Here is a 57,671-nt window from a genome sequence, read left to right as displayed (position 1 = left end):
TTTTCTGTCATCGGCCGGTTTGTGCGGGCAAAATACACCTCAATCGCTCGGAGCGCTTCCTCGTCGATCACGAGCCGGCGGCCAAGCAAACGGGCGATCGTCTCCTTCGTCAAATCGTCTTTCGTCGGGCCGAGGCCGCCGGTGAAAATGATGAGGTTCGCTCTCGTTTGCGCCGTTTTCACCGCCTGCTCAAGGCGGCCGGCGTTGTCGCCGACGACGGTATGGAAATAGACGTTAATGCCAAGCATCGCCAGCTGCTGCGACAAAAACTGGGCGTTCGTATTGGCGATTTGCCCAAGCAACAGCTCAGAGCCAACGGCAATGATCTCCGCGTTCAACAGACTTTTCTCCCCCTTTGTGGCCGGCTATTTCGAATGGGAAAACGCATGTCTGTTTTTCGCAAAATAATCCCAGCCAGACCAAATCGTGAAAATGACCGCCACCCACAGCGCCAATTCAGCGAACGGAAACGAAATGAGCGAGAATGGGAAGTTATGTAACAATAAAGCGGAAATGGCGACAATTTGCGTCCATGTCTTGATTTTGCCAAGCATGTTGGCAGCGACGACTTCCCCCTCGCCGGCAAGCACGAGCCGCAAGCCGGTGACGGCAAACTCGCGGCTGATGATGACAATCACCATCCACGCCGGAACGGCCCCGAGCTCGACAAGCACGATAAGCGCCGCCGACACAAGCAATTTATCGGCAAGCGGATCTAAAAATTTTCCTAAATTCGTCACCAACCCGTATTTGCGGGCATAGTAGCCATCGATCCAGTCCGTCGCTGAGGCGATGATGAAAATGAGCGCGCCGGCAAGATGGGCAACCGGAAGCTCTGTCCCGCCGATTTGGATGCTTCCCCACCCGAACGGAACGAGCATCACGATCAAGAAAAACGGGATGAGCATAATGCGCGCTACCGTAATTTTATTCGGCAAGTTCACCACAAATACCTCCGCTCATTCAACATCGTTCAGTCCGTGCGAAAAGCAGGCGCCTTCCTGCGGAAAAGCGCCCTGTTCCATCATTTCTTCAACACGAAATGCAGCTTTTGGTATACTTCCTCTTTCGGGGCAAACGGATAGGCAAACGGCTGGCCGTTTACCTTCATGTCGACGTCCAGCGTACGCCCGATTTTCACCCATACTTCGCTTTCGGCCGACAGATCGAACGTTTTCGTCTGCCCGCTTGTCAAGTTGCCGCGGTAAAACGTATGGCCTTTCGTATTGTATACTTCGACCCATGACGTTCCTTTGGATGAAAGCTCGATGGAAAACGCGCCGGAGCTGGCGACTTCAATCGTCGCCGTGTTGCCGCGCTTTTCCGTCACATTCATCGCCGCAGCCGGCTGTTCTTCTTCGCCAGTCGGCGCTGGCTGTTCATTTTGCTGTCCGTTTTCATTCGTTGCCTTCTCGTCCGTTTCCTTCGCCGACTGCTTTTGTTTCGCCTGCTCAAGCGGCGAATGTTTCGGCTTTTCGACCTCCGCTGTTTTTGGGCTTGTCTTTGTCGGCGGCTCATTTGCGGCGCCGTGCTGGAGCAGCACCCAAACGAGGACAGCCGCCCCGATGACGACCGCCGCGACAATCACTTTCGGCAGCCAATCGAGCCATTTCGCCCCCTCGGCAGACATTTGCTGGCGCGTCTTCACGCGCGACAGCGTCTGCGGAATGTCATCTTGATAAGACTGGGGAATGTCCTGTTTATACTGTTCAAACAGCTCATCCGGATCAAGTCCGACCGCTTCAGCATATTGCCGGATGAAGGCACGCACATAAAAATTTCCAGGCATGATGGCATAGTTGCCTTCTTCGATGCCGATCAAATACCGCTTTTGAATTTTCGTCATCTCCTGCAACTCGTCCAAACTCATATTTTTTTCTTCCCGTGCTTCCCGCAAACGTTTTCCTAGTTCCGTCAACGGCCAACACCTTCCACTTTTTTAAATTAAAACCCAAATTCGGAAAATCCGTCATCGCCCAACAATGACGGGCGGTCAATCGCTTCGTAGGAAATATCTTCGTCCGGTTCATGGCGCAGCTCAATAATATAATCAAAATCATCGAGCGTGTATTCCGTATGGCGAACAAACATGTCCGGATGCTCGACGACTTTCGTCGCCTCAAGGCGCATGAGCTCACGGATGAGCTGCCAGTGCTGCTCGTTCCCGCGGCGCGTTGAGACGATGCCGTCGATAATGAAAATGTTGTCCTCGCTATACTCATCTTCCATCAACTGCGTGCGAACCGTCTGTTTAATCAGCGTCGATGAAACAAACAGCCATCGTTTGTTGGCGCACACGCTGGCGGCGACGATCGACTCTGTCTTGCCGACGCGCGGCATCCCGCGGATGCCGATGAGCTTATGCCCTTTTTCTTTAAAAAGTTCCGCCATAAAATCGACAAGCAGTCCAAGTTCATCACGGACGAAGCGGAACGTTTTTTTGTCATCGGCATCGCGCTGGATATAACGGCCGTGGCGGACGGCGAGGCGGTCGAGCAGCTTCGGCTGGCGCAGCTTCGTCACCGTAATGTTGTCCATCGTCCGCAAGATCGTCGCCAACCGTTCAATTTGCTCGTTATTGTCACACAAAAGCAACATGCCGCGGCGCGAATCCCGGACACCGTTGATCGTCACGATGTTAATGGACAACATACCGAGCAGCGAAGCAACGTCGCCGAGCAACCCCGGGCGGTTGACATGAATTTCATATTCCAAATACCATTCCTGCTTGCCCATCCCGTCTCCTCCCTTGCCGGTGTCCGCACGAACGCCTTATGCTAAGTTCATACTACTATAATTATAAATGGAAAAGCAACCGAAAAGGAGGAAGAAAAAAGAGAGGGAGGCCCCTCTCTTTTACCGGGTGATTATTTTTGTTGGACCAGCTTGACCATCATGTTGGCAAGGGCGTGCTGCTCTTTTTCATCCGCAACGCTCCAAAGATCAGCGAGCACCCGTTCTTCCGGGTTTTTCGGGTCGACGTGTTTCGCCAAATAATCCCCGATTTGGTAAGCGACATCTGTGATCACTTGCTGAGTCAATCCTTGCTGTTGCGCTTGTTCTAAACGTTCCGCCAAAAAGTCTTTCCATTGTTCAAAGTTATCCAGTACCGACATGTCAATCCCTCCTTGTTGAATGTTTCAAGGATAGTTTGCCTGCCGAACCGGAAAATATACGTTCAACAATACCAGCCGCCGTTGACGGAAATGACTTGGCCGGTGATATACGAAGCGGCATCAGACAGCAAAAACGCCACCGTTTCCGCCACCTCATCCGGGGTGCCGAGCCGGCCGGCTGGAATTTCGTCAGTGAGCGCTTCCAGCTCCTCAGGACGAAACACCCGCAGCATATCGGTATCAATCGCCCCCGGTGCAACAGCGTTGACGCGAATGCCGCTTGGGGCAAGCTCCTTGGCCAGCGCCTTGGCAAACGCGTTCTGCCCTCCCTTTGTCATCGAGTACACCGCCTCGCATGAAGCGCCGCACAATCCCCAAATCGAGGAAATGAACACAATATGACCGCGCTTTCTCGCCACCATTGATGGGATCAGCCTTTTGATGAGCAACGCCGGGCTTGTCATGTGAAGCCGCACCATCCGCTCGATTAATTCATCGTTCATGTCGGTCAACAACCCATAATAGCTCGCTCCGCTGTTATAAATGATGACATCCACCGGACGGTTGATTTGCGCAAGCAGCCGATCGACCCCATCCGGTGCCGACAAATCGGCCTCAATCGGCACAATATGCACATCGTTAAGCTCTTCTTTCAGCGCTTCAACAGGCGCCCGTCGCCGATAGTAATGAAGAAAAAGTCCGTACCCCTCCCGAGCGAGCACACGGGCGATGCTTTGTCCGATGCCTCCAGAGGCTCCCGTGATCAAGGCGTAGCGCATGAAACCATCCTCTCCTTTTTGCCGCAAAAAAGCATCCTTCTCAGGAAGGATGCCTTATTGCCCTTTTGGAACGACTTCGCAAACCGCGATTTGCGAATCGCGGAAGCAAGAAGAGGCAACCGCCGCGATATCGTCCATGGCAAGGGATGAAAGCGCCGGCAAAATGTCAAACAAGTTGGATCCGTAAAACGCGTAGCGCGTAAACTGGTTGGCGATGTATTCCGGCGAGTTGAGCGCGCGCAAAAAGGCGCCGATTTTTTTCTTTTTCACCCGTTCAAATTCTTCCTTTTTTATAGTCTCCGCGGCAAACGACAGCAGCACCGTTTGAATTTCCGAAGCGAGCCGTTCAGCGTCCCTTGTATCGCCGCCGATCAACGCGAAGCCGAACCCGCGCTCTTCTGTATAATCGTACATAAATGTATCATCGATCAATCCTTCGCGGTACAGCCGTTCATAATGCGGCGAGCTTTTTCCAAACAAATAGTCCAATGCGACGTGGAAGGCAAGCTCATGCCGAAGCTTTTGTTCGCCGGCTTCAGAAACGGACGGCGCTTTGATGCCGACAAAGCATTTGTTCGTCTGCACATGCATCGGAATCACTTTTTTCTTTTCCGCTACTGCGCTCGGTTCTTCATACGCAAACCGCTTCACTTCCGGGGCTTGCGGGAACGACTTTTTCGCCTGGTTGTCGCGGATTTGCTGCATGATTTTTTGTTCATCGACCGGGCCGACGACAAATAAAAGCATGTTGCTCGGGTGGTAAAACGTTTCGTAGCACTCATACAGCAACTCTTTCGTAATTTGGGCGATCGATTCAACTGTGCCGGCGATGTCGATTTTGACCGGATGGTTGTGATACATGCTTTCGATGGCGCCGAAATAGACGCGCCAGTCTGGGTTGTCGTCGTACATCCGGATTTCCTGGCCGATGATCCCTTTTTCTTTTTCCACTGTCTTGTCGGAAAAGTACGGGCTTTGCACAAAATCGATCAACGTTTCCAAGTTTTTCTCGACGTTGTCGGTGCTTGAGAACAAATAGGCGGTGCGGGTGAACGTCGTAAAGGCGTTCGCCGAGGCGCCTTGTTTGCTGAACTGCTGAAACACGTCGCCGTCTTCTTTTTCAAACAGCTTATGCTCCAAAAAATGGGCGATGCCGTCCGGAACGCGCTTCATCTCCGTTTTACCGAGCGGGACGAACTGGTTGTCGACCGAACCGTAGTTCGTGGTGAATGTCGCATACGTTTTGTTGAATCCTTTTTTCGGCAAAATGTATACGTCAAGGCCGTTGTCCATTTTTTCATAAAACAGCTCTTCGTGCAACGTCTCATACACCCGTTTTTCCATCTTCCGTCGCCTCCATTCCGGTCAAAAAGTACACCGTATCAAGCTCCACCTTGTCAGCGGCGCGCACCACATCCTCGCGCGTCACTTGATCGGTGCCGGCAATCCATTCATCGATCGGGCGCTTTCGCGTTGAGACGACGTTATGGTACAACACCTCCACAAGCCCGCGCGGCGTATCGAGCGTCTCAAGCAGCTGGTTGCGGATGACCGCTTTCGTCTGCGCCATTTCTTCATCTGTGAAATCGCCGTTTTTCATCGCCTGCATTTGCTCATCGATGATGCGGCGCGCCTTCTCATAGTGGGCCGGTTCAATGCCGGACATGACCATCAAAAGCCCTTTATGGCTCTCAAGCCTTGAGGCGGCATAATAGGCAAGGCTTGCCTTCTCGCGGACGTTGATGAACAGCTTCGAATGGGAAAAACCGCCAAAAATGCCGTTAAACATTTGCAAGGCGTAATAATCGTCATCTTCATACGTCACATTTGTCCGATAGCCGATGTTGAGCTTCCCTTGCTTCACGTCTTGCCTCTCGATGACTTCGCGGACTTCCCTTTGCGGCTTGACAGAAACCGACGATGCGCACTCCCGCTTTGGACGATCCGGCAAAGAGAAGCGCTGCTTCACCGCTGTGAGCACCGCCTCTTCAGCTACGTCGCCAATGACATATAGATCCAGCTCATCTTCAGCCAGCGCTCGTTCATAATAGCGGTACAGCCCTTCCGCCGTGATGCCGTCCACGTCTTCAAGCTCGCCGTTTGGCGAGAGGGCGTATGGTTCGCCTTGGCACATTTCTTCGACAAGGCGCATGTTCGCATAGCGCATTTTGTCATCATACACCGCCTGGATGCGTTGTCGGAGCGCCCGCTTTTCCTGCTCGACAATGTCAGTGACAAACCGGCCGCCCTCAAGCGCCGGGCGGAACAGAAGATCGGCCAAGAACTGAAACGCTTTCGCCAGAAGCGGCGTTTGCTCCGGCAAAAATCGTTCATTGGCGACATCGATGCGAATCGTCATGATATGATGTTCGCCTTTTTTCGTTAAATCGACGTTCAGCGTCGCCCCATACAGTTCATCCAAATAGGTGCGCAGCGCCTTAACGCTCGGATAGTCGGCCGTGCCGCTTTGCAAGACGTACGGCAAAAGCGCGCGCAGCGTGACCGTTTCTTTAGCAAGAGGGGCCTTCATTTTCCAAACGATCGTGTTCGTTTTGTACTTATCGGTCGAAATCGTATGGACGCGAACCGGTCCGACCGCTGTGACTTTTTCGTCGACCAATCCAACTCCTCCTTACTTTTTCTCTTTGCAAACATGCACTATCTTTATTGTAAAGCGTCTTATCAACAATATACCTTTTGCCAATGGAAAAATGCAAATCATTCCATTCAGCAAAAACGGCCGTCCGTTTTTCGGACAGCCGCTTTCATCACCGTTTTCCTTTGATGTATGGCGTGCCAGCCGCTTTCGGCGCCTCAGCGCGGCCGATGAAGCCCGCCAGCGCCAAAATCGTGAGTGCATACGGGGCGATGAGCAAGTAAACGGTCGGGACGTTTTTCAAGAACGGAATCGTTTGCCCGACGATGCTTAAGCTTTGCGCCAACCCGAAAAAGAGCGCCGCCCCCATCGCGCCGATCGGATGCCACTTGCCGAAAATCATCGCCGCAAGCGCCATAAATCCGTGCCCGGAAATCGTCGCATGGCTGAAATCGCGGGAAATGATCGTCGCGTATACCGCACCGCCCAAGCCGCCGAGCGCGCCGCTGATCATGACAGCGATGTAGCGCATTTTGGCGACATGAATCCCCATCGTATCCGCCGCCATCGGATGTTCGCCGACCGCACGCAGCCGCAGGCCAAACGGCGTTTTGTAAATGACATACCATGATACAAACGCCAGCGCAATGGCGATATACGACGGCGCGTACGCGTTGGAAAACAACAGCGGCCCGATGACGGGAATGTCGCTTAACACTGGCACGTCAATTTTGTCAAACCCAACTTGAATTTGGTCCGTCTGCCCCTTGCCGTACATTTTCTTCACTAAAAACAGCGACAGACCAAGCGCCAAAAAGTTGATCGCCACCCCGCTTACGACTTGGTCGGCGCGAAATGTGACCGACGCGACAGCGTGCAGCAGGGAAAATACAGCGCCGACCACCATGGCAGCCAATAAGGCAAGCCACGGCGTCCATTCGCCAAACCGATCGGCAAACGTCAAATTAAAGACGATGCCGACAAACGCGCCGATGGTCATCAATCCTTCAAGCCCGATGTTGACGACGCCGGACCGTTCGCTAAACACGCCGCCAAGGGCGGTGAAAATGAGAGGAGCCGCAAAGAAAATCGTTGTCGGGACAATCGTTTGCAAGACGTCATACACGCTCACTTACTCCGCCCCCTTTTGCCAACGAGATAACAGCCAGCGGATCATGTAGCTGGATGCAACAAAGAAAATGATGAGCGCGATAATAATATCGACGAGTTCGGTCGGCACGCCGGCGCTTGACGGCATTTCCAACGCCCCGACTTTTAAGGCGCCAAACAACAAGGCGGAGAGCAAAATGCCAAACGCGTTGTTTCCTCCGATCAAGGCAACCGCGATGCCATCAAATCCAAGGCCGGTAAAGCCGGCTTTCGTCGAGATGTTTCCAAATGTGCCAAGCCCCTCCATCGCCCCGGCGACGCCGGCAAAAGCGCCGGAGATGACCATCGCTAAAATGATGTTGGCGCGCACATTCATGCCCGCGTACTGTGACGCATGCTGATTGAAACCGACCGCCCGCAGCTCAAACCCTTTCGTCGTCCGCTCAAGCAAAAACCACATGACAAATGCGGCGGCGACAGCGATGAAAATGCCGTAATGCATGGTGGAATGATGCGTAATGGCATCAAAAAAGTCGGAGTGAAGCGATGCGCTTTCTTTCACCGGCTTTGATTTAAATCCCTCATCAGACAAAACGGAACGGATGATGGCGTTCGTTACATGCAAAGCAATATAGTTCATCATGATCGTAATAATGACTTCGTGCACTTTTAAATACGCCTTCAGCACACCCGGAATCAAGCCCCATAGCGCCCCGGCCAACGCGGCGGCCAACAAGGCGAGCGGCAAATGGATGATTTTGGGCAAATCAAAGGACACCCCGACCCAGACGGCAGCGAGCCAGCCGACGATCAGCTGCCCTTCAACCCCGATGTTAAACAAGCCGGTGCGAAAGGCAAACGCCACCGCCAAGCCCGTTAAAATGTATGGCGTCGTCTGGCGGATCGTTTCGCCGATATAGTACGTATCGCCAAACGCCCCGTACACGAGAGCGCCAAAGCCGGCGATCGGGTTGTAGCCGCTTGCAAGCATCACGATCGAACCGGCGATCATGCCAAGAAGAACGGCCAACAATGGTATCAAAAATTGCTGGAGACGATTCGACTTCATCACGACACACCTGCTTCCTTCCGTTTGCTTCCAGCCATCAACAGCCCGAGCTCCTGTTCGGTTGTTTCTTTCGGATCAACGATGGCGACGATGTTTCCTTCATAAATGACAGCGATCCGGTCGCTGACGTTCATCACTTCGTCAAGCTCAAACGAGACGAGCAGCACCGCTTTCCCGCGGTCTCGCTGTTCAATGAGCCGCTTATGAATAAATTCGATCGCTCCAACATCAAGCCCCCTCGTCGGCTGGGCGGCGATCAACAAGTCCGGGTCGCGGTCGACTTCACGGCCGATGATCGCTTTTTGCTGGTTTCCGCCCGATAGCGCCCGCGCCTTCGTATATTCATCCGGCGTGCGCACGTCAAATTCGCGGATGAGCTGGCGCGCTTTTTCGTAAATGGCTTGAAAATTCAACAGACCCCGTTTCGAGTACGGCGGCTGATAGTACGTTTGCAGCACCATGTTTTCGCCGATCGGAAAGTCAAGGACAAGCCCGTGCTTATGCCGATCTTGCGGAATATGGCCGACGCCGGCTTCGATGATTTTGCGCGGCGGCAAATTCGTAATGTCTCGGCCGTTGAGGCGGATTGTCCCTGATTCAGCTTTGATCAAGCCGGTTATGGCTTCAATGAGCTCGGTCTGGCCGTTGCCGTCGACTCCAGCAATGCCGACGATCTCGCCGGCGTGCACCGTCAAGTTCAAACCGTTGACCGCTTTGATCCCGCGCGCGTCCTTGACGACTAAGTCTTTAATTTCCAACACCGGTTTTCCCGGCTCAGCCGGTTTCTTAGCGGTCGTAAACTGCACCTCGCGGCCGACCATGAGCGCCGCCAGTTCGTTCGGATTCGTCTCCGCCACATTGAGCGTCGCAATTCCTTTGCCGCGGCGGATGACGGTGACGCGGTCGCACACTTCCATAATTTCTTTGAGTTTGTGCGTAATTAAAATGATGGATTTTCCTTCGCGGACGAGCGTGCGCATAATTTGCATGAGCTCGCGAATTTCCTGCGGCGTCAACACCGCTGTCGGTTCGTCAAAAATCAAAATATCGGCGCCGCGGTAAAGCGTCTTTAAAATTTCCACGCGCTGCTGCATGCCGACGGAAATGTCGGCGATCTTCGCTGTCGGATCGACCGCGAGTCCATATCGTTCCGACAATTCGCGCACTTCCCGCTCCGCCCGCTTCATATCGATCGTTCCGGCCCGCGTCGGCTCGCTGCCTAAGATGATGTTTTCCGTCACGGTGAACGTATCGACGAGCATAAAGTGCTGATGCACCATGCCGATGCCAAGATCATTGGCGACGTTCGGGTCGGTGATGCGCACCGGCTTTCCTTTCACGCGGATTTCGCCGCCGTCCGGCTGGTATAAACCGAACAGCACGTTCATGAGCGTCGATTTGCCGGCCCCGTTTTCGCCAAGCAGAGCGTGTATCTCCCCCTTTTTCACTTGCAGCGTAATGTTGTCATTGGCGACAAACGTGCCAAACACCTTGCGGATATTGAGCATTTCAATCACGTATTCCAAGCGATTCACTCCTTACTCAAGCAAGGTCAAAATCACAAAATGAAAGGCGACAGCGAAACAGCCGCCCTTCATCCTATTTCGCGCAGGAGACTCCCACTTCAACGACCAAAGGGAGTAAGTGGGAGAGGAATGCGCGTTCCCCCTTTCTTTTGTATATGATAGAATAAAGGCGTGGAGAAAACCGTTCAATAAAGGCACTCCAATAGCTGCTACTCGATGTATGGAGTTGGTTGCAGGAAACGTTGCAACGTAAAACATCGAGCGTAGGTCCGTCTGTTGTGTGTGGAAGCCAAGTACTGCCAACAGACACACCGAGAGAATCGGCAACGATGCAGGCATGACCTGCGTCGTTGGGCAGCGGTCAACCTGCCCCCTGATGCAACCCCAAGTCAAGGAAGGAGGACGAAGTCCGTTTGCACTTCTGGGGAGTTGCAAGCCCCCACTTCAAGCGTTAGCGAAGTGGGGGTAGTTGACGATTTTGAAGAAGGCTAGCGGCTCGCGCTAGCCTTCTTCGCCGTTGTTCGTCACTTGATCGTCGCAGCGAATTGCTCGTACTCTTTCCGGTTTGTCGGAACTTTCACTTCGCCTTTGATGATTTTTTGCTTCCATTCGTCAACGGTTTTTAACACGTTCTCCGGAATGTTGTCTTGCGTCGGGGCAATGCCAACCCCATTTTCCGGCAACCCGTACTCAATCGTTTTGCCGCCCGGGAAGTCGCCCTCTTTCGCCCGTTTCGCCGTGTCATAGACAGCGACGTCGACGCGCTTCACCATCGAAGTGAGCGTTACGTTGTACGTTTTGCCGCCGACTTTCACTTCTCCCTCCGGCGCTTGGTCTTTGTCAACACCGATGACCCAAATTTCGCGGTTCGGATCTTTCTTCTTCAAATCTTTCGCTTCCGAGAAGACGCCGTTCCCAGTCGCGCCCGCTGCATGGTAGATGATGTCGATGCCAGATGCGTACATGCTCGAGGCGATCGCTTTCCCTTTATCCGCTTGGTCGAACGCCCCGGCGTATTGCACTTCCACAGTCGCCTTCGGATTGACCGCTTTCACGCCGGCGCGGAATCCGCTTTCGAATTTTTCGATCAACGGAATCTCCATCCCACCGACAAAGCCGATTTTATTCGTTTTCGTCATTAGCCCGGCGACAACACCGACAAGGAACGAGCCTTCATGCTCCTTGAACGTGATGCTGGCGACATTTGGCTCGTCAACAACAGTGTCGACGATGGCGAAATGTTTTTTCGGGTTTTGCTTAGCGACTTCTTTCACCGCGTCGCCCATCAAATACCCGATGCCGAAAATCAAGTCAAAGTCGCTGCGCACAAGCTTGTTTAAGTTCGTGGCATAGTCAGCGTCGCTCGATGACTGCAAGTAGTCGTAGCCGCCGCGGCCTTTTTCAAGCCCGTTGTCTTTGCCGAACTTTTGCAGCCCTTCCCAAGCCGACTGGTTGAACGATTTGTCGTCAATGCCGCCGACGTCGGTGACCATGGCGACACTGAACGTATCTTTCTGATTGCCGCCTCCCGCATTGTTGCCGGCTTGTCCGCAGGCGCTAAGCAGCGTGCCGGCGGCAAACAGGACGGACAACACCAATCCGATTCGCTTTTTCACATTCACTACCCCCTGGCTTGAAAATTTGTTCTTTAATTAGTATAAAGCTTCCGCTCTCTTTCTATGTACCCATTTTCACCCCCCTTAAAAGCTGAACCGCTTCCGCATGACATGGAAGCTGAACTTGTCGGAGCGGAAGTAGTTGACGGAATAAAAAATCGGCTCATCGTTTTTATCGAAATGCATTTGCTTGAGCACAAGCAGCGCCGTTTCCGGGTCGCATTGCAAAATCGGCGACACTTTTTCATGATAGCCGAGCGGCACGATGCGCGCGACCGCATAGGCGATATCACGATGCGTTTGGTTGTGCAAGTTTTCAAACAGCGACTCCTGTTCATAGGAGATGCCCTTTGGCAAATATTTGCATAAAATTTTATCCAAGCAATACACGACCGGCTCCCCATCGGCGGTGCGCACCCGCTCGATGAGCAACAAATTCTCGTCCGGCCGGCATTGGAAGCGGCGCATATCGTCTTCCGTCGGCTGTTGGATGGAGGAAGACAAAAAAATCGTTCCTGGCTTGCGCCCCGCTTGACGAATCATATCCGTGACGCTTGAGAGCTGCTCGATGCCGGACGTAAACAGCGGACGGGCGTTGACAAACGTTCCGACGCCGTGGCGGCGGATGATAATATTTTCTTCTTCCAGCACCCGCAGCGCTTCCCTCAATGTCGCCCGGCTGACGCCAAGCTGTTTGGCGAGTTCAAACTCGGACGGCAGTTTTTGCTTTTCTTTGTACACTCCCGTTTCAATATCGCGCTTGATGCGATCAATCACTTGCAAGTAAAGGTGGCGGCTGTCTGATTTGATTGACATGACAACGTCCTCCGTGTTACGCATTTCCGTTGAGATCAGACCTCTGACATTAGACATATAACCTTTTTGAGATTACTATATCATTTTTTACTGGGCAAATAAATAGGTGATATCAAATTTTGTCGAAGAAAAAGAAATAGGATTGGCAACGCTTCCAATAAGATGTATGATTGAGCGGGCAGGCTTTTTTCGCCCGCCCTTTTTCCCATTTATGATGTCTTTTTTAAATCTTCCTTCGACCAAAGAACGGCGCGCGGCTTGCTTCCTTCATACGGGCCGACGACGCCGCGCTCCTCCATGGCATCAATGAGCCGAGCGGCGCGATTGTAACCGATGCGGAAGCGGCGTTGCAGCATCGAGACGGAGGCGCTTTGCATTTCAACGACAAGACGGACCGCCTCATCGTACAACTCGTCTTCAAGGGCTGAGGAAGAGGGTTCGCTGTCTTCGACGAACATCTCCTCATAATATTGCGCCTGCTGCTGTCCGATGACAAACCGAACGACTTCTTCCACCTCTTGGTCGGAGACAAACGCCCCTTGGACGCGCACTGGTTTTGAGGCCCCCATCGGCAAAAACAGCATATCGCCGCGGCCGAGCAGTTTTTCCGCCCCGCCCATATCCAAAATGGTGCGCGAGTCGATTTGCGATGATACACTGAAGGCGATGCGCGACGGAATGTTCGCTTTGATGACGCCGGTGATGACGTCCACCGACGGGCGCTGGGTGGCGATGATCAAATGGATGCCAGCGGCGCGCGCCATTTGCGCCAAACGGGTGATCGCCTCTTCCACATCCGAGGAAGCCACCATCATCAAGTCGGCCAATTCGTCGATGATCACGACGATGTATGGCAAAAGCGGCTGCTGTTCCGACGCCGTTTCGTTATGGTGGCGGATATGCTCGTTATATCCTTCAATGTTGCGCGTGCCGGTATGCGAGAACAGCTCGTAGCGCCGCTCCATTTCTTGGACGACTTTTTTCAGCGCCTGGGCCGCTTTTTTCGCGTCGGTGACGACCGGTGTCAACAAATGAGGAACACCGTTGTACACACTTAACTCCACCATTTTCGGATCGATCATCATCAGCTTCACCTCATGCGGCTTCGTGCGCATGAGCAGGCTGACGATAATGCCGTTGATGCAGACGCTTTTGCCGCTGCCGGTCGCGCCGGCGATCAACAAATGCGGCATTTTGTTTAGTTCCGCAGCGACGACTTCACCGGAGATGTCGCGCCCAAGCGGAATCAAAAGCTTCGCCTTGTCCCGTGTATGCTCAATGGCTTCCAGCACTTCGCGCAGCGAAACAGTGGCGATCTCTTCATTTGGCACTTCGATGCCGATCGCAGACTTGCCGGGGATCGGTGCTTCAATGCGGATGTCTTTCGCCGCCAAAGCGAGCGCCAAATCGTCGCTTAAGCTGACAATTTTGCTCACTTTCACCCCGACGTCCGGATACACTTCATATTTCGTCACCGCCGGACCGAGGTGCACTTGCGTCACTTTCGCCTTGACGCCGAAGCTTTGGAACGTTTTCTCCAGTTTTCGCGCGTTGGCGTAAATGTTCGCATGATCGGCCGATTGCCCGGCCGGCTTCGGCAGGCGAAGCAAATCAAGCGGCGGCAGGTCGTAATTGGTGTTTTCATGCTCGGAAAACGCAAGCGGCGGCGCCGGTTTGTCCTCCTCCCCCCCACTGTCGCCTTCCACCAGTGGATTCTTCTCTTCTTCCGGCTCAGCGGCCGACCGGACCGCGGCAAAATCGGAAATGATCGGCGGCGGGGAAAGCAGTTCCTCATCCGGCTCGACGCTGCTTGCTTCAGCCGGCTCGTCTTCCCGCTTTGCGGCCGCCCGCCGCGAGCGTCGGCTTCGGCCGCCGCTTTCCTTGCGCTTCCTCCCCGCCCGCCATTGCTTGATATCTTCGACAAACGCCAACCATTCTTTTCGCACAAACGCTACGGCAAAAGCAACCCATTTGCCGGCCGTCTCGCGCAGCGATTTCCCGGTCAGCACGACAAAGCCGACGATGAACAGAAGGAAACAAATCCATTTCGTCCCGGGCGAATCGAACAGCTGGTAGCTGGCGGCAAATAACAGCGCGCCGACCATTCCGCCCCCTAAATCCACATCGGCCTCCTTGCCGCTTGCTTCGTTCCAAAACAGCCCCCACGTCGTCCGAATGATGCTCGGATCAAGCTCGCCGCGCCGCGACATGAGTTCAAACAGCTTGTCATGGCTCAAAAGCAGAAGCGCCGCGGCGATGGACGAAGCGCCGACAAACGGGCGGCCCGTCCATGACGGCCACTCCCGCCGCCACATGACGATGAGCGATAATAGGAAAAGTCCGCCTACTAATAGCATGTACCATTCGCCGAAAAAAAAGCGACCCACAAGCACGAGCGTCTCCCCGACAAGCCCGAGGCGGGCCATCGCAACGACAGCGACCGCGAGCAAGCCAAGTCCGATCAATTCAAAGCGGATTGTTTCCGTCCATGGCTGTGTTTTTGACGGCTTCCCTTTTCTTCTTCGCTTTCGTTTCGCCATGATCGTTCACTCCAGCATGAATGAATTGGCAAGCCGGAAAAAAGCAGCCAACAATGGCTGCTTTTTTCCGTTTGTTTACTATTATATCATGAACGGCTGAACAATTCATTACGATGTTGCCGCAGAAGCCGGAAATCTCGCCCCAGGCGCATATTTGGCGTTTAAAAAATGGAACGGATTCGTGCTTAAGTTTTGCACGATTTCATATTCTCCCGTTTCTACAGATTGGACGAGAAACGGAATGCCATCGTAATACACCATTTTCCGCTTCTCATAAACAGCGGCATCGACCGGAAAAATCAAATGTTCGGGCATGATCGTATACAAAATCATTGGATCATCTTCCCTTCCCCGTTTTTCCTCATCGCGATCAGCTCGCGCAGCTTCGCCATCGCTTGGGACACGCCCCCGACTTCATCGATGAGCCCGTACCGGACGGCGTCAGGCCCAACGACGTTCGTGCCGATGTCGCGCGTCAAATTGCCTTTGGAAAACATGAGCTCTTTAAACTTTTCCTCGCTGATCTTCGAATGTTTCGTCACGAAGCGGACGACGCGCTCCTGCATTTTATCCAAGTACTCAAACGTCTGCGGCACGCCGATGACAAGCCCCGTCAAACGGATCGGATGAATCGTCATCGTCGCCGTCTCGGTGATGAACGAATAGTTGCACGACACAGCGATCGGCACGCCGATCGAATGGCCGCCGCCAAGCACAACGGAAACAGTCGGTTTCGAGAGCGAGGCGAGCATTTCGGCAATGGCGAGCCCTGCTTCCACATCGCCGCCGACCGTATTTAAAATGACGAGCAGCCCTTCAATTTTCGGGTTTTGCTCGATGGCCACAATCTGTGGAATGACGTGCTCGTATTTCGTCGCCTTATTTTGCGGAGGCAGCTGAATATGCCCTTCAATCTGTCCGACGATCGTCAAACAATGAATGTTCGTATCGGGATCCATTTGCGGGACGTTCGTCTGCCCAAGCTGGGTGATGGCCGCAGTCGCTTCCTCGGCCTTTGTTTCCGGCTGTTCGCCCTCGGTTTCCGCTTGAAAATAACGTTCCTTCTCCATCCATTTCGTCTCCTTTCTTGTCGATCATACGCTTAGTATGGCCGAAAGAAAAAAGAAAAATGCCGGCAACGGCTGACCGTTTCCAGCATTTTCCAGTTGACTTTGAGCATGATTGCATTATACTTCCATAATAATAGGCAAAATCATTGGTCTGCGCTTCGTTTTTTCAAATAAAAACTGGCTTAACGCTTCACGGATGTTCGCTTTCAACGACGACCATTCAAGCATGTACGATTCAAGGCAGCGCTCGATGATTGCCGCCACCATTTTCTCTGCTTCCTCAAGCAGTGTCTCAGACTCGCGCATGTAGACGAACCCCCGCGAAATGATTTCCGGGCCGGCGGCGATCGTTTTCGCTTCTTTATTCAGCGTGACGACGGCGATCAAAATGCCGTCTTGGGACAATAAGCGGCGGTCACGCAACACAATGTTGCCGACATCGCCAATGCCGAGGCCATCAATTAAAATATTGCCGTACGGCACTTTGCCGCCGGGGCGGGCGGCACCGCCGCGGAACTCGATCACTTCGCCTTTGTCGATTAAAAACGTCCGCTCCTCCGAGATGCCGACCGCCTTCGCCAACCGGGCGTGCGCTTTTTGCATCCGATATTCCCCATGCACCGGAATAAAGTATTTTGGCTTCATTAAATTGAGCATCAACTTTAATTCTTCTTGGCAACCGTGCCCAGATACGTGCACTTGCCGGTCGCGGTAAATCACGTTGGCGCCGGCCCGATACAAGGCGTCGATCGTTTTCGCGAACCCAAGCTCATAGCCCGGCATGACGGATGCGGCGACGATGACGGTATCCCCTTCTTTGATGTTCACTTGTTTGTTCGCTTGACGCGCCATGCGCCAAAGCGCGCTCATCGGCTCGCCATGCCCGCCGGTTGTCAAAATGACGAGCTCGCGGTCATTGTAGCGATCGATATCGTGCGCAGAAATCGTCACCTTGTCTGGAACGTGCAAATAGCCAAGGCGCACGGCGATGTCCATTACTTTATGCAGCGTTTTGCCGATGACTGCCACTTTACGCCCGGATTGGTGGGCGGCGTACAGCACTTGCTGGATGCGGGTGATGTTGGAAGCGTAGCAGGCAACAAACACGCGTCCTTTCGCATGGCCGATCACGTCAGCGATCTCATAGGCGACTACCGTATCGGAGCCGCTGTAGCCGGGGCGTTCGGCGTTTGTGCTGTCCGACAAAAGACACAGCACCCCTTCTTCGCCGATTTGCGCCATTTTCCCTAAGTCGGTGCGGTTGTTGCCGTACGGGGTTTGGTCAAATTTAAAATCGCTCGTGTACACGATCGCACCTTGCGATGTATGCAGACTGATGCCGATCGAATCGGGGATGCTGTGGATCGTGCGGAAAAACGTCACTTTCGCCTTGTCAAACACGAGCTCCGCATCCGGATGAACTTCATTGAGCTTCGCGCCCGACACCCCTTGTTCTTTTAACAGCGCCTCCGCCAACCCGAGCGTCAGCTTCGTTCCGTATACCGGCACAGACAGCTGCTTGAGCACGTAGGCGATCGCCCCCATATGCTCCTCGTGCCCGTGGGTGAGAAAAATTGCCTGAATGCGATGCTGCCGTTCAATCAAATATGTGATGTCCGGGATCACTTTGTCGATGCCGAGCATTTCGTCTTCCGGAAACATCACCCCGGCGTCGATGACAAAAATGTCCTCGTCCAATTCGACAACATACATGTTTTTGCCGATTTCTCCGACTCCCCCAAGGGCAAAAATGCGTATTTTCTCTACCGGCTTTATTTTCGATTTCAAGGCTGCGTCCTCCCAATTGTGATGCTAACCCGCTCAAAGTCACTTGCTTTTATTATAACGAATCGATGCTGAAAAACACAAGATGGTTCATTCACCAGCCAATGGATTTCACAGCCAAGGCAAAAAAAGGCCCCAACGCGCAAGCAAAGCGTTGGGGAATCGTTTCGTTACGACAGCGCATCGAGCAGGCGGCTTAGCTCCTTCCGCTCTTGTTCGGTGAGCGGCACAAGCGGAAGGCGCACCGAACCAACGTCCAGCCCGCGCAGCTGCAGCGCCGTTTTCACCGGCACCGGGCTTGGGGCGGCAAACAAGCCTTTCATGAGCGGCAGCCATTTTCGATGCAGCGCCGCCGCCTTCTGATGATCGCCCGCTAAAAAGGAACGAATCATTTCCTGCATTTCATTGCCAATGATGTGCGAAGCGACCGAGACGACGCCATTGCCGCCGATCGCTAGCACTGGAAGCGTCAAGCTGTCGTCGCCGCTGTAGAGCAAAAAGTCGTCCGGCGTACGCTCAATGATTTCCGCCATGGCGTCCAAATTGCCGCCCGCTTCCTTGACAGCGACAATGTTCGGAACTTCGGACAGCCGGATGACCGTCTCCGGAGCAAGACTCACCGACGTGCGCCCTGGAACGTTATACAGCATCACCGGCAGCGATGTGCTTTCGGCAATCGCTTTGAAATGTTGATACAGCCCTTCTTGGTTCGGCTTGTTGTAATACGGCGCCACAAGCATGACAGCATCGACGCCCGCCTCTTCCGCCTTTTTCGTCAGCTCGATCGACGCGCGCGTATCGTTCGTGCCCGTTCCAGCAATGACCGGCGCCCGGCCGTTGACGACGGAGACGACATGGCGAAAAAGCGCGATTTTTTCCTCGGTCGTCAACGTCGGCGACTCGCCGGTCGTGCCGGCGACAACGAGCGCATCTGTGCCATTGTCAAGCAAATAGTTGACAAGCTCCGTTGTTTTTGCCAAGTCGAGATTCCCTTTTCGGTCAAATGGCGTAACCATCGCCGTTATGATGTTCCCGAACTGAACCACGGTTTTCACTCCTCGCTCCAAATCGCTTCATCTTCGCCCGCATCCGCCTCGGATAAACAGAAGGCGTCATGCAGAGCGTTGACCGCCTTTTCCATATCGTCTTGCTTCACTAGCACCCAAATCGTCGTATGGCTGTCGGCGGACTGCAAAATTTGAATGCCTTGCTCCGACAAGGCAGTGACGATTTTCGCCGTCACCCCCGGTACGCCGGCAATGCCGGCGCCGACGACCGACACTTTGGCGCATCGGGGCGTCACGGCCGGTTCGTAGCCGATGCGGCGCAGGGCGGCCACCGCTTTTTCCGTCATGTCGCCGCTCACGGTGTACACAACACCGTACGGGGAAATGTTGATAAAGTCCACGCTGATCCCTTCATGGGCCATCGCTTGAAACACGTCAGACTGCAGCTCATAGTGGCCTTCTTTCGCCAGCACTTTGATTTGTGTGACGTCGGCGACGTACGTAATGCCGGTGACAAGCCGCTCTTTCACATCGCTTCCTTTTCGGCCGCGCACCGATGAAGTGACGAGCGTCCCGGGGGCATCGGAGTACGTCGAGCGAATGCGCAGCGGCACTTTCGCCTGCATGGCGATCTCCACCGCGCGCGGATGGATCACTTTCGCCCCTTGGTAGGCCATGTTGCAAATTTCCGTATACGTAACGACGTCAAGCGGCCGGGCGCTCTCAACGATGCGCGGGTCGGCGGTCATGACGCCGTCGACATCGGTGAAAATATCAACCCACTCCGCGTTTAACGCCGCGCCGAGCGCTGCCGCCGACGTGTCGCTCCCGCCGCGGCCGAGCGTTGTTATGTCGCCGTTTTCCGCCATGCCTTGAAAGCCGGCGACAACGACGACGTCGTATTGCCGAAGCGCCTCAAGGAGGCGGTCGCAGCGCATTTCGAGAATTTTCGCGTTCGTATGATCGCTGTTCGTGCAAAATCCTGCCTGGGCGCCGGTGAACGCCGTCGCTTTGATGCCGTGTTCGTTCAACAAGTTGCTGAACACAACGCTTGAGATGATTTCTCCGCACGCCATAAGCATATCTTGCTCTCGTTTTGTGACATGGTGATGAACGCCGCCGATCAAACTAAGCAGCGTATCGGTCGCATATGGATCGCCGCAACGTCCCATAGCCGATACGACGGCCACGACTTTATAGCCATCTTCCAACGCCCGTTCAATATGGCGGCGCGCCAAGTTCCGCCCGCGCTCGTCGCGGACGGACGTGCCGCCGAACTTTTGAACAATGAGTTTCATGCTAACACCTCGATGCTTTTTCAAATGAGCCCGAGCTTCAACAAACTTTCTGCGATTTGCACCGAGTTCGAGGCTGCACCTTTTAGCAAGTTGTCAGCGACAATCCATAGATGGAAGCCGCGGCGGTTGTCCAAATCGCGGCGGATGCGGCCGACAAACACGTCGTACTTACCGACGCAATGGGCCGGCATCGGATACAACTGTTCGCTCGGATCATCTTGAAGCACGACGCCCGGCGCTTCGCGGAGCACCGCCTGCAAGTCAGAGGCGGTGACGCCGTCTTGTTCAATTTCGATGTACACCGATTCCGAATGGCCGCTCGCCACCGGAATGCGCACGCACGTCGCCGCCACTTTCAGCTCAGGCATATGCATAATTTTTTTTGTTTCATTGATCATTTTCATCTCTTCAAACGTAAATCCATTGTCTTGAAACTTATCGATTTGCGGAATGGCGTTGAACGCAATTGGGTAATGCTTTCGGTCCGATTTCACTGGCAAAATGTTCGCCTCCACCGGCTTCCCTTCGAGCACCGCTTTCGTCTGCTCGTTGAGCTCTTCAATGGCCTGCGCTCCCGCCCCGGAGACGGCTTGGTACGTCGAGACAATGACGCGCTCTAGGCCAAACGCCTTCCGAATCGGCTCCAACGCCACAACCATTTGAATCGTCGAGCAGTTCGGATTGGCGATAATGCCGTTATGCCACGTCAAGTCGCTTTCGTTCACTTCCGGAACGACAAGCGGCACGTTTTCCTCCATCCGAAACGCGCTCGTATTGTCGATCACGATCGCCCCGCGCCGCACCGCTTCCGGCGCCAGCGCTTTCGATACGGCGCCGCCGGCGCTGAACAAGGCGATGTCGACCCCGTCAAAGCGCTCGGGCGATGCCGCCTGCACTTCGATCTCCTCGCTGCGAAAGCGCATTTTTTTGCCGGCTGACCGCTCCGATGACAACAAAGTCAATTTTCCAACCGGGAAGTTCCGGTCTTCAAGCGTCCGCACCATTTGCTGCCCGACGGCCCCCGTTGCTCCGACGACAGCGACATGATATTGTTTTTGAGCCATCCACCATTCTCCTTCCACATCGTCACTCTAAGAAGTGAATTCATAGTCTTTATTTTATCACATTCCGCTGTGGACGAGAGAACATTTTTATGCGGAACATGGATTTTCGATTCAGTTGTAGCGGAACCGCTCGATAATGACCGGCTGCAGCTGCTTCCCTTCAAGCGCGGCGAGAATCGTATCGCGCAAAAGCGGCATGTAGGCGACCATGGAGTTCGGCTTCGCCTGCGGGGCGTCTTGGCCGAACGGGATGAAATAAATGTTTTTTGCTGCCATAAGCCGCATTAGATTGACGCCGTTTAAGCCGAGCGCATCGTTCGTCGAAATGCCAAGCACGACCGGGCGGTGGTTGCGCATCGTCGCTTTCGCCGCCATCAGCACGGGGGAATCCGTCATGGCATTGGCCAGCTTGCTCATCGAGTTGCCGGTGAGCGGAGCGATCACCATGCAGTCGAGCGGAATTTTCGGCCCGAGAGGCTCCGCTTTGACGATCGTATCGATCACTTCATGTCCGGTCAGTTGTTCGAGTTTTTTCACCCATTCTTCCCCTTCGCCAAAGCGGGTGTTCGTCGTTTTCACCGTATAGGTGACGATCGGCAGCACCTCCGCTCCTTCGTTGACAAGCTTCTCGATCTCCGGGAACACCGCATCATATGTGCAATGCGACCCGGTGAGGCCAAAGCCGATCCGTTTTCCTTTCAAGCTGTTTCCGCTCATGCATGATTCTCCTCCCGTTTTTGTAAATCTGCATATAACAGCTGCGCCAAGACGTTGGCGATGATTTGCCCAGCTGTCTTCGGCGCGACAATCCCCGGCAGCCCGGGCGCCAAAATGGCTTTCACTCCCCGTTTTTCGGCATAGCGGAAGTCAGTGCCGCCCGGTTTTGACGCCAAATCGATAATCAGCGTATGGGGCGGCATTTTGGCGATGACGCTCGCCGTCACGATGAGATGAGGCACGGTGTTGATGCAGACGTCAATGTCACGCACTTCTTTTTCCAAATCGTTTAAGTGAAACGGCACGAGCCCCATTTCTGTAATGCGGGCGAGATGCTCCGACCGGCGCGCCCCGACTTTCACTTTCGCCCCCAACGCGGCGAACGTCCGGGCGACGGTCATGCCAACGCGTCCAAGCCCCAAGACGGCAACGCATGAGCCGTGGATCGTAAAATCCGTATGCTGAATGACCATCATCACCGTGCCTTCCGCGGTCGGAATGGAGTTGTAAATGGCGACATCGTCGCGCTCAAACAACTGCACGTGCTTGCGCCCTGTTTTTTTCACCAATTCGTCCAAATACGCGTTGCTGATGCCGGAATAAATCGTGCATTGCCGCGCCGTTTTTTGCACCATCTCTTCTGTAAACGGAATCGGTTCGTGGGCAAACACGCTGTTGACGTTTCCGTCCAGCGTCGTGCCGTGAACCGGCAGAATGATCGCATCCAAATCGGCAAAATCGACTTCGCCAATCGGCAGCTTCATCGCCCCGGTGAAATGATGGGCGAGCTGGTCGAAGCCGACAAGCGACAACTTCGCGTCGAGTTCAACGAGTTTGCGGATGACTTCAAGCTGCCTAGCATCGCCGCCGATGATGGCGATATGCATTCCTGTCAGCATCATGTTGTACGCTCACCTTCTTTTCTGGCAAACTGCTCCGTTTCCTTTCCCATCTTATGTTGGAAGGAAAATATAGGTGAATATCCTTGCGGGAAAAAATGGGCGATATACGCCCAAAGCTGACAAGAGGCAGTCATTTTTTCTGTTTTTGTTCCTTACATATAAAGTAAAGAAGCGAAAAAGGAGGAAACCAGCATGAGGCTGAGCGAATTAAGCGGAAAAGAAATTGTCGATGTAAGCCGAGCCGAGCGGCTCGGGGTGCTCGGGCAGACCGATTTGGAAATCAACGAGCAAACGGGGCAGATCGAGGCGCTGCTCATCCCAACGGGAAAATGGTTCGGGTTTCGCAAAGACGGACAGGAAATTCGCGTGCCGTGGAAATATATTCGCAAAATCGGCGCCGATATGGTGATGATCGACGTCCCCGAGGAAGGGTGAAAGAGGCGGAAACGAAAAAGCTAACAACCTAGCGAAAGGTCGTTAGCTTTTTTGGGCTCGGTCTATGAACGGAGCGGGCGCGGCAGCACGCCGTCCGGGCTGATTAAGGCGAGCGCGTAATCGTCCGTGAAAACCGTGCGCGCCAGTTCGTTTACTTTTTCCACCGTGACACTTTCAATCTCTTCAATGATCTCATCAAGCGAGCGGTGGCGGCCGAGAAGGAGTTCATTTTTGCCGTTGCGGCTCATCCGGCTGTTCGTGCTCTCGAGCCCAAGCATCAGGCTTCCTTTCATCTGCTCTTTGCTGTTATGCAACTCTTTTTCGGTCACTCCGTCCTCCTTCAGCTGGCGAATGGTGTGCTGGATCGTTTCGAACAGCACATCAAGCTGGCTGCTTCCTGTGCCGGCGTAAATGGCGAGCAGGCCGCTGTCTTGGTAGGCGGAATGGTACGAGAACACCGAATACGCCAATCCGCGCTGTTCGCGCACTTCCTGAAACAGCCGGCTGCTCATGCTGCCGCCTAAAATATTGTTCAAGATGAGGAGCGGGTACGCGTCCGGATGGCCGATCGGCAACCCGTTGAATCCGATGCATACGTGCGCCTGCTCAGTGTCCTTTTTGCGCGCGATCTTTTGCGGCACAAACGCCGGCGTCCCTGAAGAAGGCGGCTTGCTCTCTGCGGCAAACGAGCCGAAATAGCGCTCGACCTCATCAATAAACCGTTCGTCGACGTTGCCGGCGACCGAAATGACGACGCGATCCGGTGTATAGTAGTCCGCCATATATTGGCGCAGCGTGTCGCCAGTAAACGTGCGCAGCGTCTCTTCCGTGCCCAAAATCGGATAGCCGAGCGGATGACCCGCATAGCACGCTTTGCCGAGCAAATCGTGGACGATGTCATCCGGTGTATCTTCATACATTTTGATTTCCTCGAGCACGACGTTGCGCTCCTTTTGCAGCTCATCCTCCACAAATGTCGAGTGGAAAAACATATCGGCGAGCATTTCAAGCGCCAGCGGCGCGTGTTCATCCAACACTTTGGCGTAGTAACACGTATACTCCTTCGATGTAAAGGCGTTTACTTGCCCGCCGATGCTGTCGAATGCTTCCGCAATGTCCCGGGCCGTGCGCGTCGTTGTCCCCTTGAAAAACATATGCTCTAAAAAATGGGAAATGCCATTGGTTTGCTCCGTTTCATTGCGCGAGCCGGTCCCGATCCATATGCCGATGGCCACCGACCTTACAGTCGGAATTTGCTCGAGCACGATTCGCACACCGTTTTTGCACGTATATTTGTTAATCAACTCCATGTTCCTCCTGTTTGTTTGCCAGTCTTTTCTCATCGAATAAGGCCGTCAAGCTGCCTAGGGCGTAGCCTTTTTGCTTAATCGAGATGATCAGCTCGTCAAGTGCAGCCGCCGTCGGCATCGTTGGGTGCATCAAAATGATGGCGCCAGGATGAACTTTCGATGTCACCCGTTTCACTATAACAGATGGCGACGGTTTTTGCCAATCAATTGTATCGACGCTCCATAGAATCGTTTTCATGCCGAGTTCCGCGGCGACCTCGACGACCTCGTCGCGGTAGCTGCCGCTTGGCGGGGCAAACCATTTGCATTTAACCGATGTCGCCGCCTCAATCACTTCGTTTGTTTTTTCGAGCTCGCGGCGGATGTTGTCGACAGCGAGCGTTTTCATATCGGGATGGCTGTAGGAATGGTTGCCGATTTCATGGCCGGCGTCTGCTATCATTTTTGCCATCTCCGGGTGTTTTTTTACCCATCGTCCTTCCAAAAAGAACGTCGCCTTGACATCGTATTTTTTCATCGTCTCAAGCATGTCGGGGAGGTATTCTTCCCCCCAAGCGACATTGACCGCAAACGCCACCATCGGCTTGTCAGGATGGCCGCGGTAAATCGGCGCCGGCGGCAAATCGTCCAAATGGACGCGCGGGGGCACTTGACGGAACACGAGTTTTCGCTCATCAAACATCCCCGTTTTCTTCATGTTTTGATAGGAGGCGTCAATGTCGACGGCGAGCCCGTTGTAGCCGGGCGTCGCCTTCCATACTTTATCGATGACCGCATCTTGGGCGGGAATTTCATATTGCTTCGCTTGTTTGACGATCGTGTCGTACAGCTTGTCGCGCTCTTTCATCGCGGTTGTTTCCATCGGGCGCCAGCTCGCGATGTAATCGCCAACCGGAGGCCAATGAACCGCCGCCCAGGCGGCAAGAAACATGACCGCTAGCGCCATATAGCGGGCAATTCCGTTGTTCACCCTTGTCCCCCTCCTTTTTTACTACTACAACATATGTCTTAGGGGGACAGGATAGAACATAACAAAAGAGCCTTAAGAAACAAATTCCTAAGGCTTCATGCGATGGCGCTCCGGCCGTCTTCCTCGTTTTTCCCTAGATTCCCGCGGCAGTTCCCCTCCAATGTTGCGGGCATCGCGCAACACCGCTTTGCGCGACAGGTTGACGCGCCCTTGCTTATCGATTTCCGTTACTTTCACTAAAATTTCATCGCCAATCGAAACGACGTCTTCGACTTTGCCGACCCGCCCTTCAGCGAGCTCGGAAATATGGACAAGCCCGTCTTTGCCGTTGAACAACTCAACGAAGGCGCCGAATTTTTCAATCCGTTTCACTTTGCCTAAGTACACTTGGCCGACTTCGACTTCGCGGACGATGTCTTCGATGATTTGCTTCGCTTTTTGGTTGGCCGCTTCATCCACAGACGAGATGAAAATCGTGCCGTCTTGTTCGATGTCGATTTTGACGCCGGTTTCGTCGATGATTTTGTTGATCTGCTTGCCGCTTGGTCCGATCACCTCCCGGATTTTGTCCGGGTTGATGTGCATGATCAAAATTTTCGGTGCATATTTGGACAGCTCTTTGCGCGGTTCGCTGAGCGTTTGCATCATATGATCCAAAATCTCGAGCCGCCCTTTGCGCGCTTGCATGAGCGCCTCTTCCAAAATCTCGCGCGTCAATCCTTTGATTTTAATGTCCATTTGCAATGCCGTCACGCCTTTTCTCGTGCCGGCGACTTTAAAGTCCATATCGCCAAGATGGTCTTCGATGCCTTGAATGTCTGTCAAAATCGTGTAATGGTCGTCGTTTTTCACAAGCCCCATGGCAATGCCGGCGACCGGTGCTTTAATCGGCACCCCAGCATCCATCATCGCCAGCGTGCTGGCGCAAATGCTGGCCTGCGATGTCGAGCCGTTCGACTCCAGCACTTCGGAAACGAGGCGGATCGTATACGGGAATTCGCGCTCCGACGGCACGACCGGCTCGAGCGCCCGTTCGCCAAGCGCCCCGTGTCCGATTTCACGACGCCCCGGCCCGCGCATCGGCCCGGTTTCCCCGACGGAAAACGGCGGGAAGTTGTAATGGTGCATAAACCGCTTCGATTCTTCAAGGTCAAGCCCGTCCAAAATTTGCACATCACCAAGCGCCCCAAGCGTACAAACGCTCAACACTTGCGTCTGCCCGCGCGTAAACAAACCGGAGCCGTGCGTGCGCGGCAGGACGCCGACCGCCGATGAAAGCGGACGGATTTCATCGACTTTGCGCCCGTCCGGACGGATTTTCTCGACCGTGATCAAACGGCGCACTTCCTCTTTTACGAGTTTATGCAAAATTTCCTGTACTTGCTTGAGCTTCTCCTCATCCGCTTCTTCCGCCTCATATTTGGCGATGACGCCAGCTTTCACATCTTCAATGGCAGCATCGCGCGCCAGTTTCTCCGGCACTTGCACCGCTCGCTTAATGTCCGCTTCGGCAAGCTGGCGGATTTCCGCCTCCAGCGCTGGATCCGGCTCGTAAAGGACGACTTCCATTTTTCCTTTGCCGACTTGGGCGGCGATTTCCTCTTGGAAGGCGATGAGCCGCTTCACTTCCTCATGGCCGAACATGATCGCTTCCAAAATCACTTCTTCCGGCACCTCATCCGCCCCGGCTTCCACCATGTTGATCGCATCTTTTGTGCCGGCGACGACAAGATGCAGATCGCTTTTTTCCATTTGCTCGACCGTCGGATTGATGACAAACTGGCCGTCAACGCGGCCGACGATGACACCGGCGATCGGCCCTTCAAACGGAATGTCGGAAATCGTCAGCGCCACCGACGAACCGATTAAGGCCGCTACTTCCGGCGCGCAGTCTTGATCAACGCTCATGACCATCGAGACGACTTGCACTTCGTTGCGGAATCCTTCGGCAAACAGCGGGCGAATCGGTCGGTCGATGAGACGGCTCACCAAAATGGCTTTCTCGCTCGGGCGACCTTCGCGCTTAATAAACCCGCCAGGAATTTTTCCAACCGCATACAACCGTTCCTCGTAGTTGACGGTAAGCGGGAAAAAGTCAACGTTTTTCGCCTCTCGCGACGCGGTGGCTGTGCTCAACACGACCGTATCGCCGTAGCGGACGAGCGCCGCGCCATTCGCCTGTTTCGCCAGCTCGCCGGTCTCAATGATGAGCGGCCGCCCGGCCACATCGATGGAAAACACGCGTTTCTCTTGTTCCATACAGACGAGTACTCCTCTCTATGTACAGATGAAATTTAGATCAGCTGATGATTAGTATAGACGAATTGGCACCATTGTTATCATCGCCGTGTCAATCACGCCTATAAACTAGCAAAAAAGCGGGAATGCTCCCGCTTTTTTATCGACGTAATCCAAGTTTCTCAATCAATTCACGGTAGCGCGCCACATCTTTCTTGCGCAAGTAGGCCAATAAGTTGCGGCGCTTCCCGACCATTTTCAGCAAGCCGCGCCGTGAATGATGGTCTTTTTTATGAATGCGCAAATGCTCGTTCAAGTTGTTGATTTGCTCCGTCAGGATCGCAACTTGCACTTCCGGAGAACCAGTGTCGTTCTCATGGATTTTAAACTGCTCGATGATTTCGCGTTTGCGCTCCTGCGTCAATGCCATCCTTGTTCACCTCCCTAGTCCTAGATCCCCGATTGCCGAGCGGGCGTCGGTGACTCGCCTAGCCAAGCAATGGTTCGCATACATTGATTAGAATACCTCTTTTTCCGGCAAAATGCAAGTCTTTTCGCTGAAACAGCGGAAATACTGCTCCGCCTCTTTCTTGTCGCGGGCGATTTGCGCCGTCAGTTCATCGACACTGGTAAACTTCTGCTCGCTCCGCAGACGGCGGTGCCACTCAATGGTCATCGTTTGTCCATAAAGATCGCCGGAAAACTCGAATAAGTGCACCTCAATATTCGGCAATCCTTCGCGCGTTTTATGGAACGTCGGTTTGTAGCCGACGTTCGCCACCCCTTCATATACTTGCCCGCCGATCACCGCCTTGACTGCATAGACGCCGACTGCCGGCAAGGCATAATCGCTGTTTAAAGCGATGTTCGCCGTTGGAAAGCCGATCATCCGCCCGCGCCGTTCCCCGGCAACGACCGTTCCTTCAAGCTCATAAAAGCGGCCGAGCAGGCGGGGAAGCTGTTCGACCGCCCCGTCTTCGAGCAGTTTCCGCACCCGGGACGAGCTCACTTTTTCCCCGTCGACCGCGAGCTTCGGAATGACCGTCTGTCCAAAGCGGCCGCGCGCATGAATCGGCATCGTCTCCATCGTTCCTTTTCCGAACCGCCCATAAGTGAAATCGAAGCCGGCGACGACATGTTTCACGTGCAACCCGTCCAAATATTGGTCAACGAACGCTTCTGGCGACAGCGCAGCAAACGTCGGCGTAAATTCAACGATGTACAGCCGGTTGACGCCAAGTGATGCAATCAGCTGCTCCTTTTTGCCAAGCGGCGTGATCGAGCGCAGCTCGGACTGTTTGCCAAGCACAACGGACGGATGAGGATGAAACGTCATCACCGCGCTTTCGTACCCACGCTCGTTGGCGATCTCGACCGCGGTGCGGATCACTTTTTGATGGCCGAGGTGGATGCCGTCGAAATAGCCCAGCGCCATCACCGTCGGAGGGAGCGCCTGGCGTTCGAGACGGTGGGGATGCGAAAGAAACAGCGTTTCCATGTCCATGACCTACCTTCTTTATTTCCGCGCTGCACCCGCGGCGTTAACGAAACACTTTGAGCGGTTTCATCAAGCCGGGGCGCGCCGGATGCTTCACGTACAGGGCCAGCGCTTCCCGCTCGGGCGAAACAAGCACGACCGGCCCGTCAAGCTTCTCTAAAAAAGCGGGAAGCCGGAGCAGCGCCCCGTTTTTTACCTTCTCTGCTACTTTATCATTGATTTCATATTTCGGCAAATGAAAAAGCGCCCGCTCGATCGGGATGAGCAAGGCATCAGCCGTCCCGTCGGCCGCCCGGCGCTCAACGTCTTCAAACGTTACGCAATCTTCAAGCCGAAACGGCCCGGACGCCGTACGGATGAGGTCGGACATATGCGCCGGATAGCCGAGCCGCTCGCCGATCATCACCGCCAGCGTACGCACGTACGTGCCTTTGCTGCACGTGACGCGAAAGCGAAATGACACCGTTTCCCCAAAGAATTGTTCACGTTCATCAAGCAGTTCGAGCTCATAAATGGTCACGCGCCGCGTCGGACGTTCGACTTCGATGCCGGCGCGCGCGTATTCATACAGTTTTTTGCCGCCCACTTTCACCGCGGAGTACATCGGCGGCGTTTGCTCAATTTCTCCGGTCAAGCTGTCAAACACCGCTTCGATTTCCGCGCGCGCAATCGGCCGGTCAACCGGACGGGCGGCGATGATGTCGCCGTCCGCATCTTCGGTTGTCGTCGCGGCGCCAAGCGTCACTTTTCCTTCATACGTTTTCGTCGTCCCGGTCAAAAACTCGGCGATGCGCGTCGCCTTGCCAAGGCAAATGGGCAGCACACCGGACACGTTTGGGTCAAGCGTGCCGGTGTGTCCCGCTTTTTTTACGCCAAGCAGACGGCGCACTTTGGCCACGCAGTCGTGAGACGTCATCCCTTTCGGTTTATTCAGCAGCAATACCCCGTCCATCGACGCACCCTTTCCGTTTCCATGATCATGAATGGAAATGGATAGACGGTTCGTCTATCCATTGTTCGGCTCCCCATCCGCCTCTTTCGCCGGGTGGTCATCGCTTGAAATTTGCCGAATCAGCTGTTCGATGCGGCTGCCGTATTCAATCGTTTCATCGATTTCAAAGAAAATTTCCGGCGTCTTGCGAAGGCGGATGCGCTGCCCGATTTCCGAACGGATAAACCCTTTCGCTTTCTCGAGCGCCTTCAACGTCTCTTCCTGCTGCTTGTCATCGCCAAGGACGCTGATGTACACTTTCGCCTGTTGCAAATCACCGGTGACCCGCACATCGGTCACCGTGACAAAGCCGATGCGCGGGTCTTTCAGCCTGCGGCTGATGATGTCGCTCAACTCTTTTTTCATTTGCTCGCCAACGCGAGTTGCCCGTATATTCATCACCCATCACCTCGGTTACAACCACTCGAATGATGTGGCCGCCCGCTCCAGCTCAGGGAACGAGTCGATCAAAGCAAGCGCCCGCTCGAGCTCCCGTTCGGTCGCCCGGCGGCTGGACGTAATGGCAACAAGGCCGATGGTCGCTCGTTGCCATGCGTCTTGATGATCGATTTCGGCCACAGAGACGTTATATTTTTGCCGGATTCTTGTCATGACCCGCTGCAGGACGGCCCGTTTATCCTTGAGCGAGCGGGCGTTGTAGATGATGCATTCGCACGCGGCGAAGCCGATCATGCCCGGGCCACTTCCTGCATGATGTATGCTTCGATGACATCTCCTTCTTTGATATCATTGAAGTTTTTGATCGTCAGCCCGCATTCATACCCTTGCGCCACTTCGCGCACATCGTCTTTATACCGCTTGAGCGAATCGATTTCCCCTTCGTAGACGACGATGCCTTGGCGAATGAGGCGCACCTTGCTGTCGCGGGTGATTTTGCCGTCCGTGACATAGCAACCGGCGATCGTGCCGACTTTCGATACTTTGAACGTTTGCCGCACTTCCGCCTGACCGATCACTTTCTCTTCGTACTCCGGATCGAGCATCCCTTTCATCGCCGCTTCAATTTCCTCGATGACATTGTAAATGATGCGATGGAGGCGGATGTCGACTTTTTCCGATTCAGCGGCGCGCTTTGCGTTTGCATCCGGACGGACGTTAAATCCAATGACGATGGCGTTCGATGCCGTCGCCAGCGAAATATCCGATTCGGTGATGGCGCCGACAGCCGCGTGGATGATTTTCACCCGCACGCCTTCCACATCGATTTTTTGCAAGGCGGCGACAAGCGCCTCAACCGATCCTTGAACATCGGCTTTGACGATCAAATTCAGCTCTTTCATTTCGCCTTGCTTAATTTGTTCAAACAAATCATCCAAGCTGACGCGCGTTTTGACGCTTCGCTGCTCCTGCAGCTGCCGCTGCGCCCGCGCCTCCGCGATTTGCCGCGCCTTTTTCTCATCCTCAAACACCATGAAGCGGTCGCCGGCTTGCGGCACTTCATGCAGCCCAGTAATTTCGACTGGCATCGACGGAGTCGCCTCTTTGACGCGCCGGCCGCTGTCGTTCACCATCGCGCGCACGCGCCCGTATGTTGTGCCGACGACGATCGGATCGCCGACACGCAACGTTCCCGCTTGAATCAAAAGCGTTGCCACCGGGCCACGCCCTTTATCAAGCTTCGCTTCGATCACCGTACCGACCGCACGCCGGTTCGGGTTGGCTTTTAATTCTTCCATCTCACTGACAAGCAAAATCATTTCCAAAAGATGATCAAGGCCCTCTTTCGTTTTCGCCGACAACTTGCAGAAAATCGTATCGCCGCCCCATTCTTCCGGAACGAGGTTGTATTCCATCAATTCTTGCATGACGCGGTCCGGGTTCGCTTCCGGCTTATCGATTTTGTTGATGGCGACAATAATCGGCACGTTTGCCGCCTTGGCGTGGTTGATCGCTTCCACCGTCTGCGGCATCACCCCGTCATCCGCGGCAACGACAAGAATGACGATATCGGTCACTTGCGCGCCGCGCGCCCGCATCGTTGTAAACGCTTCATGCCCCGGCGTATCGAGGAACGTAATTTTTTTGTCATTGACCGTCACTTGATACGCACCGATGTGTTGCGTAATACCGCCGGCTTCTTGCTCCGTCACTTTGGAGTGGCGGATCGCATCAAGCAACGTCGTTTTCCCGTGGTCGACGTGCCCCATGATCGTCACGACCGGCGGCCGTTCAACCAAATCTTCCGGCGCATCGACAATTTCGATCGCTTCAAAGTTCGTCTCATCGATCGTCACTTTTTCTTCGACTTCAACGCCGTAATCTGAGCAGATGAGCTCGATGGCGTCTTTGTCTAAATCTTGGTTGATTGTCGCCATCACGCCGAGCATAAACAGCTTCTTAATAATTTCCGACGGTTCGCGGCCAAGCTTTTTCGCCAGTTCGGCCACGGTAAACGAGCCTTCAAACGTAATTTTTTTCGGCAGCTCTTTTTCTTTTTTCGCCGGCTGCGGCGCTTGTTTTGCGGCTGGTGCTGCCTGCTTTTTCCCTTTCGCCGGCCCTTTTCCTTTCTTTTTCGCCGCTTGGAGCAGTTTCTTTTCTTGCTGTTGCGCCTCGGTTTTTTTCGTTTCCTTCCCTTTTGGCGCTCCCTTTTTCTTCGCCGGTTTCATTTTCGCCGCTTCTTTGCTGTCGTCAAAAATTTCCTCATCAGCAAAATCGGCCGCTTTCGCCGGCGTCGGCCGTTTCGGCTTCTCCGTTTTCTTTTCCGCTTTTTTCTCTTCTTTTTTCCCGGTGTTCGGGCGATATTGATGGTCGAGTTTTTCGACGACATCAGCCTCCAGCATCGCCATATGGTTGTTCACTTCAATGTTCATTTCTTTCAATTTATGAATGACGTCCTTGCTTGGAACGTTCTGTTTTTTCGCGTATTCATACACACGCATTTTCGACATACATTCACCCCCATTAAGATCGGTCGAGCATCGTTTGCAATTGGCGCGCAAACCCTTCGTCGATGACAGCGACAACGACGCGGGCGTCCTTGCCGATCGCGCCGCCAAGCACATACCGGTCCGGCACTTTGCAAAGCGGGACGCCATAAAACGTGCATTTGTCCGTCACTTTTTTTTCGGTGTTGACGGATGCGTCTTGCGAAAGCAAGACGAGCCGCGCCCGGCCCCGCTGCACTTCTTTGACGACAAGCTCCTCGCCGGAGACGACTTTGCCCGCCCGCTGCGCCAATCCAAGCAGCGATGCCCAACGGTTATGCTTCATGTCCGGCCTGTTTCTCCTTTTCCGCCAAGGCGAGCAATTCGTCATAAATCGCATCATCGATGTCTGCTTTTAAATGGCGGGCCAAAATGTTTTTCTTTTTCGCCTGCAAAATGCACTCCGGATCAAGGGTAATATACGCGCCGCGCCCCGCCTTTTTGCCGGTTGGGTCGATCGACACTTCCCCCTCTTTCGAGCGGACGATGCGCACCATCTCCCGTTTCGGCTTCATCTCTCCAGTGACGACGCATTTGCGCAACGGAATTTTCTTTTGCGCTGCCATTTTTCATTCCCCCTCACTCGATTTCCGCCGATTGATCAAACGATGGGCCGTTTTCTTCGCTATTTTCATTATCGGCCGCCGCATCGCTGAAATCAAGCGAAGTGGATGGCGCATGCGGATCAATGCCCATCTCCCGCGCTTCCGATTCGCTTTTAATATCAATTTTCCAGCCGGTCAATTTCGCCGCCAGCCGCGCGTTTTGCCCGCGTTTGCCGATGGCGAGCGACAGCTGATAGTCCGGAACGATGACCGTCGTCGCCTTTTGCTCCTCGTTGACAATGACGCGCAACACTTTCGCCGGGCTTAACGCGTTGGCGACAAACTCCACCGGATCGGCCGACCAGCGGACGATATCGATTTTTTCTCCGTTCAGCTCATCAACAATGGCCTGCACGCGTTGCCCTCTCGGTCCGACGCATGCGCCGACCGGATCGACTTCCGGGTTGTCGGAGTGGACGGAAATTTTCGAACGGTCACCGGCTTCGCGGGCGATCGATTTAATCTCGACCGTTCCGTCGTAAATTTCCGGCACTTCGAGCTCAAACAGCCGTTTCAACAGTCCCGGGTGGGTGCGGGAGACGAAAATTTGCGGCCCTTTTGTCGTTTTTTCCACTTTCGTAATGTATACTTTCAACCGGTCGTGCGGCTTATAGGTTTCATTCGGCATTTGTTCGTTTGCCGGCAGGAGCGCCTCCGCCTTGCCGAGGCTGACGTAGACAAAGCGCGGGTCGACGCGCTGAACGATGCCGGTCATAATGTCCTCTTCACGGTCGACAAATTCGGCGTAGATGATGCTCCGCTCTGCCTCGCGCACGCGCTGGGTGACGACTTGCTTCGCCGTCTGTGCGGCGATGCGCCCGAAATCGCGCGGCGTCACTTCGAGCTCGACGACGTCGCCGATTTGATAATTCGGATTGATCCGCTGCGCGTCCTCAAGTGAAATTTCAAGGCGCGGATCGGCCACCTCTTCGACGACATCTTTGCGCGCGAACACGCGGATCGTGCCGGTGTCCATATTGAGATCGACGCGCACGTTTTGCGCCTGGCCGAAATTGCGTTTATACGCTGAAACGATCGCCGCTTCGATCGCTTCCATCACGACTTCTTTGCTGATGCCTTTTTCCCGCATCAGATCGGCTAACGCCTCAAGCAATTGCGTGTTCATGCAACAAAAATCCCCCTTTTGCGATTAGAAGAAAATGACGGCTAATCGGGCGCTTGCCACTTTTTCATACGGAATGGCGACCGTTTTTTGCCGTCCGCGGTCTTTGACCAACAGCGTCACGGTCGTTCCGTCAAAAGCGGTTAGTTCGCCTTCAAACTGCTTTTCTCCTTCAATGGGCTCATACGTTTTGATATATACATTTTTCCCAATGGCCTTGGCAAAATCTTTTGCCTTTTTCAGCGGCCGCTCCGCTCCGGGCGATGATACTTCCAAAAAATAGTTATGCGGAATCGGATCGACTTCATCCAGCTTTTCGCTCAATTTTTCGCTGACAGCACCGCATTGTTCAATATCGACGCCATCGTCAGAGTCAATGAAGACGCGCAAAAACCAATTTTTCCCTTCCTTCACATATTCAATATCGACGAGTTCAAGCCCCATTTCGTCCAAAATCGGTGTGACGAGTTGTTCGACCGTTTCTGTCACCTTTTTGCTCATTGTGTTCCTCCTTACCGAGCAAACGTGCATGCGTGGCATAATGAGAAAATCCCCTGCACAAGGCGGGGAATGAACGAGAGACGGGTGCCCATTCAAGACGAAAGAGTGGGTTTCCCCACTCTCTGCTTGCCATTATCTTTGCCAATTCCACTAAAACTATAACACATTGGGAAATATATTGCAACGGGAAACTGCCGCTCGGGCGAAAGAGCGCTGTCCGCTTCCTTCAGCGGCGGCGTTTCCACTAAAACAGCGACAGCTGGTTATGGTCTGGAAGCGAGTCAAGGCAGCCGCGGCTTTCTAGATACTCGAGCAGCGTTTTCGACAATTTGCCGCGCTGTTGCAAATCCTCCTTCGACAAAAACTCACCTTCCTCGCGAGCGCGCACGATCGCCTGCGCCACGTTCGTCCCAAGCCCCGGAATGGCGTTGAACGGCGGAATGAGAGAATTGCCGTCAATGACGAATTCCGTCGCCTGCGAGCGGTACAAATCGATATTTTTAAAGGAAAAGCCGCGCTCGCACATCTCTAAGGCCACCTCAAGAACCGTGAGCAAGCTTTTTTCTTTCGCCGTCGCCTGAATGCCTTTGGCGTTGATTTCCTCAATCCGCTTGCGAATGGCGGCTGATCCTTTGATCATGGCGTCAAGGTCAAAGTCCTCCGCCCGCACCGTAAAGTACGACGCGTAATACAAAAGCGGATGGTGCACCTTAAAGTAGGCGATGCGCACCGCCATTAACACGTAGGCGGCGGCGTGCGCTTTCGGGAACATGTACTTGATTTTTTTGCATGAATCGATGTACCACTCCGGCACGTCATGTTTGCGCATTTCTGCTTCAAACTCCGGCGTTAAGCCTTTTCCTTTGCGCACGGATTCCATGATTTTAAAAGCGAGCGACGGCTCGAGCCCGCGGTAAATCAAATAGACCATAATGTCGTCGCGGCAACCGATGACTTCCGATAACGTACACGTGCCGTTTTGAATGAGCTCTTGCGCGTTGCCGAGCCACACATCGGTGCCGTGCGACAAGCCGGAAATTTGCACGAGTTCGGAAAACGTTTTTGGCCTTGTCTCTTCCAACATTTGTCGAACGAAGCGCGTGCCAAACTCCGGAATGCCGATCGTGCCGACATTGCACATGATTTGCTCCGGCGTAACGCCAAGCGGCTCGGTGCTGCTGAAAATGCCCATCACATCCGGGTCGTCGGTCGGGATCGTTTTCGGATCGATGCCGCTTAAATCTTGCAGCATGCGAATGACCGTTGGATCGTCGTGCCCGAGAATATCGAGCTTCAACAAATTGTCGTGGATCGAATGGAAGTCGAAATGGGTCGTCCGCCATTCAGAGGACGTGTCATCGGCCGGATATTGAATCGGCGTAAAATCGTAAATTTCCATATAATCAGGGACGACGATGATGCCGCCCGGATGCTGTCCGGTCGTCCGCTTCACCCCGGTGCAGCCAGCCGCGAGCCGGTCGATTTCCGCGCCGCGCAGCTCTAAGTTATGGTCGCTCGCATACGCTTTGACAAATCCGTACGCCGTTTTGTCAGCGACCGTGCCAATCGTCCCGGCGCGGTAGACGTTGTCTTCGCCAAACAGCACTTTCGTATAGTTGTGGGCGCGCGGCTGGTATTCGCCGGAAAAGTTCAAGTCGATATCCGGCACTTTGTCGCCTTTAAAGCCGAGAAACGTCTCAAACGGGATGTCGTGCCCGTCTTTCTTGTATTTCGTTCCACATCGCGGGCAGTTTTTATCCGGCAAATCAAACCCTGAGCCGACTGAACCGTCGTTAAAGAACTCCGAATGCTTGCAGTTTGGGCAAACGTAATGCGGCGGCAGCGGATTGACCTCGGTGATTTCCGTCATCGTCGCGACAAACGACGAGCCGACCGATCCGCGCGACCCGACAAGGTAGCCGTCATCGAGCGATTTTTTCACAAGCTTGTGCGAGATCAAATAAATGACGGCAAAGCCATGGCCGATGATGCTTTTTAGCTCCTTCTCAAGCCGCTCTTCAACAAGTTTCGGCAACGGGTCGCCGTAAATTTCCTTCGCCCGCCGGTAGCTCATTTCCCTGATTTCCTCGTCCGCCCCTTCGATGCGCGGCGTATACAGCTCATCTTTGATCGGCTTGACATCGCCGATTAACGAAGCGATTTTTTGCGTGTTGTCAACGACGATTTCCTTCGCTTTTTCCGGCCCTAAAAACGAGAAGCAGTCAAGCATTTCATTCGTCGTACGGAAATATACATCCGGCAGTTCATGGCGGTTGAGCGGATTCGCCCCGCCTTGCGAATGGATTAAGATTTTCCGGTAAATTTTATCTTCTGGGTTCAAGTAATGGACGTTGCCAGTGGCGACAACCGGGATGTCAAGCTTCTCACCAAGGGCGACGATGCTGCGGATGATGTTTTTGATCATCTCTTCGTCTTTCACATAATCCATCTCGATGAGCGGCTTGTACACGTCCGGCGGATGCACTTCAAGAAAATCGTAAAAACGGGCGATGTCTTCGACTTCTTCCGGCGCCTTTTGGATCAAGTTGTCAAACAGCTCTCCTTTGTCGCAGCCCGAGCCGACAAGCAGGCCGTCGCGGTGCTTGACGAGCACGGAGCGCGGGATGCGCGGCACACGGTGAAAATATTGAATGTGCGACAATGACACAAGCTTGAACAAATTTTTCAATCCAGTCTCGTTTTGCGCCAACAGCGTCACATGGAACGGGCGCGCAAGCCGATAGGACGCTTCGCTGTGCGTGCGGCTGTTTAATTCGTCATGAAACAGTATGCCGCGCTCTTCCGCTTCCTTCAACAGCCGCATAAGCAAATGCCCGGTCGCCTCCGCGTCGTAGATGGCGCGGTGATGCTGCGTCAATTCAATGTCAAATTTTTTGCACAATGTATTGAGCCGATGGTTTTTCAAATCCGGGTATAAAAAACGGGCCAGCTCGAGCGTATCGATGACTGGATTCGCGATTTTGCCGCGCCCCATGCGAGCGAGGCCCGCGTTTAAAAAACCGATGTCAAAGCTGGCGTTGTGGGCAACAAGCGTCGCATCGCCGGCCCAGTCAACAAAACGGGCTAGCACCTCGTCCGGCTTCGGGGCGTCTTTCACCATCTCATCGGTGATCCCAGTCAGCTCCATCGTTGTCACTGACAACGGATGTCCAGGGTTGGCAAACGACATGAACCGGTCGATGATCTCGCCGTCTTTCACTTTCACCGCCGCCAGCTCAATGATCGTATTGTACACAGCCGACAGGCCCGTCGTCTCGACGTCAAAGACGACGTACGTTTCCTCCGAAAGACGGCGGTGCGTTTCATTGTAGGCGATCGGCACGCCATCGTCGACGATGTTCGCCTCAAGGCCGTAAATGACCTTCATGCCGTGTTTTTTCGCCGCGCTGTAGGCCTCCGGAAACGACTGAACAACGGCATGGTCGGTGACGGCGATCGCCGGATGCCCCCATTTTTTCGCTTGCTCAATGAGTTTTGTCACCGAGGTGACCGCGTCCATTTGGCTCATCGGGGTATGCAAATGGAGCTCGACCCTCTTTTCCCCTTCCGGCGCCGTATCTTGCCGTTCGTTTGCGGCGATTTCGTTCAAATCGTTGGCGATGATGACCAAATCACGGACGAACGTATCGTTTTGCACGCTGCCGCGCACTTTCACCCACATGCCTTTTTTGACGCCGCTCATGAGCTCGGCGTCCTCTTTGTCGCGCGAGAACATTTTGACTAAAATCGAGTTCGTGTAATCTGTGATTTTCATGGTCAACAGCGTGCGGCCGCTTTTTAATTCGCTCACTTCGGCGTCAAATACATAGCCTTGCACAACGACGCGCCGCTCTTCTTCGACGATCGTTTCAAGCCGCCGCACCGGCTCCTCGTCGCGGATCGGATAGCCGATGACAAGCGGACCGGACGGCGGCGCAGACGCGGCCTTTTCTTCTTCCCTCGCTAAATCGGTCAGTACAGCAAGCGCTCGCTCTTCGTCCTCTTGCTGTTTTTGCGCCAAAAACTGTTCCATTTCTTGCTTGGACGGCTCGACGCTGACGTCAAGCTGAAGGGGGGGGAACCCAAACGAAGCGTACACATCAGCGATTTTTTTGGCGAACCGCCGTTTGATCGCCAGCGCTTCCGCTTCATGGCGGGCAACGACAAGCAGCTTGTTTCCTTTCAGCTCGGGCGTCTGCCGGCTGAGCCAATCGACAAGCGGCGACATGCCTTCTTGCAGCTCGGCAAGGCAAAGCGGCCAATACGCCTGCACATCCGCCTCAGTTACGCGCGGCGCTTCGACCTCCATCGTATGGCGGACGGCGGCGATATGGCGGAACGCCGTCTGCAGTCGATCGGCAAACGTTTTGTATACATGAACCGGCAGCACGTTGTCGAACTGAAAATAAAAATGCCAGCTTTTCTCCTCTTTATCGATCACGACTTTGCGAATGGCTGCCTCACGAAAATGCGGCATCCATTCGTCCGACGTCATCTTCAACTGCTCAAGCAGGATGAGAAACCGCTCTTTTTGCTCTTTTGTCACCATGACGTCCGTTTGTTCCCCTCTCAACATCATTCTCTTTCTATATCATACCATAACAAAAGCGCCGGCGAAAAAGACAGAATTCTTTTTCGCCAGCGCCGGCACTCATGATTGAAGGAGACGGCGCGCAGTGTCGACAAGCTCGCTGACCGGCACATCGAACGTCTCGCCTGTTTTCCGCACTTTTACTTCCACAACGCCTTCGCCCGCTCGCTTGCCGACGGTGACGCGGAGCGGAATGCCGATCAAATCGCTGTCGGCAAACTTCACTCCGGCCCGTTCGGGGCGGTCGTCATACAACACTTCAAACCCAGCCTGTCCGAGCTTTTCATACCACTCTTCCGCCAACGCGCGCTGTTCATCGCTTTTTGCGTTCGCTGTAAGCAAATGGATGTGAAACGGTGCGACCGAAGCCGGCCACACAAGCCCGTGTTCGTCAGCAAACTGTTCGGCGATTGCGGCCACCAATCTTGATACGCCGATGCCGTAGCAACCCATGATCATCGTCTGCGTTTGGCCGTTTTCATCCAAATAGACGGCGTTCATCGCTTCGCTGTATTTTGTCCCCAGCTTAAACACATGCCCGACTTCAATGCCGCGGGCAAAGCGGATCGTCCCTTTGCCATCTGGAGACGGGTCGCCTTCTTTTACGAAGCGCAAATCGGCGTATTGACTGACGGCAAAATCGCGGCCCGGGTTGACTCCGATGTAATGGTATCCTTCCTCGTTCGCGCCGCAAACGCCGTTGACGATGGCGGCGACAGCATGGTCCGCGATCACAGTGACGTCTTCGCTGACGCCGATCGGGCCGAGCGAACCAATTGGAGCGTTCATCACCCGCTCCGTTTCTTCCGGCGTCGCCAATTCGACGACCGTCGCGTCGAGCACGTTTTTCACCTTCACCTCGTTCGCTTCATGATCGCCGCGGACGAGAACGAGCACATAGCGGCCGTCCACATTGAACAAAAGCGATTTGATGCAGCGCTCCGGCGATATTTGTAAGTGCGAAGCGACTTCAGCGATCGTTTTTTGCCCCGGCGTCGCCACTTTTTTCAATTCGGCTGGCGGCTCATCGCTTTTTTCGTACGTCGCCACGACCGGCGCCATCTCGATGTTGGCGGCATATTCAGACGCATCGGAGTAGGCGATCGTATCTTCGCCGATGTCCGAGAGCACCATAAACTCATGCGTATCTTTGCCGCCAATCGCCCCCGAGTCGGCGATGACGGCGCGGAAGTTCAATCCGCAGCGGCGGAAAATGTTCGCATACGCCTCATACATGTTGTTGTACGTTTCATCCAAGCTTTCTTTCGACGTATGGAACGAGTAGGCGTCTTTCATCATGAACTCGCGGCCGCGCAACAGCCCAAAACGCGGACGCTTTTCATCGCGGAATTTCGTTTGGATTTGATACAAGACAAGCGGCAGCCGCTTGTACGTTTTCACCTCGTCGCGGACGATCGCCGTGATCATTTCCTCATGCGTCGGCCCGAGGGCGAAATCGCGCTCGTGCCGGTCTTTTAAGCGCATCAGCTCCGGCCCGTACGAGTACCAGCGGCCGGACTGCTGCCAAAGCTCAGCTGGCTGCAAGGCCGGCATGAAGAGCTCCATCGCTCCAATCCGGTTCATTTCCTCGCGAATGATGGCTTCCACTTTTTGCAAAACACGCTGCCCAAGCGGCAAAAACGTATAGACGCCGCTTGCGCTTTGACGAATGAAGCCGGCCCGGAGCAGGAGCTGATGGCTTTTCACTTCCGCATCCGCCGGCACTTCACGCAACGTCGGAATAAATGCTTGACTTTGTCTCATCCATTAGCCACCTCGTTTTCTCTCTATAGGAAAAATTTTTGAATGTCATTCCATGTCACCACAAGCATAAGCAACATAAGCAAGGCAAAGCCGATAAAATGAACCATTCCTTCTTTTTGCCGGTCGACCGGCTTGCCGCGCACCGCTTCAATGGCGAAAAAGAGGAGCCGCCCGCCGTCTAGCGCCGGCAATGGCAACAAGTTGACAATCCCCAGGTTGATGCTTAAAATCGCGCCCCATTTCATCAAGTAGTAGATCCCAGACTCAGCCACTTTGCCGGTCGATACGGCGATGCCGACCGGTCCGGACAGCATGTCAAGCTGAAACTGGCCGGTGATCAATTGGCCGAGCCCCGTTACAATTTCCCGCGTCCAGTAATACGTCTCAACCAGCCCTTGCTTGATCGAGCCCAACACCGATTTTTCCATCGGCTGATAGACGCCGATCAAGCCGATCGTCTCCCCTTGCACCGTTTTCGCCTCCGGAGTGACCGTCACACTCCGTTCTTTCCCATTCCGCTCAATTTGAAACTGAAGCGGTTCTCCCGGATGGGCGCGAATCGTGTTGACGATTTCCGTCCATGTTTCCATCCGTTCGCCGTTAATGGCGATCACTTCATCCCCTTGCTTCAAGCCGGCGGCGCGCGCCGCTCCTTCCGGCGTCAGCTCGCCGATCACCGGCTTGTCGACCGGATAGCCTTGCAAAAGACCGATGATGATAAAGACAACGAGCGACAAAAGAAAGTTGGCGAGCGGTCCGGCCAAAATCGTCATCGTTCGCTGCCCGAGCGTTTTTGCCGCAAATTGGCGATGGTACGGAGCAATTTGAATCTCTTGGCGGTCGACGACGAAAAACGCCGGCTCCTTGACCGTAAACCGCTCGAACCGCTCGCCGTCCGTATAGCCGGTCACATACATGCCACGCTCTAAATCGGCCTCTTCCACTTCCACTACGCGGATATTCGGATAATCGTCCTTATGGTTGAGGACGATTTTTTCCACTTGGCCGCTCTCATCAAGCAAAAGACCGACGACTTGCCCACGCTTCAATTCAATCGTCTCCGGGTCTTCACCGGCCATGCGGACGAAGCCGCCAAGCGGGAGCAGGCGGATCGTGTACACCGTTTCGTTTTTCTTGAACGAAAACACTTTCGGCCCGAAGCCGATGGCAAATTCGCGGCACAAAATGCCGGCCCGTTTTGCTAGCAGCAAGTGGCCGAGCTCGTGAAAAAAGACGAGGGCACCAAAGACGACGATAAATGAAATGATCGATTCCAACGTTTCAACCACCTTTATGTTAGTAGTGAGCGGACGTAGGCGCGCGCGTCCGCATCGATTTCACGAATGTCCTCAAGCTGCGGATCGCTCACTGGCCGATGGCGCTCGAGCGCGCGTTCAATCCACTCCTCGATGGCCAAAAACGGAATGCGCCCGGCTAAAAACGCCGCCACCGCCTCCTCATTGGCCGCATTCAACACCGTCGGCAGCGAGCCGCCGCGCTTGCCAGCCTCATAGGCGAGACGCAAACAGCGATAGCGGTCGAAATCAACCGGGGCGAAATGGAGCGCCCCAAGCGAGATTAAATCAAGCGGCTTGGCGGATGGGAGCGGCAACCGCTTTGGATACGCAAGCGCGTATTGGATCGGAACGCGCATATCCGGCGTTCCAAGCTGCGCCAATACACTTGTGTCACGGAACTGAACGAGCGAATGGATGATGCTTTCTCGATGCAAAACAACCTCAATCCGCTCATACGGCAGCCCGAACAGCCAATGAGCCTCAATGACCTCAAATCCTTTATTCATCATGGTCGCCGAATCAATCGTAATTTTTGCCCCCATCGACCAGTTCGGATGGCGAAGCGCCTCCTCAACCGTCACATGAGCGAGCTCTCGGCGCGTCTTGTCGCGGAAGCTGCCGCCGGATGCGGTCAGAATGAGTTTGTCGACTTGCTCCATCCTTTCCCCTTGCAGACATTGAAAAATGGCGGAATGTTCACTGTCAACTGGCAACAGCGGCACGCCGCGCCGCTTGGCTGCAGCCATGACGAGATGTCCGGCGACAACGAGCGTCTCTTTGTTGGCGAGGGCGATCGCTTTTCCCGCTTCAATCGCCTTCAGCGTCGGCACAAGGCCGACGCTGCCGACGACAGCGGTGACGACAACATCGGCTTGTGGGCAAACGGCTGCTTCAATCAATCCTTCCTCTCCGTACACGATCGTCGTCCGCCCGCGGTACTCGCGATAAAGAACTTCATACGCATCACGGTCAGCGACGGCGACAAGACTTGGGGAAAATTCAGCGATCAGCCGCCTCGCCGCCTCGATATTTTTCCCGACCGATGCGGCGGCCAAGCGGAATTCGTCCGGATGGGCGCGGATGACATCGAGCGTCTGTGTGCCGATCGATCCGCTCGCCCCTAATATACTAATATATTTCAATCGTTTCACTCCTCACCCGCTTATCGTGCGATTTCAAGCAATATGTACAATATCGGCAGCACGAACAGCAAGCTGTCAAACCGATCTAAAATGCCGCCATGTCCCGGCAAAATCGCCCCGGAATCTTTGACGCCGTAATGGCGCTTAAATGCCGATTCGATCAAATCGCCGAGCTGACCGAACGCCGACAGCAGCAGCGCGACGCCAAGCGCGGCCGCCAAACTGCCAAACGGCGCCGCCGCCCACTCGTAAATCGCGGCGACAACAGCCGCTGAAGCGATGCCGCCGATGGCGCCTTCCACCGTTTTTTTTGGGCTGATCTCCGGCCATAGCTTGCGCCGGCCAAACGCGCGGCCAAAGAAATACGCCCCAATGTCAGTCGCCCAAATGACAAACAAGGCATAAACGAAGTACACGAACCCAACCAAACGAACAGCGCCGAAACAGAAAAACCCTACGCCGACATAGACGACCGCCAAAACGACAAACGCCGCCTCATCGAACGAGAGCGCATTTTTCGTCACGACTGTGCCGACAAGCAGCAAAAAAGCCAAAGCGGCGAGCACGCCAAATTTGGCGGTCCCAGACGCCAACCACTCGCCGCCGTAACGGGCGGGAACGAGCAACAGCCAAAGGGCGATCAATCCAGCCGCCCCGACAAACGACAACGGGTGCATCCCTTTCATCCGCAACAATTCAAACAGCCCAATCGTGGCCAATATATATGTTACTATTATAAACGGAAATCCGCCAAAAATAACAATCGGCAAAAAGAGCGCCGCCGCTATGACTCCGGTGATGATTCGCTGCTTCATCGCGCTGACACTCCTCCAAATCGGCGGTCGCGCCGCTGGTAAGCGGCAATCGCCTCTAAGAAATGTTGCTCCGTAAAATCCGGCCATAAGACATCCGTAAACCAAAGTTCCGTATACGCCAACTGCCAAAGCATGAAATTGCTCAAGCGAATCTCCCCGCTCGTACGGATGAGCAAGTCAGGGTCAGCGAGCCCGCTCGTCATCAAGTACGAGGAAATGAGCGGCTCGGTGATGTCTTCCGGCGCGAGCATCCCGCGTTCAACGTCTTTGGCGATCTGCTTTACGGCGGCAGTGATTTCCGCCCGGCTTCCATAATTAAGGGCAAAGTTTAACACAAGGCCGGTGTTGCCGCTTGTTTCCTTCACGGCTTTCTCGACCGCCCGGCGCGTATGATCAGGCAGCGCCTCCGCATGACCGATCACTTGGACTTTGACATTTTCGGCGACGAGCTCGGGAAGAAACGTCGTCAAAAACTGTTCCGGCAGCTTCATCAAATAATCGACTTCACTTTTCGGACGTTTCCAGTTTTCTGTCGAAAACGCGTAAAGCGACAAAATCTGAATCCCCAGCTCATTCGCAAAACGAGTGATTTTGCGCACAACTTGCATGCCTTCGTAATGGCCGGCCGCCCTTGGCAGCGCCCGCTTTTTCGCCCATCTCCCGTTTCCGTCCATAATGATGGCGACGTGGTTCGGCATCGGATGCCTGAGCACCTCTTCTTTCGTCACCGGGACGTCTTTCTCTTTTGTTTTTCGCATTTTATTGAACATACGAGTCCTCCGGGATCGTGTTTTGCCTTTCCATTATAGCAAAAAAACCCTCCATCAACATAGAGGGTTTGCATGGTTTTGCCTATACTTCCATCACTTCTTTTTCTTTTTCTTTTGTGATGGCGTCAATTTTGGCGATGTGGTCATCGGTCAGCTTTTGCACTTCGTCCGTGTAGCTGCGGAGCTCATCTTCCGTAATCTCGCCGTTTTTCTCGAGTTTTTTCAATTCATCGTTCGCATCGCGGCGGATGTTGCGCACCGCGACTTTCGCGTCTTCTGAATACTTTTTGACAAGCTTCGCGAGCTCGCGGCGCCGTTCCTCGGTGAGCGGCGGAATGACAAGACGAATGACCGATCCATCATTCGATGGCGTCAGCCCTAAATCCGATGCTAAAATCGCTTTTTCCATTTCTTTAATGGCCGATTTGTCGTACGGCTGAATGACAAGCAGCCGCGCTTCCGGCACGCTGATGGAGGCCAGTTGGTTGATTGGCGTCGGCACGCCGTAATAGTCAACGGTTACTTTCTCAAGCAGCCCTGCGTTCGCCCGTCCGGCACGAATGCTTGCCAGCTCGCGGGTGAACGCTTGCACCGCTTTATCCATCTTTTCTTTCGCCTGTTGGATCACTTGCTTTGCCATCGTTATTTCCCCCTTACGATCGTTCCGATGTTTTCACCTAACACAGCGCGTTTAATATTGCCTTCTTCCATAATCGAGAAGACGATGAGCGGAATGTTGTTGTCCATGCAAAGCGAGGAAGCAGTCGAATCCATGACGCCGAGCCCTTGCTTGATGACGTCCAAGTACGACAGCTCATCGTATTTGACCGCATTGGCGTCGACGTTCGGGTCGGCGCTGTAGACGCCATCGACGTTGTTTTTCGCCATTAAAATGACGTCCGCCTCGATTTCCGCCGCCCTGAGCGCCGCGGTCGTATCGGTCGAAAAGTACGGGTTGCCTGTGCCGGCGGCGAAAATGACAACTCGTTTTTTCTCAAGATGGCGAATCGCCCGGCGGCGAATGTACGGTTCGGCCACTTGCCGCATTTCAATCGATGTTTGCACCCGCGTTTCCACACCGAGCTGCTCAAGGCTGTCCTGCAAGGCGAGGGCATTCATCACCGTCGCCAACATGCCCATGTAATCAGCCGTCGCCCGGTCCATGCCCATTTCGCTTCCCGTTTTTCCACGCCAAATGTTGCCGCCGCCGACGACGATGGCGACCTCGACGCCCAGTTCAACAACTTCTTTCACTTGTTTGGCGATCGACTGAATGACCGCCGGTTGAATGCCAAACCCTTGCTTTCCGGCGAGCGCTTCCCCGCTCAACTTTAACACGACGCGTTTGTATTTTGGCTGTTCCATGTCCAACCTCCATGATGCGAATCACTTTGAAAAACAGGGAACACGCGCGTGTTCCCTGTTGCGGTCCGTCATTGTTTTCTGACTTGGCTCATGACTTCTTCTGCAAAATTGTCTTGGCGTTTTTCGAGCCCTTCGCCGACTTCGTAACGGATGAACTGCTTGACTGTTGCTCCGTTCGATTCGACGTATTGGCGCACCGTCACATCCGGGTTTTTCACGAACGCTTGCTCGAGCAGGCAGACGTCTTCGTAAAACTTGTTCAGCCGGCCTTCGACCATTTTTTCAACGATTTTCTCCGGCTTGCCTTCGTTTAAGGCTTGCTGCTTCAACACTTCACGCTCATGCGCAATCTCTTCCTGCGGCACGTCGTCGCGCGAGACGTATTTCGGATGAAGTGCGGCAATGTGCATGGCCACATCTTTGGCGACGTCTTCGCTCGCATTGCCGGCTAATAACGTTAATACGCCGATGCGCCCGCCCATGTGCAAGTACGCACCGAACGTTTCGCCGTCCGCTTTATTGACGACGGCAAAGCGGCGAAGCGTAATTTTTTCACCAATTTTAGCGATCGCTTCGTTGATGTAGTCTTGGACGGTCGAGCCGTTGTCCATCGTTTGACCGAGCGCTTCATCAAGCGAAGCCGGCTTTTGTTTCAGCAAGTGGGCGGCCAGCTCTTTGACAAGCGTTTGGAATGCTTCGTTTTTCGCAACGAAGTCCGTTTCCGAGTTCACTTCCAAAATGACGGCGGTATTGCCTTCCACCGCGATGTACGCCATCCCTTCGGCCGCGATGCGGTCCGCTTTTTTCGCCGCTTTGGCAATTCCTTTTTCGCGCAGCCAGTCGATCGCTTTCTCCATGTCACCGTTTGTTTCGGTGAGCGCCTTTTTGCAGTCCATCATGCCTGCGCCTGTTTTTTCGCGCAGTTCTTTCACCATTTGTGCTGTAATCGCCATAAAAAAATCCTCCTTCTCATTGTCCCGTATATGTATCGGTGCCGGCAGCGGCTTCCCGTTTTGCCCTTATTCGTTAGTATAGCCAAAAGTTGCTCATTTCTGTCTCAAAAAAAGGTGATAAAAGGCTTTCCCCTCTTATCACCTTTCTTGTGCATCGTTACTCTGCTGCGACGGCCGCTTCTTCGCCTTGTTTCGCCTCAAGCACGGCGTCGGCGATTTTCGAAGTCAACAGCTTAACAGCGCGGATGGCGTCGTCGTTGGCCGGAATGACATAGTCAATTTCATCCGGATCGCAGTTCGTGTCGACGATGCCGATGATCGGGATGTTCAGCTTGCGCGCTTCCGCCACCGCGATCCGCTCTTTGCGCGGGTCAATGACAAACAACGCATCCGGCAACTCTTTCATGTCTTTGATGCCGCCCAAAAACTTCTCAAGACGCTCTTTTTCTTTTTTCAAGCGAATGACTTCTTTTTTCGGCAGAACGTCAAATATTCCATCTTCTTCCATTTTTTCAATTTCACGCAGCCGTTTGATCCGCTTTTGGATCGTAGCGAAGTTCGTCAGCGTGCCGCCGAGCCAGCGTTGGTTGACATAAAACATGCCGCAGCGTTCCGCTTCTTCCTTCACCGACTCTTGCGCTTGTTTTTTCGTGCCGACGAACAAAATTTTGCCGCCATTCGCCGCCAATTCGCGAACGAAGTTGTATGCTTCCTCGACTTTTTTCACCGTTTTTTGCAAGTCGATGATATAGATGCCGTTGCGCTCCGTGAAAATGTATTTTTTCATCTTCGGATTCCAACGGCGCGTCTGATGTCCAAAGTGGACGCCAGCTTCAAGCAGTTGTTTCATCGAAATAACCGACATGTATGCTCCTCCTGTTTCCTTAGTGGTTTTTGGTCCTCCGCCTGCCTCATCTTTCAGCAAGACTGGCGTTGCCAGCACCGTTGCTGAAATCACCAGGCGTGTGTATTCACACCATGAAAAAATATATCACAACTGCAAGCGGCAAATCAAGCTGTTATTCGCCTATTGATTCGTTTTTTGCGCAAATTTGAGCCATAGCTCGACTTCCGTTTTCCCTTTGCCGAGCTGTTTGGCAATTTCCTCGACTGTCTCTCCTTCCGCATATAGGCGGCGAGCAAGCTCACTCGCGTCGGCCGGTCGGGCGTGTGAAAGTTCGAGCACATCCTTGACCGCTTCGATGTCTGGGAAATAGCCCGGAGCGGCGCTTGGACGGCTTGTTTCTGTGCGTTTTTCGGTTTCTCCCCGCTCCGCCGGCTCGTTTTCCCCCTTTTTTGCTTCCGCTGTTCGCTTTTCGAACCCCGCTCCGATTTCACCGCCTCCTGCCCCCGGCATGGACGCCGTCTCTTTCCCGTTCGCGCCCCGTTGCCCACTGGGCGCATCGTTCGTTTCCGGTGCAGAAACGAATGGAGCCGCGCCGCTATTAAGCAACGAGTCAAGTTCAGCCAAAAAGCGCTCGTTTTCTTCCTTCCAGGCAGCGAGATAAGCGGTCATGGCTTCCTCGAGCTCCTCGGCCCGCCTCTCCGCCTCGCCAAGCCGCGACAGGCGAAGGAAAAGCACAATGATCAACCAAAACGACAAGGCGTGCAACAGCAAACTGATCGTTAGCCAAAATGCCATCATGATGTTCACTATCCTTGAATGTCGATCGTTTTTCCTTTATAAGGGTGTCCTCCAAAACGGGACGCCTCCTGCTCAAGACGGGCGCTCGTTCGTTTATCCGTCACCCGACGGCGCGCACGCTCCGCCCGCTTTTGGCCGGCAGCTGCCATTTGCGCCTGCACGGCATAGGAATGTTGTTGCGTTGAGGTTTGAAGCCTTTCCGCGTCGGGCGCTTTCGGCATGACGCTTTGCAACGCTGGAAGCTGGATGTCCATCGCGTTTTCTCTCCCCTCATGGCTCTTTTTCAAAGAAGCGGCGCAGTTTCCAAAGCGCTTTCGCATGAATTTGCGAAATTCTTGATGTCGACAAATGCAAAAGGCTCCCGATTTCTGTAAACGTCAGCTCCTCTTTGTAAAACAAACTGATGACGAGCTGCTCTTTTTCATTCAGCTGTCCGATGGCTTCAGCCAGCTTTTCGATCATTTCCTGCTTAACGATTTGCTCCTCGGGAAGCGGAGCGCGGTCGTCGCGAACCGAAAGCAGTCCTTCATCTTCGTCGACGGTCGTCTGCCCGAGCGGCAGCCAATGGGAAAAAAACGTTTCACTCGCCGCCGCCTGCACTTCCTCTTCCGTCATCCCGAGCTCAGCGGCGATCTCTTTCGCCGTCACCGATCGCATGTGCCGCTGTTCAAGCCGCTCGATCGCTTCCTCAATTTTTTTGGCCTTATCGCGCATGCTGCGCGGCAGCCAGTCTTCTTTGCGCAAACCGTCTAAGATGGCGCCGCGGATGCGGAACGAGGCGTACGTGTCGAACTTCAAATCACGCGATGGATCAAATTTCTCCAACGCATCGTATAAGCCGACGAGTCCAAGGCTGACGAGCTCATCCTTCGGCACGGAGCTCGGCAGCGTCGCCGAAAGCCGCTGCACGTGGTAGAAAACAAGCGGCATATAGCGCTGCACCAGCTCCTCGGCCGCGCGACGGTCGCGGCCATGGATCCACTCCTCCCAATATTTCCGTTCTTCTCCTTTTAGCGCGCTTCCCATTATTCTCCCCCTTGCCTTGCGGAAACGGCGCATCCCGGTCATATTTCCTTGATTTCTTGAGCGGCGGTGCGGATGGAGAGCACGCCCGTCTGCGGATTAAATTCGATCGTGCGGCCGCTATGGCCCCCGACATCTTCGGCGACGACCGGAATGTGAAGCCGCTCGAGCTGCTTTTTCACTTCCTCCACATTGCGCGCGCCAATGCGCATCATATCGCCGCCAACTGTCGAAAACGAAAACATTTGCGCCCCGCCGGCCAGCTTCGCTTTCAGCATCCCTTTCCGCCCGCCAGCGGCAATGACAAGCTGAACGAGCGCCTCGACCGCCGTATCAGCGTATTTAGCCGCATTGATGACTCCGCCGCGCGCCATCGAGGAATGCGGAAGCATGACATGCGCCATGCCGGCAACCGCCTTGCCTGCATCGTAAATGACGACGCCGACGCACGACCCAAGCCCGCATGTGCGGATGACATTCGGCGCTATGACGACCTCCATTTCCGCAATGCCGATTTTGACAGCCTGCGCTGTGCTCATAGACCATCCACACCTAGTGCTCGAAAGATAGTGGAAAACGACTCGGGGTCAGGCAGAAGAAAGAAATGGCCGTTGATGCTTTCGTCCGGGCGCCGTTCATCGTAAATGGCTGTGTCAATCAAAATGGCGTAATCGCCAACGCGCGACAGCTCAAGCAACCCAAACGACAGCACAGCTCCGATCATGTCAATGGCCAATGCCGGCACAGACGGGTGCAAGTTGAGCCGCGTAAAGTCAGCCAATGCCGACAAATACGAACCGGCTAAAATATTGCCGAGCTCCTGAAGCGCCGAGCAGCCAAGCTCATGGGCTTCTCCTTGAAACGAAAATGAGTCATCGCCAATCATCCGGCGGACAAACCGCTCAGCCTGTTCCGGCGGCAGCACGAAAAACATGTTTCCCGGCGCTTCTCCTTCGATGCGCAAATAGACGCACGCCACTACTTGTTCCGGTCCACCGATTGATTCCATCATTTCGGCAAACGTCGCAATTTGAACGCGCGGCACCGCCATTTCAATTTTCTTGTTCAGCAACGTCGACAAAGCCGTCGCCGCGTTGCCGGCGCCAATGTTGCCGATTTCGCGCAAAATGTCAATATGCATCCCCGTCAAGTTGCGAATATCGTCCAAGGTCAATGCTCCTCTCTACAGGTTATCGGTCGAGCACTTTCGCCAAATCGAGCAAAATGAGGAGCCGATTCTCCACTTTCGCCACGCCGTCGATGTAACTTGCCTCAACGGAGCCAATGGCCTCTGGCGGCGGTTCGATGCTTTCCGTCGGCAGATCAAGGACATCATTCGCAGCATCGACGATAAGCCCGACTTCCATATCTTCAAGAGCGGCGATAATGATCCGCGTCTGCTCCCCATATGGTTCGGGGGCAAATCCAAACCGCTCGCGCAAATCGATGATCGGCGTCACAACACCGCGCAAGTTGATGACCCCTTTTACATAATGGGCTGTCCCCGGCACGCGCGTGATCGGCTGCATTTTCTCGATGGAACGGACATGCTGCACCGGCAGAGCATATTCTTCATCTTTCAGGCGAAACGCAATCACTTTCCAGTCTGCTTGCACACTGGCCGTCATCCAATCCTCCCCTTTTTTTCGACATGCCACTGAAAACGGCAGATCAACGCCATAGGCGCCCCCGCACCGACACGGCCATCTCCTACTTCACGAGCGCGTTGCAGTCGATAATCAGCGCCACTCGGCCGTCTCCTAAAATCGTCGCCCCCGAGATGGCAAAAACGGAAGATAAATAGTTTCCAAGCGATTTCAACACGACTTCTTGCTGCCCGATAAACGAGTCAACCGCCAGCGCCGCCAGTTTTTCTCCTTTCCGGACGATCACGACCGCCACCGCATCTCCGTCATCGGCCGCTCCGGGAACAGCAAAGACGTCTTTCAGGCGGACGAGCGGCACGATTTTGCCGCGAAAATCGATGACCGGCTGGTTGTGGGCGGAAAAAATCTCTTCTTTTTTCACCAGCGCCGTCTCAATGATCGATGACAGCGGAATCGCGTACGTTTCCTCAGCGATTTGAACGAGCAACACCGAAATGATCGACAATGTGAGCGGCAGCTGAATGGAAAAGAGCGACCCTTTTCCAGGCTGCGAATCGACCGAAACGGTGCCGCCGAGCGATTCAATCGTGCTTTTGACGACATCCAAACCGACGCCGCGGCCGGAAATGTCCGAAACTTTTTCAGCGGTCGAAAAGCCGGGAGCGAAAATAAGCTCGTAAATTTGCTGATCGTTCAAATGCTCCGCCGCCTGCGGCGAGACAATGCCGCGGCTTTTCGCCTTTTGCAGCACCTTCTCCCGGGAAATGCCGGCGCCGTCATCTTCGATTTCAATAAAGACATGGTTGCCGCTATGGTACGCTCGCAATTGAATGATCCCTTCTTCTGGCTTTCCGCGCGCCGCCCGGACGTCCGGCGCTTCGATGCCGTGGTCGAGCGCATTGCGGATCAAATGGACAAGCGGGTCGCCGATTTCATCGATCACCGTCCGGTCAAGCTCGGTATCCGCGCCGATGATGTCAAGACGCACCTTTTTGCCGAGCTCGCGGGCGAGCTGGCGCACCATGCGCGGAAAGCGGTTGAACACCGTTTCGACCGGCACCATGCGCATATTTAAAATGATCGTCTGCAAATCGCTCGAGATGCGAGACATCCGCTCGACCGTTTCCGTCAATTCGGCATGGTTCAGCTCGCGGGAAATTTGCTCAAGCCGACCGCGATCAACAACCAATTCTTCAAATAAGTTCATCAACCGATCGAGCCGTTCAATGTTGACGCGGATCGTTTTCGTCGCCTGTTTTACTGTTTGTTTTTCCGGCGCCTCTGCTTCGGCTTGAACGGCCGCGGCCTGCTCCATAGCGGCCGGTTGTTGGGGCGCAGCCGCTTTCTCACTTTCTGCCGACGGTTCATCGCTCGATAGCCTAGACACCTTGACGTCATCAATTTCCGAAATGCCCATCAGCCGCTTTTGCAACTCATCGGCTGGCGCTTTGGATACGACCGTAACGAGAAACTCCCGGTCAAACTGTTCTTCCTCCAGCATCTCGACCGGCGGCGTTGCTTTCACAATTTCTCCGACTTCATTCAGCTGTTCAAACACCATATAGACGCGCGCTGCTTTCAACAAGCAGTCATCGCGAAGCCGAACGCGGATTTCGTAGACGGAAAATCCCTGCTCCTTCGCCTGCTCGAGCACATGGTATTCAAATTCCCCATACGCATGTTCAAGGGGCGGTTCTTCCCTTGCTGCCTGCTTGTTGGGCATCTCCCCTTGCTCGATTCGTTTCAGCTGTTCGACTGTTCTCCTTACATCGCGCGTTCCGTCGCCGCCTGCAGCGATGGAACTGATCATCGCCTCCAAATGGTCGACGGCCTCAAAAATGACGTCAAGCAATTCCGGGGTAACGGAAAGCCGCCGATTGCGTATGCCATCGAGCACGTTTTCCATTTGGTGCGTCAAATTGGCCAAATCTTCAAACCCCATCGTGGCGGACATGCCTTTCAACGTATGGGCCGAACGGAAAATATCATTCACCACAGACATGTCCTCCGGCGTTTTTTCAAGTTCCAACAGCCGCTCGTTGATCGCCTGCAAATGCTCTTTGCTTTCATCAATAAATAAATCCAAATATTGGCTCATGTCCATGCCGTTTCCCCCTCACTCCCCGATCGATTGGACGATGGCAGCGGCGATGCTGTCAAGCGGTGCGATGACATCAACGACGCCAGCCTCGATCGCCGCTCTTGGCATCCCAAAGACAACGGCTGTCTCGCGCGCTTCCGCGATCGCTTTTGTGTTCCCGCTTTCCTTCAGGATTTTCAACCCTACTGTTCCGTCGCTTCCCATGCCGGTCATAATCACCGCGATTTTCCGACAGCGGCGAATGGCAGCGAGCGACTCGAACAACACGTCAACAGCCGGACGATGGCCGGCGCGCGGCGGCGATTCGTCGAAACGGGCTTTAAGCGCGCCGCCTTCTTCACGAACGATGAGATGGACGCCGCCTGGCGCGATATAGGCGGTGCCATTTTGCAGCACTTCCCCGTCTTCCGCCTCCTTGACCGTGATCGCGACAAGCGCATCAAGCCGATTGGCGAGCGACGCCGTAAACCCTTTGGGCATATGCTGGACAGCGACGACCGGAGCGGCTAGATCGGGCGGAAGCTGCGTCAGCACCGTCTCGAGCGCGCGCGGGCCGCCGGTGGAAGTGCCGATCGCAACGATGGCCTGTTGCGGGCGCGCCGCCGCTTTGAACGATGGGCGCCAAGACGGACGTTGGCGGCGCGGAGCAGTCAAGGCAGCCACGTTCGCTTCGCTCGCGTGCAGCACTTTGCCAATCAGCTCGTCTTTCACTTTGTACAAATCGAGCGAAATCGGTCCGGACGGCTTGGCGACAAAGTCGACCGCCCCGTACTGCATGGCGGCGATCGTGTTTTCCGCCCCTTCGGTCGTCGTGCTTGACACCATGACGACCGGCACGGGATGATCCCGCATGATGCGCTGCAACGTTTCGAGCCCGTTCATGACCGGCATTTCCACATCAAGCGTCACGACATCCGGCCTTAGGGCAGCGATTTTCTCGAGCGCCTCCCGGCCGTTGCGAGCTGTTCCGATGACTTCGAGGCGCGGATGCTCGGACAAAAAATCACTGATCCATTTGCGCATAAACGCCGAGTCATCGACGACAAGCACCTTGATCGTCTTCATGTTCCGTCTCTACCTTTCTAGCAAAAGTTGACGCAGCTTCGCAAAAAAGCGGGGAGCCCGCTCCGGCTCTTTTTCTCCTCCCGCCGCATAGCGGCACGCCATTTGACGCACTGCCCGGCTCGCCTTCGCCGCCGGATCAAAGAGAACAAACGGCGTTTGCCGGACGACACAGCGCGCCACAGTCCGGTCTTCAGGAACGACGCCAAGCAAGGCGATGTCTTTATGGAAAAACCGACTGGCGGCATGCTGCAGGCGCGAAAAGACGCCATATCCTTCCCGCTCGCTGCCGGCGCGGTTGACGATGACGGAAAACGGAGCCTCGCTGCCGGCGGTGTGCATATATTTCATCATGGCGTACGCATCCATCATCGCGGTCGGCTCTGGCGTCGTGACAATAAACACATCGTCGACGGACTTTAAAAAATACAATCGTTCTTCTGAGGCACCCGCCCCCATATCGAAAATGAGATAATCATATCGCGACGCCACCGTCTGCAGCTCGGCCAACAAATAGTCGATAGCGGATCGATCGACACTCAACCATTGCGCGGCGCCCGTCCCCCCAGCAATATACGATAGATGCTCCGGTCCGCTTTTTACCAGCTCGGAAAGCGGCAACCGCGCGGAAAACCAATCCGAAAGCGTCAATGGCGACGACTGGCCGAGCAAAATGTCGATGTTGCCCATGCCGATGTCCATATCAAGCAGCAAGACGCGAAACCCGAGCTTCGAGAGCGACAGCGAAAAATTGAGCGAAAGGTTTGACTTGCCGACTCCGCCTTTCCCGCTCGTCACCGCGATGGTCCGCGGCCCCGCCGCCGGCGTCAGCCGGCGGCCCAGCTCATAGCGCAGCCGTTCTGCTTGATCGCTCACCATCGCTCCGCCCCAAACAGCAGATGAACGAGCCGGTCTGCGGACGCTTCCACCATGTCGTCCGGCACATTTTGCCCGTTCGTGAAATAGGCGGCGGCAAGCCGGCTGTCAAGCAACACATTGACGATCGTTCCAAACGAGTCCGTCTCATCGAGCTTCGTCACGATCAGCCGATCGATCGGCAGGTGGGAAAAGTGGTTGTAAATCGTTTTCATATCGTCATACTTTCCCGTGGCGGCGAATACAAGAAACGTTTCCGTTTCGCTGTCAAACTCGAGCGTTTGCTGCAGTTCATCCACGTATTGCGGATTGCGGAAGTTGCGGCCAGCCGTATCGACGAACACGAGATCGCAGCCGGCCAATTTCCGCTTCGCCGTCCGAAAATCGTCGGCATTGTAGCATACTTCCAACGGAGCGTGCAAAATGTCGGCATACGTCTTCAGTTGGTCGATGGCGGCGATCCGGTACGTGTCGGCCGTGATGAACCCGACTTTTTTCCCTTGCTCGAGGACGGCGCGCCCTGCCATTTTGGCGAGCGTCGTCGTTTTTCCAACCCCGGTCGGACCAAGCAAAATCATATACTTTTTTTGCTCCGCCGTTTTGACAAACGGAAGCGTCGACAATAGATCGCGCACCGCTTCTTTCGTCCAGGCGGAGACCGCAGCGGGCGACCGGCCGTCTTTGTCGGCATACCACCGTTCAAGCAGGCGATCCATCACTTGGCGGACGTACACATCCGCCATCCCTTGCCGAACGAGGCGCCGTTCCGCTTCCGCAAGCGGTGGAGGATACAAAAGCGAAGACGAGCGGGCGTTGAACTGACGGATGAGCGCCTTGACTTCCTCGATCTCACGGGCAAGCGAGCCGTCTTCCTCCCGCTCGGCCGCCGGCAAAGGGGCAAAGGACGCAGCACTCGGCTGACGCGTCAAAGACGCGGCGGCACTCGGCTGACGCGTCAAAGACGCGGCGGCATCCGGCTGACGCGTCAAAGACGCGGCGGCACTCGGCTGACGCGTCAAAGACGCGGCGGCA

At 54.5% G+C, this 57,671-nt stretch carries 56 protein-coding genes (1 of these 56 running past the window's edge); 1 reads left to right on the top strand and 55 read right to left on the bottom strand.

All coding sequences use genetic code 11. From position 1 onward, the window contains the following. The 22 genes from JCR24_RS07050 to dpaA form a co-directional block, all read right to left on the bottom strand. Positions 1 to 338, bottom strand: partial view of a competence/damage-inducible protein A gene (locus JCR24_RS07050; RefSeq protein ID WP_011230794.1) — the 5' end (the start) only. It extends 907 nt beyond the left edge of the window; the window shows 338 of its 1,245 coding nt (coding positions 1–338); it begins with the start codon at positions 336 to 338; its stop codon lies off the left edge, out of view. A 27-nt stretch (positions 339 to 365) separates the two neighbouring features. Next, the gene (gene pgsA / locus JCR24_RS07045) at positions 366 to 944 is read right to left on the bottom strand and encodes a CDP-diacylglycerol--glycerol-3-phosphate 3-phosphatidyltransferase (protein ID WP_011230793.1); all 579 of its coding nucleotides are present in this window, start codon (positions 942 to 944) and stop codon (positions 366 to 368) included. Positions 945 to 1,024: 80 nt separating this feature from the next. Then, positions 1,025 to 1,918 (bottom strand): helix-turn-helix domain-containing protein, encoded by an 894-nt coding sequence (locus tag JCR24_RS07040; RefSeq protein ID WP_370643315.1) that lies wholly within the window; start codon positions 1,916 to 1,918, stop codon positions 1,025 to 1,027. A 26-nt stretch (positions 1,919 to 1,944) separates the two neighbouring features. After that, the gene (locus JCR24_RS07035; RefSeq protein ID WP_011230791.1) at positions 1,945 to 2,736 is read right to left on the bottom strand and encodes a DUF3388 domain-containing protein; all 792 of its coding nucleotides are present in this window, start codon (positions 2,734 to 2,736) and stop codon (positions 1,945 to 1,947) included. Positions 2,737 to 2,867: 131 nt separating this feature from the next. After that, the gene (locus JCR24_RS07030) at positions 2,868 to 3,116 is read right to left on the bottom strand and encodes a DUF3243 domain-containing protein (protein ID WP_011230790.1); all 249 of its coding nucleotides are present in this window, start codon (positions 3,114 to 3,116) and stop codon (positions 2,868 to 2,870) included. A 62-nt stretch (positions 3,117 to 3,178) separates the two neighbouring features. Continuing rightward, on the bottom strand, positions 3,179 to 3,895 hold the full coding sequence (gene ymfI / locus JCR24_RS07025) for an elongation factor P 5-aminopentanone reductase (protein ID WP_074044095.1): 717 nt from the start codon (positions 3,893 to 3,895) through the stop codon (positions 3,179 to 3,181). Positions 3,896 to 3,949: 54 nt separating this feature from the next. Then, entirely contained in the window at positions 3,950 to 5,239 is a 1,290-nt protein-coding gene (gene yfmH / locus JCR24_RS07020) for an EF-P 5-aminopentanol modification-associated protein YfmH (RefSeq protein ID WP_238980372.1), read from the bottom strand. Next, positions 5,220 to 6,515 carry an EF-P 5-aminopentanol modification-associated protein YfmF gene (gene yfmF / locus JCR24_RS07015; RefSeq protein WP_238980371.1) on the bottom strand — a complete coding sequence of 432 codons (1,296 nt, stop codon included), beginning with the start codon at positions 6,513 to 6,515 and terminating at the stop codon, positions 5,220 to 5,222. Before yfmF ends, yfmH begins: the two co-directional genes overlap by 20 nt. Before the next feature lie 148 nt (positions 6,516 to 6,663). Then, the gene (locus tag JCR24_RS07010; protein WP_011230786.1) at positions 6,664 to 7,623 is read right to left on the bottom strand and encodes an ABC transporter permease; all 960 of its coding nucleotides are present in this window, start codon (positions 7,621 to 7,623) and stop codon (positions 6,664 to 6,666) included. Next, the gene (locus JCR24_RS07005) at positions 7,624 to 8,670 is read right to left on the bottom strand and encodes an ABC transporter permease (RefSeq protein WP_013145711.1); all 1,047 of its coding nucleotides are present in this window, start codon (positions 8,668 to 8,670) and stop codon (positions 7,624 to 7,626) included. It lies immediately after the preceding gene. After that, positions 8,670 to 10,196, bottom strand: a complete 1,527-nt coding sequence (locus JCR24_RS07000) for an ABC transporter ATP-binding protein (protein WP_011230784.1) — start codon at positions 10,194 to 10,196, stop codon at positions 8,670 to 8,672. Before JCR24_RS07000 ends, JCR24_RS07005 begins: the two co-directional genes overlap by 1 nt. A gap of 524 nt (positions 10,197 to 10,720) precedes the next feature. Further along, on the bottom strand, positions 10,721 to 11,812 hold the full coding sequence (locus JCR24_RS06995) for a BMP family lipoprotein (RefSeq protein WP_014195487.1): 1,092 nt from the start codon (positions 11,810 to 11,812) through the stop codon (positions 10,721 to 10,723). 84 nt (positions 11,813 to 11,896) lie between these two features. Continuing rightward, positions 11,897 to 12,628 carry a GntR family transcriptional regulator gene (locus JCR24_RS06990; RefSeq protein WP_011230782.1) on the bottom strand — a complete coding sequence of 244 codons (732 nt, stop codon included), beginning with the start codon at positions 12,626 to 12,628 and terminating at the stop codon, positions 11,897 to 11,899. Between the two features lie 209 nt (positions 12,629 to 12,837). Beyond that, positions 12,838 to 15,168, bottom strand: coding sequence for an FtsK/SpoIIIE family DNA translocase (locus JCR24_RS06985; RefSeq protein WP_238980370.1), 2,331 nt, complete (start codon positions 15,166 to 15,168; stop codon positions 12,838 to 12,840). 108 nt (positions 15,169 to 15,276) lie between these two features. Then, positions 15,277 to 15,501: a YlzJ-like family protein gene (locus JCR24_RS06980; protein WP_011230780.1), complete on the bottom strand. Its 225-nt coding sequence runs from the start codon at positions 15,499 to 15,501 to the stop codon at positions 15,277 to 15,279. Continuing rightward, on the bottom strand, positions 15,498 to 16,238 hold the full coding sequence (locus tag JCR24_RS06975; protein ID WP_015374439.1) for a ClpP family protease: 741 nt from the start codon (positions 16,236 to 16,238) through the stop codon (positions 15,498 to 15,500). Before JCR24_RS06975 ends, JCR24_RS06980 begins: the two co-directional genes overlap by 4 nt. Before the next feature lie 117 nt (positions 16,239 to 16,355). Continuing rightward, positions 16,356 to 18,026 (bottom strand): ribonuclease J, encoded by a 1,671-nt coding sequence (locus tag JCR24_RS06970; RefSeq protein WP_011230778.1) that lies wholly within the window; start codon positions 18,024 to 18,026, stop codon positions 16,356 to 16,358. Positions 18,027 to 18,193: 167 nt separating this feature from the next. Beyond that, a complete protein-coding gene (dapA, locus tag JCR24_RS06965) occupies positions 18,194 to 19,069 on the bottom strand; it encodes a 4-hydroxy-tetrahydrodipicolinate synthase (protein ID WP_011230777.1) in 876 nt (291 codons plus the stop codon). 5 nt (positions 19,070 to 19,074) lie between these two features. Further along, the gene (gene dapG, locus JCR24_RS06960) at positions 19,075 to 20,328 is read right to left on the bottom strand and encodes an aspartate kinase (protein ID WP_011230776.1); all 1,254 of its coding nucleotides are present in this window, start codon (positions 20,326 to 20,328) and stop codon (positions 19,075 to 19,077) included. Between the two features lie 20 nt (positions 20,329 to 20,348). Next, on the bottom strand, positions 20,349 to 21,392 hold the full coding sequence (gene asd, locus JCR24_RS06955; protein WP_014195482.1) for an aspartate-semialdehyde dehydrogenase: 1,044 nt from the start codon (positions 21,390 to 21,392) through the stop codon (positions 20,349 to 20,351). Positions 21,393 to 21,503: 111 nt separating this feature from the next. After that, positions 21,504 to 22,109, bottom strand: a complete 606-nt coding sequence (locus tag JCR24_RS06950; RefSeq protein WP_011230774.1) for a dipicolinate synthase subunit B — start codon at positions 22,107 to 22,109, stop codon at positions 21,504 to 21,506. Continuing rightward, a complete protein-coding gene (dpaA, locus tag JCR24_RS06945) occupies positions 22,106 to 23,011 on the bottom strand; it encodes a dipicolinic acid synthetase subunit A (RefSeq protein ID WP_013145722.1) in 906 nt (301 codons plus the stop codon). Before dpaA ends, JCR24_RS06950 begins: the two co-directional genes overlap by 4 nt. Before the next feature lie 192 nt (positions 23,012 to 23,203). Here dpaA and JCR24_RS06940 point away from each other — a divergent pair, with 192 nt between their 5' ends. Next, positions 23,204 to 23,446, top strand: a complete 243-nt coding sequence (locus JCR24_RS06940; protein ID WP_011230772.1) for a YlmC/YmxH family sporulation protein — start codon at positions 23,204 to 23,206, stop codon at positions 23,444 to 23,446. 62 nt (positions 23,447 to 23,508) lie between these two features. Here JCR24_RS06940 and JCR24_RS06935 read toward each other — a convergent pair whose 3' ends face one another. The 33 genes from JCR24_RS06935 to flhF all read right to left on the bottom strand — a co-directional run. After that, a complete protein-coding gene (locus JCR24_RS06935; RefSeq protein ID WP_014195480.1) occupies positions 23,509 to 24,756 on the bottom strand; it encodes a M16 family metallopeptidase in 1,248 nt (415 codons plus the stop codon). Continuing rightward, positions 24,743 to 25,726 carry a polysaccharide deacetylase family protein gene (locus JCR24_RS06930; protein ID WP_047757750.1) on the bottom strand — a complete coding sequence of 328 codons (984 nt, stop codon included), beginning with the start codon at positions 25,724 to 25,726 and terminating at the stop codon, positions 24,743 to 24,745. The genes JCR24_RS06935 and JCR24_RS06930 overlap by 14 nt, the downstream gene beginning before the upstream one ends. 87 nt (positions 25,727 to 25,813) lie before the next feature. Further along, complete coding sequence (gene pnp, locus JCR24_RS06925) at positions 25,814 to 27,985, bottom strand: polyribonucleotide nucleotidyltransferase (protein WP_238980369.1); 2,172 nt, start codon at positions 27,983 to 27,985, stop codon at positions 25,814 to 25,816. A gap of 139 nt (positions 27,986 to 28,124) precedes the next feature. After that, entirely contained in the window at positions 28,125 to 28,394 is a 270-nt protein-coding gene (rpsO, locus tag JCR24_RS06920) for a 30S ribosomal protein S15 (RefSeq protein ID WP_011230768.1), read from the bottom strand. An 87-nt stretch (positions 28,395 to 28,481) separates the two neighbouring features. Further along, complete coding sequence (gene ribF, locus JCR24_RS06915; RefSeq protein ID WP_238980402.1) at positions 28,482 to 29,462, bottom strand: bifunctional riboflavin kinase/FAD synthetase; 981 nt, start codon at positions 29,460 to 29,462, stop codon at positions 28,482 to 28,484. 43 nt (positions 29,463 to 29,505) lie between these two features. Further along, positions 29,506 to 30,414, bottom strand: coding sequence for a tRNA pseudouridine(55) synthase TruB (gene truB, locus JCR24_RS06910; protein WP_013523418.1), 909 nt, complete (start codon positions 30,412 to 30,414; stop codon positions 29,506 to 29,508). 54 nt (positions 30,415 to 30,468) lie between these two features. Continuing rightward, a complete protein-coding gene (gene rbfA / locus JCR24_RS06905) occupies positions 30,469 to 30,852 on the bottom strand; it encodes a 30S ribosome-binding factor RbfA (RefSeq protein WP_014195477.1) in 384 nt (127 codons plus the stop codon). A gap of 15 nt (positions 30,853 to 30,867) precedes the next feature. Beyond that, complete coding sequence (locus tag JCR24_RS06900) at positions 30,868 to 31,146, bottom strand: DUF503 domain-containing protein (protein ID WP_011230764.1); 279 nt, start codon at positions 31,144 to 31,146, stop codon at positions 30,868 to 30,870. Next, positions 31,143 to 33,362 (bottom strand): translation initiation factor IF-2, encoded by a 2,220-nt coding sequence (gene infB / locus JCR24_RS06895; RefSeq protein WP_238980368.1) that lies wholly within the window; start codon positions 33,360 to 33,362, stop codon positions 31,143 to 31,145. The genes JCR24_RS06900 and infB overlap by 4 nt, the downstream gene beginning before the upstream one ends. 13 nt (positions 33,363 to 33,375) lie before the next feature. After that, a complete protein-coding gene (locus tag JCR24_RS06890) occupies positions 33,376 to 33,684 on the bottom strand; it encodes a YlxQ family RNA-binding protein (protein WP_011230762.1) in 309 nt (102 codons plus the stop codon). Then, entirely contained in the window at positions 33,674 to 33,964 is a 291-nt protein-coding gene (rnpM, locus tag JCR24_RS06885) for an RNase P modulator RnpM (protein ID WP_011230761.1), read from the bottom strand. Before rnpM ends, JCR24_RS06890 begins: the two co-directional genes overlap by 11 nt. Positions 33,965 to 33,977: 13 nt before the next feature. Continuing rightward, the gene (gene nusA, locus JCR24_RS06880; protein ID WP_011230760.1) at positions 33,978 to 35,129 is read right to left on the bottom strand and encodes a transcription termination factor NusA; all 1,152 of its coding nucleotides are present in this window, start codon (positions 35,127 to 35,129) and stop codon (positions 33,978 to 33,980) included. A 24-nt stretch (positions 35,130 to 35,153) separates the two neighbouring features. Beyond that, positions 35,154 to 35,627: a ribosome maturation factor RimP gene (gene rimP / locus JCR24_RS06875; RefSeq protein ID WP_011230759.1), complete on the bottom strand. Its 474-nt coding sequence runs from the start codon at positions 35,625 to 35,627 to the stop codon at positions 35,154 to 35,156. Between the two features lie 244 nt (positions 35,628 to 35,871). Beyond that, on the bottom strand, positions 35,872 to 40,176 hold the full coding sequence (locus JCR24_RS06870) for a PolC-type DNA polymerase III (protein WP_060787845.1): 4,305 nt from the start codon (positions 40,174 to 40,176) through the stop codon (positions 35,872 to 35,874). Between the two features lie 102 nt (positions 40,177 to 40,278). Then, complete coding sequence (locus JCR24_RS06865; protein ID WP_238980367.1) at positions 40,279 to 41,982, bottom strand: proline--tRNA ligase; 1,704 nt, start codon at positions 41,980 to 41,982, stop codon at positions 40,279 to 40,281. A gap of 23 nt (positions 41,983 to 42,005) precedes the next feature. After that, positions 42,006 to 43,271: an RIP metalloprotease RseP gene (gene rseP, locus JCR24_RS06860; protein ID WP_020278204.1), complete on the bottom strand. Its 1,266-nt coding sequence runs from the start codon at positions 43,269 to 43,271 to the stop codon at positions 42,006 to 42,008. Positions 43,272 to 43,273: 2 nt separating this feature from the next. Next, complete coding sequence (gene dxr, locus JCR24_RS06855; protein WP_020278203.1) at positions 43,274 to 44,422, bottom strand: 1-deoxy-D-xylulose-5-phosphate reductoisomerase; 1,149 nt, start codon at positions 44,420 to 44,422, stop codon at positions 43,274 to 43,276. A gap of 20 nt (positions 44,423 to 44,442) precedes the next feature. After that, positions 44,443 to 45,237: a phosphatidate cytidylyltransferase gene (locus JCR24_RS06850; protein ID WP_014195473.1), complete on the bottom strand. Its 795-nt coding sequence runs from the start codon at positions 45,235 to 45,237 to the stop codon at positions 44,443 to 44,445. Continuing rightward, complete coding sequence (locus JCR24_RS06845; RefSeq protein ID WP_014195472.1) at positions 45,234 to 46,007, bottom strand: undecaprenyl pyrophosphate synthase; 774 nt, start codon at positions 46,005 to 46,007, stop codon at positions 45,234 to 45,236. The genes JCR24_RS06850 and JCR24_RS06845 overlap by 4 nt, the downstream gene beginning before the upstream one ends. Before the next feature lie 82 nt (positions 46,008 to 46,089). Next, complete coding sequence (frr, locus tag JCR24_RS06840) at positions 46,090 to 46,647, bottom strand: ribosome recycling factor (RefSeq protein WP_011230752.1); 558 nt, start codon at positions 46,645 to 46,647, stop codon at positions 46,090 to 46,092. A 2-nt stretch (positions 46,648 to 46,649) separates the two neighbouring features. After that, positions 46,650 to 47,372: a UMP kinase gene (gene pyrH / locus JCR24_RS06835; RefSeq protein WP_011230751.1), complete on the bottom strand. Its 723-nt coding sequence runs from the start codon at positions 47,370 to 47,372 to the stop codon at positions 46,650 to 46,652. Positions 47,373 to 47,440: 68 nt separating this feature from the next. Beyond that, positions 47,441 to 48,325, bottom strand: a complete 885-nt coding sequence (gene tsf / locus JCR24_RS06830) for a translation elongation factor Ts (RefSeq protein WP_011230750.1) — start codon at positions 48,323 to 48,325, stop codon at positions 47,441 to 47,443. Between the two features lie 157 nt (positions 48,326 to 48,482). After that, positions 48,483 to 49,190 (bottom strand): 30S ribosomal protein S2, encoded by a 708-nt coding sequence (gene rpsB, locus JCR24_RS06825; protein WP_013145737.1) that lies wholly within the window; start codon positions 49,188 to 49,190, stop codon positions 48,483 to 48,485. Positions 49,191 to 49,352: 162 nt separating this feature from the next. Next, the gene (locus JCR24_RS06820; protein ID WP_238980366.1) at positions 49,353 to 49,970 is read right to left on the bottom strand and encodes a hypothetical protein; all 618 of its coding nucleotides are present in this window, start codon (positions 49,968 to 49,970) and stop codon (positions 49,353 to 49,355) included. 8 nt (positions 49,971 to 49,978) lie between these two features. Further along, the gene (locus JCR24_RS06815; RefSeq protein ID WP_015374422.1) at positions 49,979 to 50,224 is read right to left on the bottom strand and encodes a hypothetical protein; all 246 of its coding nucleotides are present in this window, start codon (positions 50,222 to 50,224) and stop codon (positions 49,979 to 49,981) included. Between the two features lie 16 nt (positions 50,225 to 50,240). After that, a complete protein-coding gene (locus JCR24_RS06810) occupies positions 50,241 to 50,996 on the bottom strand; it encodes a FliA/WhiG family RNA polymerase sigma factor (protein ID WP_033025095.1) in 756 nt (251 codons plus the stop codon). A gap of 38 nt (positions 50,997 to 51,034) precedes the next feature. After that, on the bottom strand, positions 51,035 to 51,532 hold the full coding sequence (locus JCR24_RS06805; RefSeq protein ID WP_011230745.1) for a chemotaxis protein CheD: 498 nt from the start codon (positions 51,530 to 51,532) through the stop codon (positions 51,035 to 51,037). Next, positions 51,529 to 52,161, bottom strand: a complete 633-nt coding sequence (locus tag JCR24_RS06800) for a chemotaxis protein CheC (RefSeq protein ID WP_011230744.1) — start codon at positions 52,159 to 52,161, stop codon at positions 51,529 to 51,531. Before JCR24_RS06800 ends, JCR24_RS06805 begins: the two co-directional genes overlap by 4 nt. A gap of 22 nt (positions 52,162 to 52,183) precedes the next feature. Next, positions 52,184 to 52,621 carry a chemotaxis protein CheW gene (locus JCR24_RS06795; RefSeq protein WP_015374420.1) on the bottom strand — a complete coding sequence of 146 codons (438 nt, stop codon included), beginning with the start codon at positions 52,619 to 52,621 and terminating at the stop codon, positions 52,184 to 52,186. An 82-nt stretch (positions 52,622 to 52,703) separates the two neighbouring features. After that, positions 52,704 to 54,704, bottom strand: coding sequence for a chemotaxis protein CheA (locus tag JCR24_RS06790; protein ID WP_015374419.1), 2,001 nt, complete (start codon positions 54,702 to 54,704; stop codon positions 52,704 to 52,706). A 12-nt stretch (positions 54,705 to 54,716) separates the two neighbouring features. Continuing rightward, entirely contained in the window at positions 54,717 to 55,766 is a 1,050-nt protein-coding gene (locus JCR24_RS06785; protein WP_238980365.1) for a protein-glutamate methylesterase/protein-glutamine glutaminase, read from the bottom strand. Between the two features lie 9 nt (positions 55,767 to 55,775). Continuing rightward, on the bottom strand, positions 55,776 to 56,642 hold the full coding sequence (locus JCR24_RS06780; RefSeq protein WP_020754634.1) for a MinD/ParA family protein: 867 nt from the start codon (positions 56,640 to 56,642) through the stop codon (positions 55,776 to 55,778). Further along, positions 56,636 to 57,671: flagellar biosynthesis GTPase FlhF (gene flhF / locus JCR24_RS06775; protein ID WP_238980364.1), on the bottom strand; the 1,036-nt coding region annotated here is incomplete at its 5' end. The genes JCR24_RS06780 and flhF, both read right to left, overlap by 7 nt.

The sequence above is a fragment of the Geobacillus sp. YHL genome (assembly GCF_022341265.1).
Lineage (GTDB): Bacteria > Bacillota > Bacilli > Bacillales > Anoxybacillaceae > Geobacillus > Geobacillus thermoleovorans.
This window is presented reverse-complemented; position numbering and strand designations above follow the sequence as displayed.

What these genes read in the sequence shown, in the direction of transcription:
- JCR24_RS07035 (WP_011230791.1), bottom strand. Translation starts at nt 2,736, where the DNA reads ATGGGCAAGCAGGAATGGTATTTGGAATATGAAATTCATGTCAACCGC.
- JCR24_RS07030 (WP_011230790.1), bottom strand. Translation starts at nt 3,116, where the DNA reads ATGTCGGTACTGGATAACTTTGAACAATGGAAAGACTTTTTGGCGGAA.
- ymfI (WP_074044095.1), bottom strand. Translation starts at nt 3,895, where the DNA reads ATGCGCTACGCCTTGATCACGGGAGCCTCTGGAGGCATCGGACAAAGC.
- yfmH (WP_238980372.1), bottom strand. Translation starts at nt 5,239, where the DNA reads ATGGAAAAACGGGTGTATGAGACGTTGCACGAAGAGCTGTTTTATGAA.
- JCR24_RS07005 (WP_013145711.1), bottom strand. Translation starts at nt 8,670, where the DNA reads ATGAAGTCGAATCGTCTCCAGCAATTTTTGATACCATTGTTGGCCGTT.
- JCR24_RS06990 (WP_011230782.1), bottom strand. Translation starts at nt 12,628, where the DNA reads ATGTCAATCAAATCAGACAGCCGCCACCTTTACTTGCAAGTGATTGAT.
- JCR24_RS06985 (WP_238980370.1), bottom strand. Translation starts at nt 15,168, where the DNA reads ATGGCGAAACGAAAGCGAAGAAGAAAAGGGAAGCCGTCAAAAACACAG.
- JCR24_RS06980 (WP_011230780.1), bottom strand. Translation starts at nt 15,501, where the DNA reads ATGATTTTGTATACGATCATGCCCGAACATTTGATTTTTCCGGTCGAT.
- JCR24_RS06975 (WP_015374439.1), bottom strand. Translation starts at nt 16,238, where the DNA reads ATGGAGAAGGAACGTTATTTTCAAGCGGAAACCGAGGGCGAACAGCCG.
- dapG (WP_011230776.1), bottom strand. Translation starts at nt 20,328, where the DNA reads ATGAAACTCATTGTTCAAAAGTTCGGCGGCACGTCCGTCCGCGACGAG.
- asd (WP_014195482.1), bottom strand. Translation starts at nt 21,392, where the DNA reads ATGGCTCAAAAACAATATCATGTCGCTGTCGTCGGAGCAACGGGGGCC.
- JCR24_RS06950 (WP_011230774.1), bottom strand. Translation starts at nt 22,109, where the DNA reads ATGAGCGGAAACAGCTTGAAAGGAAAACGGATCGGCTTTGGCCTCACC.
- dpaA (WP_013145722.1), bottom strand. Translation starts at nt 23,011, where the DNA reads ATGATGCTGACAGGAATGCATATCGCCATCATCGGCGGCGATGCTAGG.
- JCR24_RS06940 (WP_011230772.1), top strand. Translation starts at nt 23,204, where the DNA reads ATGAGGCTGAGCGAATTAAGCGGAAAAGAAATTGTCGATGTAAGCCGA.
- JCR24_RS06935 (WP_014195480.1), bottom strand. Translation starts at nt 24,756, where the DNA reads ATGGAGTTGATTAACAAATATACGTGCAAAAACGGTGTGCGAATCGTG.
- pnp (WP_238980369.1), bottom strand. Translation starts at nt 27,985, where the DNA reads ATGGAACAAGAGAAACGCGTGTTTTCCATCGATGTGGCCGGGCGGCCG.
- rpsO (WP_011230768.1), bottom strand. Translation starts at nt 28,394, where the DNA reads ATGGCATTGACGCAGGAGCGCAAACGCGAAATCATCGAGCAGTTTAAA.
- ribF (WP_238980402.1), bottom strand. Translation starts at nt 29,462, where the DNA reads ATGGAAACGCTGTTTCTTTCGCATCCCCACCGTCTCGAACGCCAGGCG.
- truB (WP_013523418.1), bottom strand. Translation starts at nt 30,414, where the DNA reads ATGGACGGGGTATTGCTGCTGAATAAACCGAAAGGGATGACGTCTCAC.
- rbfA (WP_014195477.1), bottom strand. Translation starts at nt 30,852, where the DNA reads ATGAATATACGGGCAACTCGCGTTGGCGAGCAAATGAAAAAAGAGTTG.
- JCR24_RS06900 (WP_011230764.1), bottom strand. Translation starts at nt 31,146, where the DNA reads ATGATCGGCTTCGCCGCGTGCGAATGCATCATCTACAACGCCCGCTCG.
- infB (WP_238980368.1), bottom strand. Translation starts at nt 33,362, where the DNA reads ATGTCGAAAATGCGTGTGTATGAATACGCGAAAAAACAGAACGTTCCA.
- JCR24_RS06890 (WP_011230762.1), bottom strand. Translation starts at nt 33,684, where the DNA reads ATGAAGCATAACCGTTGGGCATCGCTGCTTGGATTGGCGCAGCGGGCG.
- rnpM (WP_011230761.1), bottom strand. Translation starts at nt 33,964, where the DNA reads ATGGCAGCGCAAAAGAAAATTCCGTTGCGCAAATGCGTCGTCACTGGA.
- nusA (WP_011230760.1), bottom strand. Translation starts at nt 35,129, where the DNA reads ATGAACACGCAATTGCTTGAGGCGTTAGCCGATCTGATGCGGGAAAAA.
- rimP (WP_011230759.1), bottom strand. Translation starts at nt 35,627, where the DNA reads ATGAGCAAAAAGGTGACAGAAACGGTCGAACAACTCGTCACACCGATT.
- JCR24_RS06870 (WP_060787845.1), bottom strand. Translation starts at nt 40,176, where the DNA reads ATGGTGACAAAAGAGCAAAAAGAGCGGTTTCTCATCCTGCTTGAGCAG.
- JCR24_RS06865 (WP_238980367.1), bottom strand. Translation starts at nt 41,982, where the DNA reads ATGAGACAAAGTCAAGCATTTATTCCGACGTTGCGTGAAGTGCCGGCG.
- JCR24_RS06850 (WP_014195473.1), bottom strand. Translation starts at nt 45,237, where the DNA reads ATGAAGCAGCGAATCATCACCGGAGTCATAGCGGCGGCGCTCTTTTTG.
- JCR24_RS06845 (WP_014195472.1), bottom strand. Translation starts at nt 46,007, where the DNA reads ATGTTCAATAAAATGCGAAAAACAAAAGAGAAAGACGTCCCGGTGACG.
- frr (WP_011230752.1), bottom strand. Translation starts at nt 46,647, where the DNA reads ATGGCAAAGCAAGTGATCCAACAGGCGAAAGAAAAGATGGATAAAGCG.
- pyrH (WP_011230751.1), bottom strand. Translation starts at nt 47,372, where the DNA reads ATGGAACAGCCAAAATACAAACGCGTCGTGTTAAAGTTGAGCGGGGAA.
- tsf (WP_011230750.1), bottom strand. Translation starts at nt 48,325, where the DNA reads ATGGCGATTACAGCACAAATGGTGAAAGAACTGCGCGAAAAAACAGGC.
- rpsB (WP_013145737.1), bottom strand. Translation starts at nt 49,190, where the DNA reads ATGTCGGTTATTTCGATGAAACAACTGCTTGAAGCTGGCGTCCACTTT.
- JCR24_RS06820 (WP_238980366.1), bottom strand. Translation starts at nt 49,970, where the DNA reads ATGATGGCATTTTGGCTAACGATCAGTTTGCTGTTGCACGCCTTGTCG.
- JCR24_RS06815 (WP_015374422.1), bottom strand. Translation starts at nt 50,224, where the DNA reads ATGGACATCCAGCTTCCAGCGTTGCAAAGCGTCATGCCGAAAGCGCCC.
- JCR24_RS06810 (WP_033025095.1), bottom strand. Translation starts at nt 50,996, where the DNA reads ATGGGAAGCGCGCTAAAAGGAGAAGAACGGAAATATTGGGAGGAGTGG.
- JCR24_RS06805 (WP_011230745.1), bottom strand. Translation starts at nt 51,532, where the DNA reads ATGAGCACAGCGCAGGCTGTCAAAATCGGCATTGCGGAAATGGAGGTC.
- JCR24_RS06795 (WP_015374420.1), bottom strand. Translation starts at nt 52,621, where the DNA reads ATGACGGCCAGTGTGCAAGCAGACTGGAAAGTGATTGCGTTTCGCCTG.
- JCR24_RS06790 (WP_015374419.1), bottom strand. Translation starts at nt 54,704, where the DNA reads ATGGACATGAGCCAATATTTGGATTTATTTATTGATGAAAGCAAAGAG.
- JCR24_RS06785 (WP_238980365.1), bottom strand. Translation starts at nt 55,766, where the DNA reads ATGAAGACGATCAAGGTGCTTGTCGTCGATGACTCGGCGTTTATGCGC.
- JCR24_RS06780 (WP_020754634.1), bottom strand. Translation starts at nt 56,642, where the DNA reads ATGGTGAGCGATCAAGCAGAACGGCTGCGCTATGAGCTGGGCCGCCGG.